Below are 57,671 nucleotides of genomic sequence, written 5' to 3'. Positions count from 1 at the left end.
CCCGGTTGCCGTTGCCTTACTCGTATCAAGTCCATGGGTATATAAAGCCATCAAAATGCTGGCGCGGCATCAGTCGCTGGAGCGTAGTATCCGTGAGGTTGGTCTCGTCGTTTATACGGCCCTGTTTGATATGAAGCTGGTCGAATCTGTGCCAAGCATTCACCGATTGAAAGCGGAGGAAGTGGGGGGAACCGTCACGTGTTGGCTGAGGGACGGAACCACTCAGGAAAAAACACTCTTTTTGGATTCGCTGCAGCAGGTACTGGACCCGATCGATAACCCGCGATATCTTATTTACCGTGAGTCGCGAAGCTGGTTTGTGAAGAAACGGGATTACCATGCCGTGCCGGAGGAAATCGGTCGCCGCAAAGAACACGCGGAACGGTTTGCCCAGCTGTGGCGCAAGCATATCGGCCCTGCCGAACTGGTCTATACTCGCACGCCCGAAGGAAGGAAAATACTTCTGACCGCGCGAGCGAGAGCATTGTCTTCCATTTTCGTGAAGAAATCGGAGCGGGTCAGTGCTTGGCGGTAGGACAGGGCTGTTCGCAGAAGCTTATTGAGCAAGTGGCGGGTATGCGTTGCTTTAACGGACACAGGGTCCGTTATTTGCTGGGAAAACGCTCTTACAGGTTTGGTAACGGACCTGAAGTCCGTTATTTAGGAAAAATGAGGGTAATTTGCCTATGAAATAGCGAAATAACGGCTGTGGTGTCCGTTAAATTCTAAATTAGGCCGTTTTCTCAGAAATAACGAACCTACGGTCCGTTAGAGTCTGTGTTCTGTGTGGGGTGTTTTAGGATCGACTTTGGGGTTCATATCCCCTTAGACACAAAAGCACCACCCCATGGGGCGGTGCCTGTTTACGTCCCGGAAGGGATACAGCCCTTCAGGCCGACTGCGAAGCCACCCTAAGAGCAAGTGGCGGGTATGCATTGCTTTAACGGACACAGGGTCCGTTATTTGCGGGGAAAACGCTCTTACAGGTTTGGTAACGGACCTGAAGTCCGTTATTTAGGAAAAATGAGGGTAATTTGCCTATGAAATAGCGAAATAACGGCTGTGGTGTCCGTTAAATTCTAAATTGGGCCGTTTTATCAGAAATAACGAACCTACGGTCCGTTAGAGTCTGTGTTCTGTGTGGGATGTTTTAGTAACTGCTATCGAGTTCATATGCCCAGTGTGACCCAGAAGGGATGCGGCCTTTTAGGCCGACTGCGAAGTATTCCTCCCGAAGCGTAGGCTCCGACGAACCCCCTTGTGGGGTTCTCATCCTTGTGAACGCAAAAACACCGCCCTTAAGAGACGGTGTCTTCTTTTACGTCCCAGAAGGGATGCGGCCCTTCGGGCCGACTGCGAAGTATTCCTCCCGAAGCGTAGGCTCCGACGAACCCCTATCAGGGGTTCTCATCCTCACGGACACAAAAAAACACCGTCATAAGACGGTGTCTTCTTTTACGTCCCAGAAGGGATTCGAACCCCTGACCGACGGCTTAGAAGGCCGTTGCTCTATCCAGCTGAGCTACTGGGACATAGAAATTTTTCAAGCAAAAAATATATTATCACATACGTCGGGAAAATTCAATCATTATTTTAAGTTGCAAAGATTATTGGTCCTGTAAGATTATGAGTGCAGCATATCGGGTTATATTGATAAAATATACGCTGGAATATATAAAAACAGTCGTCAACTTGTTGCCGGATGCGGCAACGCATGAGGAACGATCGCCTTTTTTTTAACTTGGCATTACATATGCTATAATCAACGAATACGAAAAACAGGACTAGAAAGGAGGTGTCCTTATCAAGGACTCTTTCTCCCAAGAACAAGAGGACAAGAACATCATCCTGTTTCCGAAGACGCTGGATTATTACCAGATTCAGCTTACGGTTATGCTCGAGAATGAACGTTACGGTGAAGCGATGGAGGTTCTGCGCTTTCTGCTGAAATGCGGCGGACAGAATGAACGGCATTATGAAGAGTGGAATTCGCTCCTCGACTGGCTTGAAGCTGCATTTCCGGAACAGGCTGTACCCCGTTCAGTTAACGAAGCAGAGCCCGAGGAGGATGATCCGGACGAAGCGGACATGGCGAGGCAGATGGTTAGGGACAAAGTTGCCCAGGATGCCGGATATGCCGACAAGCTGCTGGCTTCGGTCATGAACGGACCGCTGACGGAGCAAACCATTTTGGCGCTGGAACAGCTTGCTTATTTGGACCGTCCGGAGATCGATGCTATTTTGGTCGAGTGGCTGCATGATACGCCGCTTCATCCGCTGCTGCAATTTCGGGTGCTGCAAACGCTGCGGAGAAGAGGGATGGAAGGGCATGTGAGCCTTCATCGCGGGCAGGAGGCCGTCGAGATTGAGATCGATACGGTTCCCCTGGACCCGGGAGGTTTCCCGGATGCCATTACGAGAATTTTGGAGCGCGTTGCCGATCAGACTGAGGTTCATGAACCGACACTGTTTTATTTTGCACAGGAATTATGGTCTCAGTTCATCATGGCGATTTACGGCACCGAAGATTACCATTCCATGCTGGATGAAGAAGAATCCACGCTTGACATATGGGCGGCTGCTCTGCATGACATCGTATCGGAGAGTCTGAAAGGGTTTCGCAATGAGGAGGAAATCCGCCCGCTCTACGGCATAACGGACACCATGAGGTTCCGCTATGAGGGAGCCTATCGATCTCTCAAGCAATTTGTCGCAGCTGGCGTGGAAGATTAGCCAGAGTTGGAAAACGTTTACGGTATCGTAGCATAAGGGTTCGCCCTTGAAAAAGAATTTAATGTTGTTTATACTATAGTGGTTATTCGGTACGTGATACATTATTGCGTCGACCACGTGAATTATTTTGGAGGGGAAAGCATAAATGAAAGCAACTTGGGAAAAAATAGAGAAGAACCTTGGCGTTCTTGACGTTGAGGTTGATGCGGAGCGCGTTGCATCCGCCCTCGACAAAGCTTTTAATAAAGTAGCTAAAAAAGCAAATGTACCTGGATTCCGTAAAGGTAAAGTACCTCGCTCGATCTTCGAAGCTCGCTTTGGCGTTGAGAGCTTGTACCAGGATGCAATCGACATCCTTCTTCCGGAAGTATACAGCGAAGCTGTAGAACAAGCGGATATCTTCCCTGTGGATCGTCCGGAAGTAGACATCGAGCAATTCGCTAAAGGCGAAACTTTCAAGTTTAAAGCAAGAGTAACTGTGAAACCAGAAGTTAAACTTGGCGAATACAAAGGTATCGAAGTTGCTGCAGTAGCTGCTGAAGTTTCCGACGAGGAACTGAGCGAAGAGCTTGAGCGTCTGCAACAACGTCATGCTGAGCTTACCGTTATTGACGAAGGTGCTTCCCAGTCTGGCGATATCGTTGTGATCGACTTTGATGGTTCCGTTGACGGCGTTCCTTTCGAAGGCGGACAAGCTGAGCGTTATTCCCTTGAGCTTGGAAGCAACACGTTCATTCCAGGCTTTGAAGACCAAGTGATCGGAATGGCTACTGGTGACTTCAAAGACGTGGAAGTGACATTCCCTGAAACTTACCATGCTGAAGAATTGGCTAACAAACAAGCCGTCTTCAAAGTGAAAGTTCACGAAATCAAACGCAAGCAGCTTCCTGAGCTGGATGATGAATTCGCTAAAGACGTAAGTGAATTCGATACGCTTGACGAGTACAAGGAAGATCTGAAGAAACAATTGCTGACTCGCAAAGAGCAAGAAGCACAAGGCGTTCGTGAGAACGAAGCCGTTGAAAAAGCAGCAGCTAACGCTGAAGTTGAAATTCCTGATGCTATGATTCAATCCGAAGTTCAAAACATGATGCGCGATTTCGACAACCGTCTTCGCCAGCAAGGCATGAACCTGGAAATGTTCCTTAGCTTCTCCGGCCAAACGAATGCCGATCTGGAAGGTCAAATGAAAGACGATGCTGAAAAACGCGTTCGCAACAACCTCGTGCTCGAGCAAATCGCAAAAGAAGAAAAACTCGAAGTATCTGAAGAGGAAATCAACAAAGAGCTGGAGAACATGGCTGACACGTACAAACGTCCTGCTGATGAAATCCGCAGCATCCTGGGTGCTAACGGTTCCCTTGACAGCCTTCGTGAAGAACTGCTTCTTCGCAAAACAATCGACTTCTTGTTGGAAAACAGCGTAGAAGGCGCTCCTGTTGAGAAAAAAGAAGCAACTGAAGAATAATAAATAGGCAGCTGCGATAAGCTGCCCTCACATTAGATAAGGCACGTACATTTCATGCGTGCCTTATTTTTAACTAAGAATAGCCAATTTACTACTAATTGTGACATGAATTGGTTATTAATTTCGACATACATAATGAGACAAGTTGGCAGGATATAATTCTTGGCAAGTTCATAGAATGTAAGCAGGGTTAAAAAATGACATCGTGCTTTGAACATGTTAGAATAACTTTTGTAACGCTGTAGTATATTTTTCAAGGAAAAGAGGTTGGTCGCATGAGTCTTGTACCTATGGTTGTGGAACAAACCAGTCGAGGCGAAAGATCTTACGATATCTACTCAAGATTACTGAAGGATCGCATAATATTCCTCAGCAGTGCGATCGATGACGATGTTGCCAATCTTGTCATTGCCCAGCTTCTGTTTCTAGCTGCGGAAGATCCGGAAAAAGACATCTCTTTGTACATCAATTCCCCTGGCGGTTCGGTTACAGCCGGGATGGGTATATATGATACGATGCAGTTGATCAAGCCTGATGTGTCCACGATTTGCGTTGGCATGGCTGCCAGCATGGGATCACTGTTGCTTACTGCAGGAGCGCCAGGCAAACGCTATGCTCTCGAGAACAGTGAAGTGATGATTCATCAGCCGCTCGGCGGTATTCAAGGTCAGGCATCCGATATCCAAATCCATGCAGATTGGATCATCAAGACCAGACATAAGCTGAATCAAATCTATGTGGAGCGCACGGGTCAGCCCCTTGAAAAAATCGAACGCGATACAGACCGCGACTTTTTCATGAGCGCGGAGGAAGCGAAGGCGTACGGTATTATTGATGATGTTCTGTCTTCACCGACCAAATCTTAAGGGGTGGTAATAGCATGTTTAAATTTAACGATGACAAAGGGCAGCTGAAATGCTCCTTCTGCGGTAAATCGCAGGAGCAGGTCCGCAAGCTGGTTGCGGGGCCCGGTGTTTATATATGTGACGAGTGCATTGACTTGTGTTCAGAGATCGTTGAGGAAGAACTCGGCCATGAGGAAGAAGTGGATCTGAAGGATATTCCGAAACCGCGCGACATTCGTGACATTCTGGATCAATATGTAATCGGTCAGGATCAAGCGAAGAAATCCCTTTCCGTTGCTGTTTATAACCACTATAAACGGATCAACACCCAGAGCAAGATTGAGGACGTAGAATTGCAAAAGAGTAATATTTTGCTGCTCGGACCTACAGGTTCCGGTAAAACATTGCTCGCGCAAACCATGGCCAAAATTCTCAACGTGCCGTTTGCTATTGCAGATGCAACTTCACTGACCGAAGCTGGTTATGTGGGTGAGGATGTTGAGAACATTCTGCTGAAGCTGATTCAAGCAGCGGATTATGATGTGGAAAAAGCGGAACGCGGCATTATCTATATTGATGAGATCGATAAAGTGGCTCGTAAATCGGAGAACCCGTCCATTACCCGTGACGTTTCCGGTGAAGGGGTTCAGCAGGCGCTGCTGAAAATTCTTGAGGGCACCGTTGCTTCCGTGCCTCCGCAAGGTGGACGCAAGCATCCGCATCAGGAATTCATTCAGATCGATACGACGAACATCCTGTTCATTTGCGGCGGAGCATTTGACGGATTGGAACAGTACATTAAACGCCGGATCGGTAAAAAGGTTATCGGCTTTAATGCATCCGGAGAAAACCAGAAGGATCTTAAGCCAGGTGAATACCTGACGATGGTTCTGCCGGAAGATCTGCTGAAATTCGGCTTGATTCCGGAGTTCGTTGGTCGTCTGCCAGTTGTGTCTACACTCGAACCGCTGGATGAGGCAACATTGGTACGGATTCTGTCCGAGCCGAAAAACGCGCTGACGAAGCAGTACCAAAAGCTGCTTGAATTTGACAACGTAAACCTCAAATTTGAGCCAGGCGCGCTAGAAGCGATTGCCCGCGAAGCCATTAAGCGCAATACTGGTGCACGCGGACTGCGTTCGATCATTGAAGGCATCATGCTGGACGTGATGTATGAAGTGCCGTCCAGAGATGACATTAAGGATTGCGTCATTACGGAGCAGGTCGTTCGGGATAAAGTGATTCCTGAACTGCAAGCCAAAAGTAACGATGACGACAAGAAACAAGAAGAAAGCGCCTAATGTGCTTTAGCGCATTAGACGTGGAATAAATCTACGCTGATTCTCCACTTCCAGTTATACCCAGTAGGGTTTTGCTGGAGTGGAGCTTTGGCGTTATATGGGAGAGATCGTACCATGTTTTTGAGACAAGACACACGGCCCGTCAAGGTGGGGAATCTCACCATTGGGGGAAAGAACGAAGTCATTATTCAAAGCATGTGCACCACCAAAACAGCAGATGTGGAGGCGACCGTTGCCGAGATACTCCGTCTGGAAGAAGCGGGATGTCAGATCGTTCGGGTAACGGTGAACAATGAGGAAGCAGCTGCGGCCATTAAGGAAATCAAGAAACGCATTCATATTCCGCTTGTGGCGGATATTCATTTTAACTACAAGCTTGCCCTAATGGCGATCGAGAACGGTATCGATAAAGTCCGGATCAATCCGGGAAACATCGGTAAGCGTGAAAAGGTCGAAGCTGTCGTGAAAGCATGCAAAGAGAAGGGAATTCCGATTCGGATCGGGGTTAACGCCGGTTCCTTGGAGAATCATCTCCTTGAAAAATACGGGTATCCGACACCAGAAGCCATGGTGGAAAGCGCCCTGTATCATATCGGGATCCTCGAAGAACTGGATTTCCATGATATTATCGTTTCGCTTAAAGCTTCTGATGTACCGATGGCGATTGCAGCTTACACGAAGGCCGCGGAAGTAATACCATACCCGCTTCACCTGGGCATTACCGAAGCAGGCACCCTGTTCTCGGGTACCGTCAAGAGTGCCGCCGGGCTTGGCGCACTGTTGTCCCTTGGAATCGGCAGCACGATGCGTATATCCTTGAGTGCGGATCCGGTGGAAGAGATCAAGGTGGGCAGGGAGCTGTTAAAATCCTTCGGACTGATCTCGGATGCGGCAACCTTGGTATCATGCCCAACCTGCGGACGGCTGGATATCGATTTGTTCTCTATTGCCAATGAAGTCGAGGAGTACATCTCGAAGATCAAAGTGCCAATCAAGGTTTCCGTTCTGGGCTGTGCCGTAAACGGTCCCGGTGAGGCTAGGGAAGCCGACATCGGGATTGCGGGAGCACGTGGGGAAGGTCTTCTCTTCCGTTACGGAGAGATGATCCGTAAGGTGCCGGAAGAGACCATGGTTGAAGAGCTTAAGAAAGAAATCGATCATATCGTGAAGGTGTACGAGGAAACGGGCGAAATCCCGGGCCGCAAGCACAAATCCACGGTCTAAGCTGGATAACTAAGTTGTAAGAATATCTCCGCTTATATAAAACGGCAGTCTCTGGATGAGAGACTGCCGTTTTGTTGTTTTGGAAGGGTTTGAGGGGGAGGTATATCCTTGAGATCCTTAAATTTTCTTTTGAACGGTCTAAAATGTAGCATTGGCAATCACGGACAAACCTAACCCGTTTATTTCTGATACATGGTAAGACGTTTCAGGAGTCCATTTCAATGTATTAACAGTAACTATACCTTGCTCTTAATCGAGCTTCTGATCAATGAAGCTCAACTCTTCCCACTCCCCACCCCCACGATGAAGAAGGATGCCATGCGCCGCAGCAGCGGAGCGGACGAATCGATTCCGGAGAAGCGAAGCGGTCGCCTTTGTTTCCGAATTTCCACATTGATATAGTCATTCATGAAATTCGGGAACAACAGCGATCGGAGGAACGATACGTACGAGGAGCGTCTCACTGAAGCGCTCACTGAAGCGTCTCACTGAAGCATCTCACTGAAGCGTCTCACTGAAGCATCTCTCTGAAGCATCTCCATCCACTTTTTGATACTTTTCTCCCTCCAGCGTTTTACCATCCAAGGAATCGGCAATACTACCATGTATTAACGTTTGGATGAAGACATAATGGAGTACAGGAGGAATGACTTGTGAATTTAAGTATCGTGATTATGCTGGTGCAGCTGTTTTTTGCGGTCATCATCGGCATTTATTTTTGGAATTTATTGCGCGGGCAGAAGACAAGCAAAACAGCGGTGGATCGGGAATCGCGCAAGGAGCTCGATAAACTCCGCAAACTCCGGTCGATATCGCTAACGAAACCGCTCGCTGAGAAAACAAGGCCGCAAACGATGGATGACATCGTGGGTCAAAAGGACGGCTTGCGCGCCTTAAAGGCAGCCTTATGCAGTGCAAATCCTCAGCATGTAATTGTATATGGACCGCCGGGAGTCGGGAAGACGGCAGCCGCCCGCGTGGTGATGGAGGAAGCCAAGAAGAACCCGCAATCTCCGTTTAAATATGACGCGAAATTCACAGAGATTGATGCCACAACGGCTCGCTTCGATGAGCGCGGGATTGCCGACCCGCTCATCGGGTCTGTTCATGATCCGATTTATCAAGGTGCCGGAGCCATGGGGGTTGCAGGCATTCCTCAGCCCAAGCCGGGAGCGGTGACCAAGGCCCATGGCGGGATCCTGTTTATTGATGAAATTGGGGAATTGCATCCGATTCAGATGAATAAGCTTTTAAAAGTGCTGGAGGACCGCAAGGTGCTGCTTGAAAGTGCATATTATAATTCTGAGGATGCCAATACACCTGCCTATATACACGATATCTTTCAAAATGGCCTTCCGGCGGACTTCCGTCTGGTGGGTGCTACGACACGTTCGCCCGAAGAGATTGCTCCTGCGCTTCGTTCACGCTGCATGGAGATTTTTTTCCGTCCGCTTTTGCCTGAAGAGATTGGGAGGATTGCAGAGGATGCCATTCAGAAAATTGGTTTGAATGCTGCGCCGGAAGCGGTTGAAGTTGTGAAGCAGTACTGCTCTAACGGGCGGGAAGCGGTCAATATGATTCAATTGGCTGCCGGTCTTGCGTTGACCGAGAAACGAGATTCGCTGCGGGCCGCGGATGTGGAATGGGTAGCCAGCAGCAGCCAGCTTCAGCCAAGGCCCGACCGGAAAATACCGGAGAAGCCTCAGATCGGCGTAGTCAACGGATTGGCTGTATATGGCCCGAATATGGGGGCACTGCTTGAAATTGAAGTATCTGCGGTACCTGTCGAGAAGGGCCGGGGTACCTACAATATCACCGGGGTTGTGGATGAAGAGGAATTTGGCGGGGGTGCTCGCAAGCTGCGCCGCAAGAGTATGGCCAAAGGCTCAATCGAGAATGTTCTAACCGTGCTGGGTTCGATGGGCTTTACGCCGAAAAACTATGACCTGCATATCAATTTCCCTGGAGGAACGCCGATTGACGGCCCTTCCGCGGGTATTGCGATGGCTACTGCGATCGTATCAGCCATGAAAGGGATTGAAGTCGATAATAAAGTCGCCATGACCGGCGAGATGAGCATTCATGGAAAAGTAAAACCGATAGGCGGGGTCATCGCTAAAGTGGAGGCGGCATTCCAAGCAGGCGCGACCCGCGTGATCATCCCTAAAGACAACTGGCAGACGCTGTTCCAGGATTTGAGCGGCGGTTTACGGGTAATTCCGGTCGAATCGGTGGATGAAGTGTTCGGCCATATTTTTGGCGGAACGTTCGCTCCGGAGGTTGTTCAGCTCCCTGCAAACGAGGTGTTTCCATCCTCTTCCGCTTCATTGCTGCAGGCGACGCCTCCGCGTAACGGTAAAATAACGGACGCCGGAGGATGTTAAGCTTCGTATGGTTGGTTTTTTATACGCAGATTTGATAAAATAGGAATAGTGTCAACATTGAGAGCCATTGGAGGTGCGAAAGCGATGGGACCCAGTAGATCCAAAGGTCGTCGTTTTCCTTTACTGCCTTTGAGAGGTCTTTTGGTCTATCCAAGCATGGTGCTTCACTTGGATGTAGGCCGGGAGAAGTCGGTAAAGGCTTTAGAAAAGGCGATGGTTGAAGACAATTTGATTCTCCTATGTTCTCAATCGGAAGTGAACATTGAAGAACCGACGCAGGATGATATTTTTCGGATTGGCACAGTTGCGAATGTACGCCAGATGCTTAAGCTTCCCAACGGTACCATACGTGTGCTAGTGGAGGGTATGGAACGGGCGGAAGTTATTGAATATACGGATCAAGAGGAATACTATGAGGTCATCGCTCGGGAACTTCCCGAAGAAGAGAACCATGACCCCGAAGTTTCCGCATTAATGAGAACCGTACTGTCTCAGTTTGAGAATTATATCAATCTGTCAAAGAAGGTGACACCAGAGACACTGGCGGCCGTTTCCGATATTGATGAGCCGGGTCGACTGGCAGACGTCATCACGAGTCATTTGTCACTGAAGATCAAGGATAAGCAAGAAATTCTCGAAACAATTGATGTTCGCAAACGGCTCGAGAAACTTCTAGATATACTGAATAACGAGCGCGAAGTTCTGGAGCTGGAGCGCAAGATCAACCAGCGGGTCAAGAAGCAAATGGAGAAGACCCAGAAGGAATACTACTTGCGCGAACAGATGAAGGCCATTCAGAAAGAGCTTGGCGACAAGGAAGGCCGTGCCGGGGAAGTAGAGGAACTCCGAAGTCAGCTTCAGGAGCTTGAACTGCCCGAGCGCGTACACGAGAAGGTAGAGAAGGAAATCGACCGACTCGAGAAAATGCCGGCGAGCTCTGCCGAGGGCGGCGTGATTCGGAACTATGTCGATTGGCTGTTGGCGTTGCCGTGGACCAACATGACCGAGGATGATTTGGATATCGTCAAAGCGGAGCAAGTGCTGGACGAGGACCATTACGGACTCGAGAAGCCGAAGGAGCGCGTGCTGGAATATCTGGCGGTGCAAAAGCTGGTGAAGAAGATGAAAGGGCCTATTCTATGTCTGGTTGGCCCTCCGGGGGTCGGCAAAACATCACTGGCCCGGTCCATCGCCCGCTCTCTGGAGCGCAAGTTCGTTCGCATTTCGTTAGGCGGGGTAAGAGACGAGGCGGAAATCCGCGGCCACCGGCGCACTTATGTAGGGGCCATGCCGGGACGTATCATTCAAGGCATGAAAACGGCAGGGTCAATGAATCCTGTATTCCTGCTGGATGAAATCGATAAGATGGCATCCGACTTCCGGGGCGACCCGTCCTCAGCCCTGCTTGAGGTACTTGATCCTGAGCAAAATAATACGTTCAGCGATCATTTCGTGGAGATTCCTTTTGATCTGTCCAACGTCATGTTTGTCACGACGGCAAACGTGCTGCACAACATTCCAAGACCGCTCCTGGACAGGATGGAAGTGCTGTACATTCCAGGATATACGGAGCTGGAGAAACTGCAGATCGCCAATCGTTATTTGCTGCCCAAGCAGAAGAGTGAGCATGGGCTGACGCCGGAGCAATTGATTCTGGACGAGGAAGCGCTCATGAAGGTGATCCGGGAGTATACCCGTGAATCCGGGGTGCGGAATCTGGAACAGCAAGTGGCTGCGCTGTGCCGCAAAGCCGCCAAACAGATCGTTACCAATCAATCGGAATCCATTGAGATTAAGGCTGACGATATTAAGGAATATCTCGGTATTCCGAAGTTTCGCTATGGCATGGCCGAGCTTGAAGATCAAGTCGGCACGGTAACAGGGCTCGCATGGACGGAAGTGGGCGGCGAGACACTGACCATTGAGGTAACCGTGGTGCCTGGGACCGGCAAGCTGACCTTGACGGGTAAGCTTGGCGACGTGATGAAGGAATCGGCTCAAGCCGCTTTCAGTTTTACCCGCTCCAAAGCGGTAGAACTGGGCATTGATCCGGATTTTCACGAGAAGCTGGATGTCCATATCCATATCCCGGAGGGAGCCATTCCGAAGGATGGCCCTTCAGCCGGCATTACGATTGCGACGGCTCTTATCTCATCTTTAACCAAACGGCATGTAGCCCGTGATGTGGCCATGACGGGGGAAATTACACTTCGGGGACGCGTTCTTCCAATTGGTGGCTTGAAAGAGAAATCCCTGGCAGCCCACCGTGCCGGCTACAAAAAAATATTACTCCCTAAGGATAACGAACGTGACTTGCGTGATATCCCTGACAGCGTGAAGAACGACGTTGAGTTCGTTCCGGTATCCCATATGGATCAGGTTCTGGAGCATGCGCTCGTTGAACAAGCGGGAGTGCACTAGAGAGGAAAGTCTAAATTATGAAAGTTACGAAAGCCGAGTTTGTCATCAGTGCTGTCGTACCTGCTCAATATCCTGAAGACGCCTTGCCGGAAATTGCTCTGGCAGGGCGTTCCAATGTGGGCAAGTCATCACTGATTAACCGTATGATATCCCGTAAGAACCTGGCCCGTACCAGTGCAACACCGGGGAAAACCCAGCAGCTCAACTATTATCGGGTGAACGACGACCTGTATCTGGTCGATTTTCCCGGCTATGGTTATGCGAAGGTATCCAAGACCCAGCGTGCGGCATTTGGCGAAATGATTGAGAGATATTTGCTCAGCCGGGAAGAACTGAAGCTTGTATTATTGATTGTGGACATGCGTCACCCGCCCTCAAAAGACGATATCAGCATGTATGAATGGCTGCAGCATTATAACCGGCCAGTATGCGTGGTCGCGACCAAGGCAGACAAAATTCCGAAAACACGCCGCCAGAAGCATGTTAAGATTGTGAAGGAGACGCTTGGCTTCAAACCCTATCACTCTTTTGTCATGTTTTCATCCGAGCTCGGTTTGGGTAAAGATGAGTTATGGGCCATCATGGAGTCCCACATGGGGACAAAGGATGATGAGGAAGAGACATATTCGGATTCGGAAGGCAATGAGCAATCCTGATCCGGTTCATTTCGTGATATTTTTTTCGAGGGTAATATAGGGAATCGGTGTATTCTTTATAGGAAAGTGAGCATCTTGCGGGAAATATCGCTCTGATTCCGGCTAATTCCGTTTTTTTATGAAATATGATGGATATTCTCGTTCGAACGGCAGGAAAGACCGCTTGGATCTGCTGTATAATGGTAGTAAGTTAAAAGAATTGAGGGAGATTTTTATGGCTCAGCGGTTAGCCACAGAATATGTTAATGCCACAATGCAAATGACGGATATTCAAATGGATCAATTTCTGCAATATACCCAAGCTTTCCGGGTTACTAACCGGGTAAAAGTCATGGATAGCGGAGAGCAGGAGTTTGTGCTCGAAGATGAAAGCGGGGAAGAAGTTCATTTGCCCTTTGAACGCAAGAATGGCTTGTACGTCTGTGAGCTGTCGTGCCGATTGGTTACTCCCCATCTGACAAATGCCGTACGCAAACTGTTTGCGGCTTTCAAGGGATCAGGTAAAGTGAATCGGATTTATCGCGGCTTTACGATGAGCTACGACTACCATGCGGGAACGGTGCACAGAATTACGCAAGTCGCCGGGAACGACAGCATTGTCATTTATGAGTACAAGAATACGGCAGGAGAGCTGCAGCGACTCTTCAACAGCAATGAAGCAGAGAAAGAGATCGAATCCATCCAGCATCATATTAACGTGCTTCTGGACCAGCGGATTGCAGCAGGGAATGATAAACTAATTACGAAGACGATAGATGAGCGGCTGCGACAGTTTAATCAACGCCTATTCGTGCTAGAAGCCTAAGGAGGCTGCCCTGTAACAGGGCGGCTTTTTTTATTATTGGATCCATGACACCAAGTAGTTCAGACGCACATATATTGAGCTGTAAAATATTTATGGGTTATTTTCGAAAAAGGTGTTGCATTTAAGCGTCATAGATGTTATTTTTAATCTCGTTGAAAAGAATATAGGAACCAGGATTCACTCAGGACATGTAATGTTGCGAGAGATTATTCCCTCGGGAAGTGAATGACGTAGGTCCTAGCGGATGAAATTTTCAAACATTTTATTCCTAGGAAGGGGGAACCCGGAAGATGGAATACTCAACTTTCGGAAGACACGTTGCTGTTGATACTTGGGGAGTCGATTTTGAACTATTGAACAGTGCAGAATTTTTACAAGCTCAGATGGTGGAAGCCGCTGAAGCATGTGGAGCAACGGTATTGTCCGTCCAATCCAAGCAGTTTGAACCACAAGGTGCGACTGTGCTGGTGTTGCTGTCGGAAAGCCATCTCTCGATTCACACATACCCTGAGAGAGGTTTTGCTGCGATTGACTGTTATACCTGCGGGGAGACAGTAGATCCGCAGTTGGCTATTGACTATCTGGTATCCGCTTTGAAACCTGAAAAATGCTATGCCAAGAAACTCGTGCGCGGACTCGGCGAAATGACCGTGGAAACGCCTGAGATGAAACAGGCTGAACTCGTTTAATCCAGCCTTCTAAAAAATGCGTATACTGATAACCATGGATTTTTCCATGGTTATTTATTTTGAGAACATGAGAAGATCGGCGGAACTCCAGGGAGTCGTTCTCTGAAATGAGATTTCGTAGTAAATAACACGTATATCTAAGCTGTTCTATATCCACAATAGTAAGGTGCGATCAAACAGGTAGAAAGCTTCATGAATGGAACGAAGAAGTATGGGGATTTCATAAACATTTCATAAAATAGACAAGGCTGTTCAGCATACTGTGATATAATGAACAAGGTCAAGGAAGTCCGTTGTGAACGGCAAAACTACTCGGAGAAATAGGCAGGTGAACATGCAATGCACATCGTCGTTGTTGGGTTGAACTATCGCACGGCGCCTGTGGAAGTCAGAGAACGCTTTACATTCTCGGAAGAAGACATGCCCAAGGCGTTAGAGCAGCTTAATTCGACCAAGAGCGTATTGGAGGGCGTCATTGTCGCTACCTGCAACCGAACTGAGATTTATGTTGTGGTAGACCGCCTTCATATGTGCGGCTACTTTATCCGCAGTTTTATGGAACAGTGGTTCGGCATTAATCGTGAAGAATTTACACAGCACCTCTATATATATGAAGACGAACAAGCGATTTCCCATCTGTTTAAGGTTACCTGCGGTTTGGATTCCATGGTCATTGGAGAGACGCAGATCCTGGGACAGGTGCGCAATGCTTTTTTGACGTCGCAGCAGCAGAATGCCACGGGTACTTGGTTCAATATGTTGTTTAAGCAAGCCGTTACGCTCGGCAAGCGGGCTCATTCGGAGACATCGATCGGAGAGAGTGCCGTCTCTGTCAGCTATGCAGCGGTGGAACTGGGTAAACGAATTTTCGGGGCATTTAACGATAAAAAAGTGATGATACTTGGTGCAGGCAAGATGAGCGAACTTACCGTGAAGCATCTTTATGCCAACGGTGCCGCTGAAGTAATTGTGGCCAACCGTACGCTTAGCCGTGCTGAGGAACTTGCAAGCAAATTCAAAGGGACGCCATGCACCATTGCCGAAGCCAAGCATTTGCTGAATGACGTGGATATCATTATTAGCTCCACGGGTTCGAATGAATATGTTCTGAATGCGGAGCGGGTAAAAGAGAGCATGAAGAAACGCCAGTCCCGCCCGTTGTTCATGATTGATATTGCAGTGCCACGGGACATTGATCCGGCGGTTGGGGAAGTTTCCAACGTGTTCCTGTACGATATTGATGATCTGGAAGGCATTGTAGAGACCAATATGGAAATGCGCCGGGCGGAAGCAGCGAAGATTGAAGTGATGATTCAAGAGGAGATGGATGCATTCCACACATGGCTGAAAACGCTCGGTGTCAGACCGGCGATTCGGGCCTTGCAGGAGAAGTCGAATGCCATTCATGAAGAAACGATGGAAAGCTTGTTTAACAAGCTTCCGGAACTGGATGAACGCCAGCGAAAAGTCATCCGTCGTTTGACCAAGAGCATCGTTAACCAGATGATGCATGATCCCATTAACCGGATTAAGGAAATGACGGGCGGCAAGCAGGGCGGCGAAGCACTGGATTATTTTTCACAAATCTTTGCGCTGGAAAGCTTGATCCATGAGAATGAGCAGGAAGCCCGCAGCCGCAACAAGAAAGCAACTGCACCCGTTAAAGCTGAACGGTCGAAGAATGCTGTAGATCAGCAGGCAGAAGAGAAACCGCTTAAGGTGTCTCTGGCCCCAGCCACCCTTTGAGGAGGGTGAGTATAACCCATGCTGTTAAACTTAATTTATATCACCGGCATTTGCATCTATGCCCTGAGCCTTCTGTTTTATATCTCGGATTGCGTTTCACGCAATTCGGTGGCGAAGCGGATAGGCACAGGGCTTCTTGTTATTACTGCGCTGTTACAATTTACCGGAATCGGCATCAGAGCGATGGAAGGCGGACATTTCCACTTTCCGGTATTTACGCTGTTTGATTTCCTGTTCCTGCTGGCGTTCTGCATATCGATCACTTCGATTGCTCTGGCGTATATGAAGCGGTCGGAATTTGCCGTCCTGCTCATGAACCTCGTCGGGTTTAGCGTCATGCTGGTCAATCGTTTATGGTTCACGGCAGGAGACAATGCATTGCACAGCTGGGAGACGGAACATCGTCTCTTGCTTATTCATATTGCCCTGGCGAGTATCAGCTTCGCCGCTTTGACCGTCGGGGCCGTGTTTGCGGCGATATACATGTTCCTGCACCGGAAACTGAAGCACAAGCAATGGAATGATACGATGCGCAGGCTGCCAAGTCTGGAGAAGCTGGATGTTTATTCCTATAAAGCACTGATGGCCGGCACGATTATTCTGGTCATGTCGCTCATCTTGGCCGTAATGTCGGTGGCCATGGCTGGACGGTGGACCCTGTTTTTGGACATCAAAGTCATGTCTACCATGACGGCTCTTGCGATGTATTTGGTTTATTTCATCAAACGTCGCTTGTGGAGAAGGTCCGGCAGGGAAGCGGCCATATGGGCTTTAATCGGGTATGGGTTCATTATTTTAAATTTCTTTCTAAATACGTGGTCCGCTTTCCATAGTTGGTCAGGAGTGTGATGGCAAGAATGGCCTATGATGATCATTATGTACCCGTTATGCTGAATTGCAGGGGACGTTTATGCTTGATTGTCGGCGGCGGCAAGGTGGCGGAACGTAAAGCCGTCACCCTACTGAATGCCGGGGCAGTCGTACATATTGTAAGTCCCTTATTACGAAGCGAGAAACTTCAACGTTTAGAGAGCGAGAAGACTCTTCGATGGACGAAGCGGAAGTATCAATCAGACGATCTGATAGGCGCGTTTATGGTCCATGCGGCAACGGATGACAGCAAGCTGAATCTGCAAATAGCGGAGGATGCCGATCGTCTTGGCATATTGGTTAACGTGGCCAGCAACGGCGAGGCCGGAACGTTTATCAACCCGACGGTGCTGCGACGGGGAAGGCTTACGCTGGCTGTATCCACATCAGGAGCAGGGCCGATGGCCGCACGCGAGATACGCGACGAGCTCGAAGACCAGTTCGGGCCTGAGTATGAGGACTATTTGGATTTTTTATATAGGATGCGTTCGATGATCAGGGAAGAGGTGGAGTCGGCTGACGCACGCAGGCGGCTTTTGCACAAGGCATACCGCATGGATATGCTCGGAGAGATTCGCCGCGGAGGTTATGTGCCCTGGAGTGAGGACAAGATCAAGCAGTGGATTGCGAATAATCAGGAGGAATGAAAGATGCGTACAATCGTAGTTGGCAGTAGACAAAGTGCTCTGGCACTGACACAGACAGGACAGGTTATTGATGACTTAAAGCGTTTAGCCAAGAAGCACGGTCTGGACTATGACTTTACCGTCAAAAAAATCGTCACGAAGGGCGACCGCATACTGGATGTTACCCTCTCCAAGGTAGGCGGCAAAGGATTGTTTGTCAAAGAAATCGAGCAGGTGATGATGGACGGCGAGATTGATATGGCGGTTCACAGCATGAAGGACATGCCTTCCGTTCTGCCCGAAGGTTTGGTATCCGGCGCGGTGCCGGCAAGAAAGGATCCTCGTGATTGCCTGATCTCCAAAGAAGGAACAACGCTGGATGACCTTCCTACAGGTGCCAAGGTGGGGACAAGCAGTCTGCGCCGGTCCAGTCAGCTTAAGGCGTACCGGCCGGATCTGCAGATCGAATGGATTAGGGGGAATATCGATTCTCGCATTCGCAAAATGGAGGACGGTGAATTTCAGGCCATCATTCTGGCGACCGCCGGTCTTCAGCGTATGGGCTGGGAGGACCGGATCACGTCGTATTTGCCGATTGAAATTAGCCTGCCAGCCGTCGGTCAGGGCGCACTTGGAATTGAATGCCGCGAAAACGATGCTGATCTGCTGCATTTGCTCTCTCTTTATAATGATGAGGTTACTGCACGAACCGTTGCGGCGGAGCGCAAGTTTCTAAGCGAGCTGAATGGAGGATGCCAGGTGCCTATCGGGGCTTACGCCGTCCTGAAGAATGTGGATGCCGGAGATTCCCGCGGAGAACAAAACGTTATACAATTAACAGGAATGGTAGGCTCTCCTGACGGCGAAATCATACTGAAGGAAAGCGCCGAAGGAACCGACCCTGAATCGCTCGGAGTGGAAGTGGCTGAAAAGCTGAAGGTTAAAGGAGCGGAGAAGATACTGGCACAAGTTAGGGGCTGAGGGTATGGCAGGCAAGGTTTATCTGGTGGGAGCAGGACCGGGCGATGCACGCCTGATCACGATTAAAGGCAAGGAATGCATTGAAAAAGCGGATGTCGTGGTGTATGACCGATTAGCTAGTCCTCGGCTGCTAAGATGGATGAAACCCGGAGCGGAGAAGGTCTATGTAGGCAAGCTTCCGGACCGGCATACGATGAAACAGGAGCAGATCAATCAGCTGCTGGTTGATTATGCTCTGGAAGGTAAGATGGTTGTCCGTTTAAAGGGCGGCGATCCGACGATCTTCGGAAGAGTGGGTGAAGAAGCGGAGCTGTTATACCGTCATGGCATCATGTACGAGATTGTGCCGGGGATCACCTCGGCGATCAGTGTTCCGGCTTATGCAGGGATTCCGGTGACGCATCGTGACCATGCTTCGTCTTTATCGATAATTACCGGCCACGAAAGTCCCGAAAAGCTGGACCGAATGATTCAATGGGACAAGGTTACCAATGCAACGGGAACTTTGATTTTTATGATGGGTGTGGCGAAGATCGGTTATATCAGTCGTCAGCTGATCAAGCACGGCCGACCGCCGGAAACCCCGGTGGCACTTATCAGATGGGGAACCCGGGCAGAGCAGGATACGCTGACGGGGACACTGGCGGACATCGAGGACAGAGTCAAAGCTGCGGATTTTCAGCCGCCTGCGGTCATCGTTGTTGGACAGGTGGTGCTTCAGCGGGAGCACCTGAAGTGGGCGGAACGGCTGCCCCTCTTCGGCAAAAGAATACTGGTCACAAGGACGCGAAGCCAGGCCAGTGCATTGGTATCCCAAATCGAAGAGCTGGGCGGAGAGCCTTATGAGTTTCCCGTCATCGAAACCGTCATGCCTTCGAAGAGCGAGAGGCTTGCCGGAATTCAACAAGCACTGGACAAGCTGAGTACGTATGACTGGGTATTTTTCACCAGCGTGAACGGAGTCGAATTCTTTTTCCGCCACCTGAAGGAGAATGGTCGCGATATTCGCGCCTTAGCCTCGGCCCGCATCGTCGCGGTTGGCCCCGCGACAGCCCATGCTCTTGGAAAATACGGTGTCGTGGCTGAAGTTATCAAGGAGCGTTACCAGGCGGAAGGCCTTATCGATGCTTACGGTTCAGAGCTCCAGCCCGGTCAGCGCGTGCTGCTGCCTCGCGGCGATCTCGCACGCAAGTGGCTGCCGGAGAAGCTGACGGAAATGGGACTGCACGTGACGGAAGCCGTGATCTATGAGAACGTGCTGTGCGGCGAGGACGATGATGAGCTGCTGAAGCTGCTTGAAGATGGAGGCATTCACGCCGTTACGTTCACCAGTTCTTCTACGGTTACCAATCTGCTGAAGGTGCTGAAGGGGATGGGCGTGGCAGATCCAGTCGAACTGTTGAAAGGTTCAACGATTGCTTGCATCGGACCATTAACCGCGCAGACGGCTGAAGAAGCCGGACTGCACGTATCCCTCCTCGCCGAGGAAGCGACGGTCGACAGTCTGGTTAAGGCCTTGTGCATTTGGAACGAGAACGATCCACGCCGTGTTGCGCCATAATATCGATAATCTCTTATATACGTGAACGAAATTACATCATTTGGAGGTATACGTCATGAGTTTTCCAATCGTACGCCATCGTCGGCTGCGTCAAAATGCCGGCATTCGCAGCATGGTCCGCGAGACCGTGCTTCATACGGAGGATCTGGTTCAGCCGATCTTCGTGACCTATGGCAGTGGTGTGAAATCGGAGATTTCCTCCATGCCAGGCGTCTATCATTTTTCGCTTGATACCTTACAAGAGGAAGTAGACGAAATCGTAAGTCTAGGCATTCCTGCTGTGCTCCTGTTCGGAATTCCCGAGACGAAAGACAGCGTGGGCACATCCGGTTTTGCGGATGACGGGATAGTCCAAGAGGCTACCCGTCTCATCAAGTCGTGGCATCCCGATCTTTTGGTGATTGCTGATACGTGTCTGTGCGAATTTACCGACCACGGCCACTGCGGTATGGTGCATACCTTTGAGCGTGACGGCCACACCTGCGGCGATGTATTAAACGACGAGTCGCTGGAACTGCTCGTTCGTACAGCGGTTTCCCAGGCCAAAGCTGGAGCCGACATAATTGCACCTTCGAATATGATGGACGGTTTTGTCCAAGCCATTCGCTCTGGTCTTGATGAAGCCGGATTTTATAACGTGCCGATCATGTCTTACTCCGTTAAGTACGCTTCAGCCTTTTACGGACCCTTCCGTGAGGCTGCCGATTCCGCTCCGCAATTCGGCGACCGCAAAACATATCAGATGGATCCGGCTAATGTAAGAGAGGCGCTTCGCGAGGCGGAGACGGACGTGCTGGAAGGCGCCGATATGCTGATGGTGAAACCGGCTATGGCCTACCTTGATGTTGTCCGATTGCTGAGAGACCAGTTTGATCTGCCGATTGTTGCATACAACGTGAGTGGTGAGTATTCCATGATTAAAGCAGCTGCTCAGCAGGGATGGATCAGTGAGCAGGCGATTGTGATGGAGTTGCTGACCGGGATGAAGCGTGCCGGTGCGGACATTATCATTACGTATTTCTCGAAGGACGCAGCACGCTGGATGCGCAGCTAGTAACCATTAACGATGAAAGAGTTAGGAGTGCATACGATGAGACAAGATTTGCGAAAAGAAGATTTGTCGCGTTCTGCTTTTGAAGAAGCGAAGTTATATATTCCCGGCGGTGTCAACAGTCCGGTACGTGCGTTTAAGTCTGTTGAACTAACTCCGATTTATATCGATCGCGGAGAAGGCAGCCGGGTATATGATATCGATGGCAACAGCTTTATCGATTATGTCGGTTCCTGGGGGCCGCTGATTATGGGTCACGCGCATCCTGAGGTTGTTGAAGCGCTTCAGGAGACAGCTGCCAAGGGGACCAGCTTCGGTGCTCCAACCCTATTGGAAACGAAGATGGCGAAGCTCGTCTGTGAACGCGTGCCGTCGATCGAGGTCGTGCGGATGGTGAATTCCGGTACGGAAGCAACCATGAGTGCTATCCGTCTAGCGCGCGGTTATACAGGACGCAGCAAAATCATTAAATTCGAGGGCTCCTATCATGGCCACGCCGACAGTCTTCTGATTAAAGCGGGATCGGGCATCGCAACGCTTGGACTTCCTGATAGCCCGGGTGTGCCTGAAAGCGTTGCTTCCAACACCATTGCGGTTCCTTATAACGATCTGGAATCGGTACAGCTTGCCTTTGAGCGGTTCGGCGAAGAGATTGCAGCCGTTATTGTTGAGCCCGTGGCAGGCAATATGGGCGTGGTCCCTCCGCAGCCGGGATTCCTGGAAGGTCTTCGCAAGGTCACTTCTGATTATGGCAGCGTGCTTATTTTTGACGAGGTGATGACGGGATTCCGCGTTGATCTGAACTGTGCGCAAGGACGTTATGGCGTTACACCGGATTTGACATGCTTGGGCAAGGTGATTGGCGGCGGTCTGCCAGTCGGTGCCTATGGAGGCAAGCGTGAGCTGATGGATCAGATTGCCCCGGCAGGACCGATCTATCAAGCAGGAACGTTAAGCGGTAATCCGCTCGCCATGGCGGCTGGTTACACGACCCTGAACCTGCTGACGCCTGCCGTCTATGAACAGCTCGAGGAGCGGGGAGCCCGCCTTCAGGCAGGATTTGAGCGTAACGCTCAGGAATTCGGTATCCCGCTTACGATTAACCGGATCGGCTCCATGGTATGTCCTTTCTTCACGAATATGCCGGTCGTCAATTTCGATACGGCCAAGACTAGTGATCTGGATCGTTTCCGCCGTTATTTTGCAGCGATGGTCCAAGAGGGAGTCAGCGTACCTCCTTCCCAGTTCGAGGGCATGTTTATCTCGGGCGCTCATACGGTAGAAGATATCGATGCTACCATTGAAGCCAACTATAACGCCTTCAAAAGCCTATGAGTTACGGGGGGAATTGGAGCAAGCGCGGCGAATGGCTGGAGATGACGCCGGGCAAGGCGCTATTGAGTCTGCCGGATCGGAACGAAGCGGCTGCCAAGTGGCTTATGGAAACGGTCGGTATGCCCGAGAAGCTGTATCGTAAGCTTCGTCATGAACAGGGGATACAATGGAGAGGGGATCGGCTTCGGCTGGTCCTTTTTCCTTACCGGGATTACGGCATCGAACCGAGATGGCAGGAGCTTGATGTATTGTATGAGGATGATTTCTGCCTGGTCGCTAATAAACCGGCCGGTATGGCGGTCCATCCGGACAACGAGAGCCGCGAGACGACCCTGAATCATGTGGTTGCCGCATATTACGAAGCCGAAGGCATCCATACGGCAGTCCGGCATATTCATCGGCTGGATAAGGATACAACAGGTCCCGTGCTGTACGCCAAGAATGAATATGCGCAGCTAAAGCTTGATGAGGACATGCGGGAGAAGAAGATCGTCCGGATATACGCGGCTATCGTTCAGGGGAGGGTCTCTCAGGATCTGAAGAGAATCGATCTGCCGATAGGCAAAGACCGCTATCATTCAAGCCGTCGGAGAGTTTCATTAACCGGGCAGGCTGCGATCACGCATATTCGATCATCCGAGGTGTATCCGAAAGCCAGCCTGCTGCAAATTCGACTGGAAACCGGCCGGACGCATCAGATCCGGGTGCATCTAAGTCATATGGGACACCCGCTTCTGGGAGATTCCTTATACGGAGGATCAGGGGCGTTTCCGCGCCAAGCGCTGCATGGCGAACGTCTGCTATTTACTCATCCTTTCTCGGGCGAGGATATTGAGGTGAATGCACCCTGGCCTCTGGATATGTTGGAGTTAAGAGAACGAATCATAGAGACATCGGACCGGTAAGAAAATTTGCAAGATCCTGAATGAACCTGTAAGTTTCAAGCACAATTCGCAAAAAAGTCATGCTCTCCTATTTTCGGCATATAGATAAATTGAGTGGCAAAACTTAGGCTCATGCCGTGATAACAGATCACGGATAGTATATGCCAAAAAGGAGGACATTCCCGTGTTTGACCAGTCTTACGGATTGCGGTTCGATATTTACGAGCGTATTAATTTAACGGAAGATTTGCCGGGAATCGAAGAATTGGAAGAGGCGGAGTTGATCCCGCATATTCAGGTAATCAGTCAGCAGGACCAGGCTACGCTTCGGGGTCATCTGCTTCTTGCAGGCCTGTATAAAGGTGACACCGAAGCAGGAGAGACGGAGCCGCTCGAACACTGGATCCCGGTTGAAATCACGGTACCGATGAACCGGGTATCATCATTGGATGACATCGCGGTCGAGATCGAGAATTTTGACGTGGATTTGTTATCCAAACGCAGCTTGAACATTACAGGGGTTCTGTCGCTCAAAGGAATTCAGGCGGCGGCTCCGGGAGCCCGCGACCAAGTATGGGCCAATGAGGAATTCACAGTGGTACATGCTCCTGAAGCGACTGATTTGTATTCGAACGGGGAGCAGCAGTTCGCAGCCAACCCGTACGACCAGCTTCATGGCAGCGGAACTCATCCAGACGCTAACTCGACTTCGCCTTCTTACTTCAACGAGGCTCAGACCAGAGCTCAAGAGTCCGGGACGGATGCGCGCACACAGCAGTATCTGGCATCCTGGGCGCAGTATGAGAACCAAACACGGGATTCACAGGACTCAGCAGACAGCACCATTAGCATTTCTAAACCGTCTGAAGCCCGGGATACGGTCGAATATGCCTTACATAATGAGACGGAAGCTCAGGCAGCTGAGTCGTCGATTCCAAGTGTATGGCAATTCGAACGGGCTGCGGTCCAGCCCGAGCCGGAGCAAGAAGATTCAGCAGCCAGTTTCCCTGGTGTCATTGAGCGTAAGGGTGAAGAAGTGGATGCCGTTCCGGTACTGGAATCACCGGAAACGGAGGAAGTGCAGCCTGTTTTCGCTGAGGAAGAATTCCCTTCGGAGGATATGGATGATATAACGGAAGAGGTTTCCATTAAAGCCGAAGAGGTTCCGACCAAGCCCGAGTTAAAGGTGGCCTTCAACACGAAGAACAGCAGCACAACCAGCGCATCGGGCGTAGGCTTCTCTTCGTTGCTTCAATCGAGCAGAACGGTTCAGGATCAGGATCAAGCCGCTCGGGACGAGGAAGAAGAGACGGAGGAATTGGCTGACTCCGCAACGGCCGAGGACGTGGAGTGGAAGAGTCTGTTCCTGGGTAACCGCCATGAGGAAACGCCTTTCCGCAAGGTCCGGATGTGCATTGTGCAGCGTGAGGAGACACTCGACGTGATTGCCGAGCGTTATCAACTGACGCCGCGAGAGCTTTTGTTATATAACCGCATGTCCGAGCAGAATGTGGAAGAAGGCCAGGTATTATACATTCCCCAGTAATCAGCGGAGGAAGCGATCGCGTAAGAACAAGCAGGTCAAGGTAGGATATCCTTGGCCTGTTTTTGTGTATGGCCGGGAATAGATTAGAAGAAGAGGGGAATCGGACGAGCCGGGGCTTCTTTATTACAATGTATTATAATTATTTTGGATCGACAGGTATGATGTCTAAATCGTTCGGAAACACTCGAAATATTGACTATATGCAACAACCACGGTATATTTGAATAGTATATGTACAGGTATTCCTAAAGCTAGAACAACGTTGAACGGGAAGAGTAGGAAGGTATGGCCTTCAGAGAGCGGAATTGCTATCAAGCGCTGTGAGATTCCGCAGGAACCAGCTTGCCGAAGTCGCCCCGGAGTTGCGGACTTGAGATAGAGTAGGGATCGATCGCTACCCTGGTTAGAGTTCGCCGGCCGCAGCCGTTATCTGCGTAAAGTGTCGTGCTTGATCGTTTGCCTTTCACGTTCTTCATGGGAGGATACGATTAATGATTGATTATAAGCACGAAACAAAGGTGGTACCGCGAGAGAACAGTCTTTCGTCCTTTGAGGACGAAGGGCTTTTTTTGTTTCACGCAAACATGGATATCCATGTCCACGCCCGGAGGCTAAAACATTACGGGTTGGCAAAACTGATTAACAGTATCGGAGGTACGAAAATATGGATCAAAAACAAAACCAATCCCAGTTAGACATGCCGACGACGTATGATCCGAAGGCAGCCGAACAAAAATGGTATCCGTACTGGAAGGAAGGCGGCTTCTTTGAAGCTGGCAAACGACCGGACGCGGAGCCGTATACGATTGTTATTCCTCCACCAAACGTTACGGGAATGCTTCACATCGGCCATGCCCTTGATTTTACGCTGCAGGATATCCTGATTCGCGTAAAGCGGATGCAGGGTTATGATGCGTTGTGGTTGCCGGGCTCTGACCATGCAGGCATCGCCACGCAAACCAAGGTTGAGCAGAAGCTTCGCGAAGAAGGTGTTACCCGCTACGATCTGGGACGTGAAAAATTTCTGGAGAAAGTGTGGGAATGGAAGGATCTATATGCGAATACGATCCGTGACCAATGGTCCAAGATCGGCCTGTCCCTCGATTACTCCAGAGAGCGTTTCACGCTCGATGAGGGGTTGTCAGAAGCGGTTCGGGAAGTATTCGTCAAGCTCTATGATAAGGGGCTTATATATCGCGGCAAACGCATTATCAACTGGGACCCGGCTGCTCGCACGGCTTTGTCCGATATCGAAGTGGAGTACAAAGAGGTCAACGGCCATTTGTACCACTTGCAATACCCGCTGAAAGACGGCAGCGGCTCCATTACCGTAGCAACCACCCGCCCGGAGACCATGCTGGGTGATACGGCGGTAGCCGTTCATCCGGAAGATGAGCGCTATAAAGATATGATCGGCAAGACATTGGTCCTGCCTATTGTCGGCCGAGAAATTCCGGTTATCGCCGATGAGTACGTGGAGAAGGATTTCGGCAGCGGAGCGGTTAAAATTACGCCGGCCCATGATCCGAATGACTTCGAAATGGGTCTGAGACATGATCTGCCGCAAATCACCGTGATGGATGAATCCGGGACGATGAATGAATTTGCCGGCAAGTACCAGGGGCTTGACCGAGCAGAATGCCGCAAGCAGATCGTAAGCGACATGAAGGAATCGGGCGTGCTGCTTCGTATCGAAGATCATGTTCATCAGGTTGGCCATAGCGAAAGATCCGGCGCCGTTGTCGAGCCGTATCTGTCGACGCAGTGGTTCGTTAAGATGCAGCCGCTTGCGGAAGCAGTCGTTACTGCGCAGAAATCCGGCAAGGGCGTAAATTTCGTGCCTGACCGGTTCGAGAGAACCTACCTGCATTGGATGGAGAATGTGCGCGATTGGTGCATCTCCCGTCAATTGTGGTGGGGCCACCGGATTCCGGCCTGGTATTCCGAATCCACGGGCGAAGTGGTTGTTGCCATGAATGAAGAGGAAGCGCGCGCGAAGCTTGGCAAGGACGATCTGAGACAGGATGAGGATGTGCTGGATACCTGGTTCAGCTCGGCATTGTGGCCGTTCTCGACCATGGGCTGGCCGAATCTGGACAGTGAGGATTTCAAACGTTATTATCCGACAAGCGTTCTCGTAACGGGTTATGATATTATTCCGTTCTGGGTTTCGCGGATGATTTTCCAAGGGCTTGAATTTACGGATCAAATGCCGTTCAAAGATACGCTTATCCATGGTCTGGTTCGGGATAGCGAAGGCCGCAAGATGTCCAAGTCGCTCGGCAATGGTATCGATCCGCTCGAGGTTATTGAACAGTATGGCGCAGATGCCATGCGTTATATGATATCGACCGGCAGTACGCCGGGTCAGGATCTTCGATTCCGCTGGGAACGTGTGGAACAAGCGCGTAACTTCGCGAACAAGATCTGGAATGCGTCACGTTTTGCGCTCATGAATCTGGAGGGCTTCACGGCGGCGGATATCGACATTTCCGGAGAGCTGGGAACGGCCGACCGTTGGATTTTGCATCGTCTGAACGAAACTTCCCGCGACATTACGCGTCTAATTGATGCCTACGAATTTGGCGAAACCGGTCGACTGCTCTACAATTTCATCTGGGATGATCTGTGTGACTGGTATATTGAATTTGCTAAGCTGTCCCTGTACGGCGAGGATCAAGCGGCCAAGAAAAAGACGCAGTCGGTGCTTGCCTATGTGCTGGACCGCACGATGCGCTTGATCCACCCGTTCATGCCGTTCATTTCCGAAGAGATCTGGCAGCATTTGCCGCATGAAGGCGAGACGGTGATGTTGGCTTCATGGCCGACCTATGATGAGGCATTTGAGAATGCGGAAGCCGTTACAGAAATGAACCTGCTGATGGATGTCATCCGTGCTGTACGTAACATCCGGGCGGAAGTAAACGTACCGATGAGCAAAAAAGTAGAACTCCAGTTGAAGCCGGTAAGCGAGCAAATTGCTGGCATCATCGATCGCAATGCGGATTATATTCGCCGCTTCTGCAACACGTCGGAGTATCAATCCTCCCTTGCGCTTGAGGCGCCGGATAAGGCGATGACCGCCGTGGTAACAGGTGTTGAAATGTATCTGCCGCTTGCCGGGTTGATCGATATCGCTCAGGAGATCACGCGTCTGGAAAAGGAAATTCAGCACTTGAACAGCGAAGTCGAGCGTGTGGAGAAGAAGCTGAACAATCCTGGTTTCGTATCGAAAGCACCTGAAAAGGTGATTGAAGAAGAACGGGCGAAGCTTGCGGATTACTCGGACAAACGCAGTAAAGTGACTGCGCGCATCGAAGAACTGAGAGGCTAAAGGGCAAAATGAATCTGGACCAGAAGGTGAGAACGATGGTTGATCATTCGGCAGCTGCAGTGGCAGCTCCGTTCCATACCTATGAGGAAGCGGTAGCTTGGATCAACGGGCTGATTCCGTTTGGAATCCGCCCGGGCATGGATAGAATTCAGCGATTGATGGAGCTGCTCGGCCATCCGGAGCGGCGGTTAAAATTTATTCACGTGGCCGGAACGAATGGGAAAGGCTCCACATGCGCTTTTTTAACAAAGGTTCTGCTTCAAGGGGGATTCACGGTTGGCACCTACACGTCTCCCTATATTACGAAGTTTACCAATCGGTTTCAGTATAACGGCGAGGACATACCGGAAGAGACGCTGCTTGAACTCGCTAATCGCTTAGAACCGCTTGTAGCCGAAATTGCGGGCTCCGGGCTCGGATCGCCCACCATGTTTGAGGTGTCCACCGCCCTTGCGATACTGTATTACGCCGAGGTATCTTATCCGGACGTGGTGGTATGGGAGACGGGACTTGGCGGTCGCCTGGACGTGACCAATATCGTTCATCCCATCATTTCGGTGATCACGAATATCGGAATGGACCATACCGACGTCCTGGGTGATACCATTCAGGAGATCGCCACGGAAAAGGCTGGCATTATCAAGCCTGGAGTTCCTGTGGTGAGCACGGTAACTCAGCCGGAGGCAGTCGATATTCTGAAACAAACGGTAGTCAAAAACCGTACAAGTCTGTATCTCGTAGATGAACAGTTCTCCTATGAGCGGCTGCGTGGGGACGAAGAAAGCCAGACTTTCCGTTTTAAGGGTCCGTTCCGGAACATGGATCTGGACATCTCGATGCAGGGTGAGCACCAATGCGCCAATGCCGCGCTTGCGATGATGACGCTGGAAGTGCTTCGCCAGTATATGGCTTTCATCGTGGATGATGAAGAATTGCGCAGAGGGTTTAAGGATACTTTCTGGGCGGGAAGACTGGAACAAGTGCAGTCCTCCCCGCGGATTGTTCTCGATGGTGCGCACAACCCCGAAGGGGCTGAAACCTTGGCCAAGAGCTTGCCGCAGATTTATAAGTATCGGAAACTGAACTTAATGATGGGAATGCTGGCAAATAAGCATCATGAATCGTATTTGCAGCATATACTGCCAATAGTGGATACGCTTATCCTGACTGAACCGGATTTCCGGAAGAAACTGGACGCCAAGGCGCTTGGTGACATCGTAGAGCAGGTAAGGGAGAAATACGCCAAACATACACTGCAAATCATCATAGAACCAAATTGGAAAAACGCACTTGAAGAGTTGAAGTCACGGACGGAAGCGGAGGATCTTGGGGTGGTGTCGGGCACGTTGTACCTGATTGCCGACGTGCGTTCCAACCTCCTGGGCCTTTCCGATTCTGAAAAAGGTTGGTGATATCTGTTGAATACATCGGAACATGTTCATTTTATAGGAATTGGCGGCTACGGGATGAGCGCCATTGCAAGAGTTATGCTGGAGATGGGTTATAAAGTCACGGGTTCTGACGTGGCATCGCAAGAATTGACAGAAAAGCTGGCGGCCAAAGGCGCCAAAATATACATTGGACATACCGCCGAGCAAGTCCAGGGCGCGGACCTTGTAGTTTACTCGACGGCATTGTCCCAAGACAACGTGGAGCGGGTCGAAGCAGAGAAGCTGAACATTCCTGTCCTTCACCGTGCGCAGATGCTGGCGCGTCTTCTGAACGAACGCAAAGGGGTCGCCGTAGCGGGTGCGCATGGTAAGACAACCACTTCATCGATGATTGCGCTCGTAATGGAGGAATGCGGCGTCGATCCGACGTTTATCATCGGCGGGGAAATCATGAACGTTGGCACGAATGCCAAGGCCGGTGAAGGCGAGCACGTGGTGGCCGAAGCGGACGAGAGTGACGGTTCATTCCTTCAGTACCACCCTTGGCTCGGCGTTGTTCTGAATATTGAGGCCGATCACCTGGAGAATTACGAAGGGGATTTCAATCGTCTCAAGGCAGCATATGTACAATTCCTCAGCCAGATCAAGGCAGACGGTACGGCCGTGGTTTGCGCGGACGATAACAACATTCAGGCGATTTTGCCTGACCTAAAATGCAATGTGACGACATACGGCATTCACGCGGATGCAGAGTATACGGCAACGAATCTGGTGCTCGGCGACCGTCACGTCAGCTTCACCATGCTTCATAACGGCATGGAGCTGGGAACCGTGGAATTGTCCGTACCGGGTAAACACAATGTCTACAACGCCATGGCTACGGTGATTTGCTGCTTGAAAGGCGGAATCTCGTTCGAAGCGATTGTAGAGGCCATCGTCAAGTTCAACGGAGCTAAGCGCCGCTTCCAGGTGCTGGGCGAAGCTGAAGGCATTCTCGTGATTGACGACTATGCGCATCATCCGACGGAGATCGAGGCTACGATCAGTGCCGCCAAAGCTACCGGCAAACGGATTATTGCGGTATTTCAGCCGCAGCGGTATTCGAGGACCTTTTTCCTTCTGGATGCGTTTAGCCGCGCATTCGGGGAAGCGGACGAGGTGATCATTACCGATATTTATTCTCCCGCCGGCGAGAAGCAGATCGAGGGTATCAGTTCCGGTAAGCTGGTGGAGCTGATTGTCCAGAACAGCAATGCCGGTGCCCGCTATTTGCCTACCAAAGAAGATGTCCTGAGCGATCTCAAAGGTCGCGTAAAAGAAGGCGATCTGGTTCTGACGATGGGTGCGGGCGATATTTGGAAGGTCGGCGCTGCTTTAGCGGAGTCTATTAAAGGCAAGAAGTAAATGGATTGCAAGAATGCTTTGCCGCTTCGCTGCAGCAGGGGATTGCATGGGCTTTTGTCTTCGAACGGAGGCAAAGCAGCGGATCGATAAGTAGAATACAGGCTGATCAAGACACTTTCTTGATCAGCCTGTTTGTTTTGTTTTTCGCACACTCATAAGTTGCCAAGCTTGATCATATAGCTAGGTGTAGAAGGACAAGTGAGGTGTGTGGATATGAATAAAGCACGGATGACGATTCGTTTCGATCACGATCCGCCGAAGGACAGCTACAAGGATCATATGCGTGAGGAACGGGATTCGCATCAAAAAGTTCCAGCAAGACGCAATGATCAAGTTGATGACCGTCATCTCGCATTCGACGAGTTTGACACAACGACTGATCGGTTTACCGATGCGGGCAATTCGTTTGAACATAGGAGCAGCATCCAGCATGATCATCTGCGCGTCGTCCCGCCGCTCCGGGAGGAGGACACTCGGTATGTGAACGGACAAGATTGGAGAACATCGCGTCATACCCGGCCCAGGGGGCGATTAGCTGAGGAAAGAAGACGTATGGATCATGTCGAGGACGGGTCGTTCGGTGACGGGCTTGATCCTGCCGATACATATGACGATATGCGTGAGGTTGAGGATCTCAACGATCTTCATGATGACGCGTATTCCGGAAGAGTAGGCCCAGGCGCAAACGATTCGAATTGGAATCTCGGGCCCGAGAAGGATCTATATGAGTCACCTGCCGATGATTACGGTTATTATCGCTCGCGCAAGCCTACCTCCTTCTGGAAAATGGCCGTATCCGTGACCGCGGCTGTGGTTACGGGTTTGCTTTTTGGGTATATGGTGTTGTCCATGTTTAACGGCGGTAATGCAGGTGAGGATCCTGCCACGGGGCAGCTTGAAAGCAATGATGCAGTTAACCAAGCACCGGCTGATTCATCCGGGGGAACGGGAGCATCACTCGCACCAGAGTTAACTGAATCGACAGCACGCATTCCGGGTCAAATCTTCTATTTGCTTCAGTACGGTGTGTTCAGCACGCCGGAACGGGCAGAGCAGGCGAAAGGGGAGCTGCTGCAGTCCGGTATTGCGGCCGGGGGTGATTTGGATGAAGAGAACCGTGTTTATGCGGGCGTATCACCAGATCGCGAGCAGGCCAAGCTGCTCAGCAATCAGCTTAAAGCCGAAGGCGTCGAATTATACGTGAGGGAAATCGCACTGCCTAATAAAGAGTCGGCTGCCTTTGCGGGCGAGGAGCAGACGCTGACGGACTATTTTACAATAAGCGGGCAGCTGGTATCGGAGTTAAGTACGCTATCGGCATCGCTGCTGGGGCAGCAGGAGGCGGGCGCGGTGGCGTCAGAGAGTATGACTACAATCACAAATCTGCACCAGCAATGGATCCAATCGATGAAGCTGCTGTCCGCCGGCTTGGGTCCGGAGACCGGGGCAGTGCTGCCAGCGATGGAGCAATCCATGAACAGTTCGATCACAGCGCTCTCCGAATATAATAAAAATCAATCCAAGGGGCATTTGTGGGAGATTCAAACGGGCATGATGAACTATGTCATGGGCCAAAAGAAACTCCTGGATGGCCTATAAATTCAAATTTACGTCAAATCCGGCTCGGAACTGGAAATAGTTCCCCCTGCCGGATTTCTGTTTGTATTGCTTATCGATTCACCGTATAATAATTAGGGTGTCAAAATATGGCGAGGGAAGAGGATGCATGAAGAAAAACAAAGGAATGCTAATCTTGTTTTTGCTGCTGGGGTGGCTGACGGGAACATGGCTGGCCAAGGCGCTTCAACCTGTTAAGGCTTTGTCGTTTTTAACGTCGACTACACCGATTAAGTGGTCGCCTAGCGCTGATTTTGACATTATTCGTTATGACATTAACCTTGAACTTAACTTTTGCCTGCTCAGTCTGCTTGGCATTATAGCAGCGCTTTGGTTATACCGCAGGCTCTAAGACATGACAAAGGAGATTATCCCCCTTGAATGAGAAGAGAAACCGCCGTATCATATTGGCCTCCACCTCTCCTCGGCGTCAGGAATTGATTGCCTCCCTTCGTATCCCATTTGAGATTATGCCTAGTGAAGCTGACGAGGACACCCCGCATGGGTGGTCGCCAGAGCGAATTGTGGAGTCACTGGCACTACGTAAAGCGGAAGCGGTTCTCCGAAAGCTGACGGATGATCCGGGAGATGGTATCATTGTGGGAAGCGACACGATTGTAGTTGTCGATGATCTTGTCCTCGGGAAACCGGAGGATCATGCTGACGCGGCAAGGATGTTGTCCATGCTTCAAGGACGGGCTCACCTCGTGTACACGGGCGTGGCTTGTGTCGACCGGGAATCTGGTCGTACCAAGGTCGCTCATCGTGTGACAACCGTAAAGATGAAATCGTTAAGTGATGACGCGATCGCGGCTTATGTAAAGAGCGGGGAACCTGCTGACAAAGCGGGCTCGTATGCGATTCAAGGCTTGGGTGCAACCATCGTGGAAGGAATCGAAGGCGACTATTTTAACGTTGTCGGCCTGCCGCTTTCTCTGCTGTCGGACATGCTGTCTGAAATGGGGATGGATGTACTCACCGATTCATAGATATAGAACAACGGCATACGAAATGTAGGGGTATCCTGAAGTTTCGGTGACCTGCTGATTTAAATCTTAGAAAAGAGGGGAATATATGGAGTCGCCTACGCTATTGCTGCGCGACATCCCCCATGATGAACGACCAAGAGAGCGCATGATGCAATATGGGGCGAGCGCTTTAAGCCATGCAGAATTGCTGGCGATATTGCTTCGGACCGGAACCCGCCAGGAATCTGCCGTACATATAGCCCAGCGGCTGCTGGGGGAAGCAGGCGGCATCCGGCAGCTCGTTGATCTTAGCATTGAGGAAATTACGCAAATCAAAGGAATTGGAACCGCTAAGGCTGTTCAGCTGAAGGCTGGCATCGAGCTTGGACGGCGCTTGGCCGCATCGAGACATGTAGAGCCGGTTATTATTCGCAGTCCGCATGACGCGGCAGAACTGCTCAGTGAACAGATGCGCTATTTACAGAAAGAGCATTTTGTCTGTGTATTTTTAAATACGAAAAATCATGTCATTGCCCAGGAAACGTTATCGATGGGAAGCCTTAATGCTTCCATCGTTCATCCCCGCGAGGTGTTCAGAGCAGCCATCAAATGCAGCAGTGCATCCCTGGTGTGCGCGCATAACCATCCTAGCGGAGATCCGACGCCCAGCCCGGAAGACATATCGCTGACTGCACGCTTAGTGGAGGCAGGACAGATTGTCGGGATCGACGTACTGGATCATCTGATCATTGGGGACGGATCGTTTGTAAGTTTGAAGGAACGGGGCTTGATGTAATATAATAGTTCAGATTGACGAAGAAAGGGAGATACATCATGTTTGGTGGTTTTACGAAAGATTTGGGAATCGATTTGGGGACGGCAAATACGCTGGTTTATGTTCGTGGGAAAGGAATTGTCGTAAGAGAACCTTCCGTGGTTGCTCTGCGTACAGATACGAAGAGCATTGAAGCCGTCGGAGAATCGGCTAAGAAAATGATTGGACGCACACCAGGCAACATTCGTGCCATTCGTCCGATGAAGGACGGCGTCATCGCTGATTTTGATACAACGGCTACGATGATTAAATACTTTATTCGTCAGGCACAGAAGCAGCGTTCCATATTCCCCCGTCATCCGAACGTGATGGTATGCGTGCCTTCCGGCATTACGGCGGTAGAGCAGCGTGCGGTTGAAGATGCTACCAAGCAAGCGGGAGCACGCGAAGCTTACACGATCGAAGAGCCATTTGCAGCTGCAATCGGTGCCGATTTGCCTGTGTGGGAACCTACGGGCAGCATGGTCGTTGACATCGGCGGAGGCACGACAGAGGTTGCGGTCATTTCGCTTGGCGGCATTGTAACGAGCCGCTCTGTACGCGTTGCAGGCGATGAGATGGATGAGTCTATTATCTCCTATATCAAACGTCAATATAACTTGATGATCGGCGAGCGCACATCCGAGCTGCTTAAGATGGAAGTCGGTTCCGCCATGCCGCTGGAGACCGTGGAAACGATGGAAATTCGCGGCCGTGACTTGGTGACGGGGCTGCCGAAGACGATCACCATTACTTCAGATGAGATTAGCGAAGCGTTGGCAGATACCATTAATGCGATTGTTGAAGCGGTAAAGGTTACGCTTGAGAAATGTCCTCCGGAGCTTGCTGCGGATATTATGGACCGGGGCATCGTGCTTACGGGAGGCGGCGCATTGCTTCGCAACCTGGACAAGCTGCTCGCCGAAGAGACCGGCATGCCGGTAATCGTTGCAGAGAATCCGCTGGATTGCGTGGCCATTGGCACAGGTAAAGCGCTCGAGAACATTCACTTGTTTAAATCCCGGAGCAGCTCTGCCGTCCGTTCCAAACGGTAGAAATCAAAATAGAAGTGTAAACCCCTAATGTTGGGAGAGAAAACAGTAAGTTAGAGGGTGTTGCAACTGTTTAAGCTGCTAGGCAATAAGCGTTTGTTTATTATGCTCATCGGGCTGGTAGCGTTTATCGCTATTATGGGGTTTACGCTCGGTCCGAGAGCTTCTTTATCTTGGCCTGAAAAATTTGTCAAAGATACGGTCGGTTTTGTGCAAAGTGTGTTTTATAAGCCCGCTGCCTATATAGCGGGTTTCTTTGAAGATGTACGGAACATGAAGGAAATCTATGAAGAGAATGAGGAGCTGCGGAGAGCCGTGGCCCAATATTCTCGAGAGAGTGCGAATTACAACACGATGAAAGCTAATTACGAGAAGCTTCAAGAATTACAAGGTTTTACAGAGAACCAGAAAAATCGTTATAAATATGAATACCGTACTGCCCAGGTGCTAAGTGTTAATTCGGACCCCAATAATCGGACACTTGTCGTCGATCTGGGCGAGCGCGATGGGGTTCGTCCCAACATGTCGGTCACGACAGTGGACGGCATGGTCGGCATTATTAGCAACGTCAGCAATTTCACCTCAACGGTGAAGCTGTTGACAACGATGGACGCTCAGGATCCGAATCCACAGCCGATTTCGGTAACGGCGATCGGGAAAGAGGACAAAACGTTTGGCGTGGTCGAGAGCTATGATGAGAAGACCAACACGCTGCTCATGACGCGGATTTCGGAAGATGATCCGATTAAGGAAAAAGATAAGATCATTTCATCCGGTGCCGGAGGCGTTATTCCACAGGGTATGATCATCGGTGAAGTTATAAGCGTTCAGACGAGCCAATACGGTCAAAGCAGAACGGCGACGATCGAACCGGCGGCCAAGTTTGATGACTGGAAATATCTGATCATCGTCTTTACGCCTGAGGAGCCGGAATAAGATGGCGCGTAAACAAATTCTGGTCCTGCTGCTGTTCGTGCTGTTTATTCTGCAGGGCACGGTGGTTTTCTGGTTAACGCCAAGCTCGCTGCAGCTTCAGATTTATCCTAATTTCGTGTTGGTTTGCTTGTTTTTTGTATCGATTTATTATCATCGCCACACGGGGCTGGTGCTCGGACTCCTGTTCGGCATGCTTCACGATATCGTGTATTACGGCGAGATGATTGGCACTTATTCGTTTGCTATGGGCGTATCCGCGTATTTGGTGGGGCTTGTTTTCAAGTCCCCGCGGGCGCCGCTGCCCATGATGATGACCATTGTCATTCTGGGGAGCCTGTTGTTTGACAGTACGCTTTTTGGCATATATAAGGTGTTTCGACTCAATCCGACTTCTTATAATTGGTCACTGCTTCATCATATGCTACCCAATCTCCTTGTTCATTTTGCCTTTGCTCTGGCGATTTACGTTCCTCTTCGCAAGCAGATTGAGTTGGTTACGAAGAATCAGAGAAGGAAGGCATCCTGAACCCTCCATTATGACATTTTACTAGACTAGCAGGAACTTGAAGGTTTGAGCGCGAAATGTATAGGGATGGGAGGGACAGGCTTATGGCTGTAAAATCCAATCATGTGACGATTAAGGGCATCAAAGATGGCCTGGTATTCCTGCTTGATGACCAGTGTGAGCTGGAGGAGCTGCTCGGCGAGCTGCGCTATAAGCTGGAGCACAGTCATCAGAATATTTTGACCGGACCTATCATTCATGTGGATGTGAAGCTGGGTTCCCGGCAAATTTCCGAAGAAGAGAAGCAGACGATTCTTGACATATTGAAGCAAAAGGGCAACCTGTTGATACGTAATGTGGAATCGCCACCGATTGAGTCGGAGCTCATACCAGAGGAGAAGCTTACGCTTAAGACAGGGATGGTGCGTTCCGGACAGGTGCTGCATCATGACGGCGATCTCTTGTTCCTCGGCGATGTGAATCCCGGCGGAACCATAACGTGCACCGGTGATATCTACATATTGGGAGCTCTGCGCGGAACCGCGCATGCCGGTGTAGAGGGCAACGAGGAAGCGATTATAGCGGCTTCGTATTTTGCCCCTACCCAGCTCCGTATCTCCCAGATGATCAGCAGACCGCCGGATGAATGGGAGACGCGGGAAACGGTCATGGAATTTGCGTATTTGAAGGACGGTAGCATGGAGATCGATAAGATCAGCAACATCTCACGTTTGGGTCGGGATTTTAATGTGTTTAAAGGGGTGTAGAACATGGGAGAGGCAATCGTCGTAACTTCAGGTAAAGGCGGAGTCGGTAAAACGACGACATCGGCGAACATCGGCACAGCTTTGGCACTGCTCGGAAAAAAAGTGTGTCTGGTTGATACGGACATCGGTCTTCGTAATTTGGATGTCGTGATGGGCCTGGAAAACCGGATTATATACGATTTGTGCGACGTTGCAGAAGGGCGATGCCGACTTAACCAGGCGCTGATCAAGGACAAGCGCTTCGATGAGCTGTATATGCTTCCTGCAGCCCAGACCAAAGACAAGAATGCTGTTTCTCCGGAGCAGGTGAAAGATATCGTACTTGAATTGAAAAAGGAATTCGAATACGTCATTATCGATTGTCCGGCTGGAATCGAGCAAGGATTTAAGAATGCCATTGCCGGTGCAGATAAAGCGATTGTGGTTACAACGCCCGAGAATGCGGCCGTGCGGGATGCGGATCGGATTATCGGCTTGCTGGAGAGCTCTCATGTAGAGTCTCCGAAGCTTGTTGTAAACCGGATTCGCCCGAACATGGTGAAATCCGGCGACATGCTGGAGATTGAAGATGTGCTGCAGGTGCTGAACATTGATCTGATCGGGATCGTCCCCGATGATGAAATGGTCATTAAAGCGGCCAATATCGGGGAGCCTACGGTGATGAATCCAGACTCTCAGGCAGCCATCGCCTATAGAAACATCGCCCGGCGTATTCTGGGTGATACCGTTCCTTTGATGCAAATCCATCAGAAAAAAGGAATGTTCACCAAATTCAAAAAGTTTTTTGGAATGGGTTAAAGGCTTTAACACGAACCGGTGCCGGGAGGCATCGGTTTTTTTGTTCTGTTCGCCTCTTTAATAGGGCTTGTTCTAAATATCTTTCATCTCCTCATAGGATAGAGTAAGAAAACAAGCCCCAAGGGGGAGAGAACAATGGACATCAAAACTTCAGTTAAGAACCGAAGAGAAGCCCGCATTCGCGAGCTGCTGGAAGGGGAAGCGTCACCGGCGCCGCATGATAAGTCGTCATGGGGGCCCGTTCCCGAGAAACAGCCTGCCCATCCCAATCTTCACAAGACAGGCTTTATACAGGAGCACAGGGCGAACCCATCCCCGCTTCTTGCAGAGAGTGAACCGGATCCCGAGCGGCTTTGGAAGCAAGGGCACCGCGGTTGGTATGGTGCGCTGGATCCCGGTGATCCAGGGGAACCGCCAAGAAAAGCTTCGTTTCTGTCGGGCTTGGTGCGTCGTGTCATCGTCAGTGCGCTGGTGTTTGGATTGGCATGGGGGGTATTTTCGTTTCAGCACCCATGGGCTCTTCGCACGCAAGCTTTTATCGTTGAGGGGCTGAGCCATGAGATGGATTTCCAGGCAGCGCAGGTATGGTACGAGGAGCATTTTGGAAGCGCGCCTTCCTTCATTCCGATTTTTGGACAAACCGACGAGCACTCGACGAAGGTGAATGCCGGGACTTCTTTAGTTCCTCCGCTTTCCGGAAAGGTGGTCCAATCCTTTGCTGTGGATCTGAAAGGCATCGTTTTGGAAGCCGGAGGGGGTTCTTTAGCAGACCGAGCGGTTAAGAGTATAGAGACCGGACGCGTGCTTGAGATTAAAGAACATCCTGAGAATGGGATCACCATTCTCATACAGCATACAGGAGAGAGAACGGCGATATACAGCAGGCTGGCAGAAACGGGACTTAAGGTAAACGATTGGGTCCAAGGTGGAGATATTGTCGGCACATTGGCGTCTTCAGGCGCAGGCAGCCCGCCCTCCCTTTATTTCGAACTGAAAGAGGGGGATCGAGGTATCGATCCGGCGGAAGTGATTCCGTTTGATTAAGTTTAAGGGAACGGTATTGTCGCTGCATCCTCTCTTTGTTATTGTCATGCTGGCCTCCGTATTCACCGGTCGCTTTTTGGAATTGCTGACCCTGTTTATTATCGTGTTTATTCATGAATTGGGACACGCCGCCGCAGCGGCAGCGATGGGGTTCAAGGTACGAGCCATTCAGATGCTGCCGTTCGGCGGCGTTGCTGTCATTGAAGATGACGGCAGGATGACTGCAATGAAGGAAATCATCATTGCGCTTGCGGGTCCGCTGCAAAATGTCATCATGATTGGAATTACCCTGGTGTGCAGATGGGCGGGGTGGGGAGATGAGCAGCTGTTGTCTTATATCATTCAGGGGAATCTCATCATCGCGCTGTTTAACCTTCTCCCGATTCTTCCGCTGGACGGGGGCAAAGTGCTGCAAGCCGTCATCAGCTTGCTCGCCCCATATCATGCGACCTTGCTGTGGGCTTCCCGCGCTGGCATTTTGTGCAGCCTCATCATGATCGGATATGGCTTGCAGCCGTTATTTTCCGGCGGCGGTATTCGTTTAAATGTGCTGATGATCGGCCTCTTTTTAGCGTATTCCAATTTTGAAGACTATCGGAATGTGCATTACCGGTTTTTAAGATTTTTGGTCAATCGGAGCGAGATTTATGAACGAAATTTGGATGGACTCGGTCCTGCGCAGCCAATCGTTGCAGATTCTTCGAAACCTTTGGATGATATTATGCGTCTATTTAAACGAGAGAAGTATCATCTGATTTATGTTATGAGCGGACGAGGCAGCCTGCTTGCCGTTGTTCCGGAGCAGCATGTGATTTCTTCTTATTTTGCATCAAATGGTCCGCCCTGGTATGCGTAAATCGTAAACACCATGAGGAAGACGCAGGGCGGGCCATGATTCTTTATCCATTCATATCATCTGAGATTGTGTTAGGATAAAAAATAGAATATCGTCTTCCATTTGAGGGGTGAAGCCATGAGGCAAATGATAGTTCATTGTGAACATGAGACCATTCAGATGGCCCTCATCGAAGATGGGAGGTTAGCAGAATTCGCCGTTGAGCGGAGTCGTGAGCAAAGTGTAGTCGGCAGTTTTTATAAGGGCAGGGTCGTAAATGTGCTGCCGGGGATGCAGGCGGCTTTTGTAGATATCGGGCTGAAAAAGAATGCATTTTTATATATTGATGATGTGCTCCATCCTCATTTAGAGAAGCAGCCCAAGCAGAAGCCATCCATCTCGGAGCTGCTAACGGTAGGCCAGGAATTGATCGTGCAGGTGATGAAGGAACCGAGAGGCGGCAAGGGGGCGCGGGTCACTACCCATTTTTCGCTGCCTGGCAGATGCATGGTGTACATGCCTACTGCGGATTATGTTGCCGTCTCCAAGAAAATTGGACGTGATGCGGAGAGAGCAAGGCTGAAGAGTATCGGCGAGCAGCTTCGCACGGATGAAGAGGGGATCATTATCCGAACGGTATCGGAGGACGAGCCTCTGGAATTCCTTAAGGGAGATCTTGAGTATCTGCGAAAAGAGTGGGCGCGAATCCTCGACAAGGCCGAGCTTTCTTCTGCTCCGGCGCTGCTTCATCGCGATTTAGGTCTGCTGCAGCGTTTTCTCCGCGATGCCTTTGATCCGCTTCATGATGAACTTGTGATCGACAGCAAGCTTAAAGGCGAGGAGACCAAAAGCTATCTGAAGGAAACCGTCCCTGGTATGGAGCCCAAGGTTACATATTACTCGGAAGGAAGTCCGATTTTTCAAGCTTACGGGTTGGACGAGCAGATGAGAGCCGGCTTTGCAAGGAAAATCACGCTTCCGGAAGGTGTGACCATCGTTGTTGATCAGACGGAAGCCATGACCATCATGGATGTCAACACAGCCAAATATATCGGTGGCGATAATTTCGAGGAAACGGTGCTGAAGACGAATCTTCTGGCGGCAGAGCAGATTGCAAGAATTCTGCGGCTCTGGGATATCGGAGGCATTATCATCGTTGATTTCATCGACATGGATCGTGACGAGTACCGGGAGCAGGTTGTTTCTGCCATGGAGGCTGTAATGTGCAAGGACCGCACCAAAAGCTTTGTGGTGGGCTGGACCAAGCTGGGACTGCTGGAAATGACCCGCAAAAAAGCCAGGGAAAGCTCTTCGCTCCCATTTGCCAAGCCTTGCGGGGCTTGCGGGGGCAGAGGTGTTGTTGTCGAACAATGATGTTGACGGTGACCATGGATTATGATATTATCATTGGGTATGTGTCTAGTGATGGTTTGCTGCACATGCTGTAACCGCTCCGGTTGGGTTACCAAGGACGTTCCGATTGGGACGGACACCTTATACTAGGCGAGTCTGAGACATAGGGAGGTGCAAGCAAATGTACGCTATTATCGAAACAGGTGGTAAACAATACAAAGTTCAAGAGGGCGACGTATTGTTCATCGAGAAGCTGACTGCAGGTGACGGCGAGAGCGTGACTTTCGACCGTGTACTGGCCGTATCCAAAGAGGACGGGTTGGTAGCAGGTACGCCGGTTGTTTCCGGTGCGACTGTAACTGCAAAGGTAGAGAAGCACGGTAAAGGCCGTAAGGTCGTTGTATACAAATACAAGCCGAAGAAGAACTACCACAAGAAGCAAGGTCATCGTCAACCTTACACTAAAGTAACCATCGAGAAAATCCAAGCGTAAGTAGGTGCGGTAATTGATTACTGTACAAGTGCTGCGCGGGGGAGATGGACGGATCCATAGCTTTAAGGTGACGGGGCACGCGGGATATGCCAATCCTGGAGAAGATATTGTATGTGCTGGAGTTTCCAGCATTACAGTGGGAACGGTCAATTCCATTGAAGCGTTAACCGGAACTGTTATGGAGACCCGGATGAAGGGCGGCTTTCTTAGTGCGAATCTTCCGCCGACGGCAAACGACTCCGTCTCGGGACAAGTTCAACTGCTTCTCGAATCCATGGTTGTTATGTTACAGGGAATTGCCGATTCATACGGCAAGTATATAAGAATACAGGAATTGACTACTTGAAGAAGGAGGTAGACAACATGTTGAAATTGGATCTTCAGTTATTCGCATCGAAAAAAGGTGTAGGTTCCACAAAGAACGGTCGCGATAGCCAATCGAAACGTCTTGGTGTGAAACGTGCAGACGGTCAAGCAGTGACTGGCGGCAGCATCTTGGTTCGCCAACGCGGAACGAAAATTCATCCAGGCACGAACGTGGGTATCGGTAAAGACGATACTTTGTTTGCGAAAGTTGACGGCGTTGTGAAATTTGAACGTTGGGGTCGTGATCGCAAGAAAGTGAGCGTCTACCCGGTTGATGTCGCTCCAGTAGCGGCTGCAGTAGAAGCTTAATCGTTTCTTATGCTGCATACAGAAGAAGCCTTTCGGCATCGTTGCCGGGGCTTCTTTTTTTGTGAATAACGCAAAGATTATCATCCAGGGGATGAACCGTCCTGAAGGTCTATGATATACTGGGATTTGGTGAATGTAACCAATTGCTGTTGAAAGACGAGGAGAAGCGATGAAATCCTGGAAATGGATAGCAGCTGGGGCGGGGTTAACCTCCGTAATACCCGTAGCATGGATGGTATGGAAACCGACTTTGGCTGCAGGAGCAGTGTTAACGGTTTGGGCTGTCGCTGCGTCTGCCTGTGGAGCTTGGCTTGTCCGGAAATCGGAGGAGCGCAGGCAGCAAGCCATCATTCGGAATGTGGAGCAGACGGCGATTCAGATGCTGAATCACCATCGTCATGATTGGATGAATGAGCTTCAAATTTTGTACGGCTACATTCAACTTGGAAAGCTTGATAAAACAGTGGGTTCTGTGGAAAGAATAAAGGACAGGATGGCGACGGAAAGCAGAATCTCTAAGCTGGGCATTCCTTCGCTGGTTTTTTATTTACATTCATACCGTACGTACAGCAGCAATCTGCAGCTCGACGTTGAAGTTGTGGACCAGGTACAACTGGAAGACAAAGTATCGCCACAAACGGCGGAGTCTTTTACCGAAGCTATCATTCAAACGGTGAGAGCTTTTCAATTGAGCGGAAAAGCGTCTTGGGGGGATACCCGGCAATTAACATTAACATTTATGGAGCAAGAACAAGAGCTGATGGTATGGGCACAAGGAGAAGGATCCTTTGGAGACCCGGACAGCTTGAAGCTTCAGATTGAACAATCCGTAAAAGGCGAAGGCATTCGGGTAGAACAAACGGAGCCGGGGGAGACCTCGTATCGTTTGTATTTGCCGTTTGTGACTTGAGGAAGGTGATTTCATGTTTGTAGATAAGGCAAAAGTATATGTAAAAGGCGGAGACGGCGGCGATGGTCTCATTGCGTTCCGTCGAGAGAAATACGTTCCTGAAGGCGGACCTGCCGGCGGAGACGGCGGTAAGGGCGGCGACGTGATTTTCCGGGTGGACGAAGGACTGCGCACGTTGATGGATTTCCGTTACCAGAAGCATTTTAAGGCTAAGCGCGGGGAAAAAGGCCGCAATAAAAGTCAGCATGGCGCCAATGCGGATAGCATGATTGTCCGTATCCCGCCGGGTACGATCTTAACGGATGACGATACCGGTGAGGTGATTGGCGATTTGACCCGACACGGTCAACAGGTTGTTGTTGCAAGAGGAGGCCGTGGAGGGCGAGGCAATATCCGCTTTGCTACCCCGAACAATCCGGCGCCTGAGCTTGCCGAGAACGGCGAGGAAGGCGAAGAGCGTTACGTAACCATGGAACTTAAAGTGATGGCTGATGTAGGTCTCGTCGGGTTCCCAAGTGTAGGCAAATCAACCTTGTTGTCCGTTGTATCTGCGGCTCAGCCAAAGATCGGCGCATACCACTTTACGACCATAACGCCGAATTTGGGAGTTGTTGAGGTTGGAGACGGTCGCAATTTTGTTATGGCTGACCTGCCTGGTCTGATTGAGGGTGCTCATGAAGGCGTGGGACTTGGTCACGAATTCCTCCGGCACGTGGAAAGAACACGCGTCATTGTCCATGTCGTGGATATGGCAGGCACGGAAGGAAGGGATCCGTTTGAGGACTGGGAAAAAATCAATGATGAAATCAGGCTCTACAACCCGGTTCTGGTCGAACGGCCGCAAATCGTAGCCGCTAATAAAATGGACATGCCGGAGGCCGAAGAGTATCTAGCGGCCTTCAAAGAGAAGCTGAAAGAGATTCGTCCGGACATCGAGGTCATGCCCATCTCCTCGCTGACCCGTCAGGGTATTCAGGAACTCCTTTACCGCACGATCGATGTGCTGGAGAGCATTCCGGACGAGCCGGCCATTGAAGAAGTATCCGAGGTTTCCGAGCGCAAGGTTTATAAATTCAAAGCGCAGAACGACAACTCCTTCACCGTTACTAGGGATAATGAGATGTATGTGGTGCATAGCGAGCGAATTGAGCGGATGCTGAAACGGATGCAGATGAATTCGCATGATGCCATTCTGAAGCTTGCAAGAACGATGCGTCATATGGGCGTCGATGAAGAACTTCGGAAACGGGGCGCGACAGAAGGCACCATTGTACGAATTGGTGATTTCGAATTTGAATTTGTTGAGGGCAGCAGCTACTATTAATGCGCAAAAAATACGTTTGTAAGAAAATACCGCAAGGTCTGTTTAACAGCAGGCTTGGCGGTATTTTTTTTTTGGAGGAAGTTGTGTCTCAGATATCACGTAAACATGCTCTGTGTTTTACGGCAACGGTTAGGAAGTTGTTCAGCGATATCATTTTCCACTTAGGTTTCCAAATTTTGCATCCACATATCGGGTAAATCGTATACAATGGTAGTACAATAGTCCTTATCCATAGACTATCAGGATGGAAGGAACGGTGTATAAAGGAGAGTAGAACTATGGCTATTATTGAAGTTGTAAAATACGATGGACCGCCGGATGTGTTTGCCTGGCGTTATCCGAATCAGGAGTTAGGCACTTGGACCCAACTCATTGTTCATGAGACACAGGAGGCAATCCTGTATAAGGGTGGTCAAGCTCTGGATTCCTTCTCGGCTGGACGGCATACACTGAGTACGGCGAATATACCAATATTATCCAATCTAATCAATCTTCCATTCGGCGGGAAGTCTCCCTTTACGGCAGAAGTCTGGTTTGTGAACAAACTTCGTTCACTGGACGTGAAATGGGGGACCAGCTCGCCGATCCAGCTGCAAGATCCAAAATACAATATTATCGTATCGGTCCGGGCTTTTGGCCAATTCGGCGTACAGATCAGCGATCCGCGAAAGTTTCTGGGGACCATGGTTGGCACACTGCCGACTTTTGACCAAAGCACACTGATTAAATATTATCGCGGCGTACTGATGTCCAATATTACAGAAATCATATCCTCCTATATCGTTCGCAAAAAAATCAGCGTTGTGGAGATCAATGCTTACATAGCGGAAATATCGAAGCACATCATGGAAGCGATTGCGCCTTCATTTGAAGAAATGGGGATCACCCTGCTGAATTTCTATGTGGACTCCATCAACATACCGGAGAATGACCCGGCAGCTGTTCGAATCAAGGAAGCGTTGGCAAAGAAAGCGGAGATGGACATCATCGGATATACCTATCATCAAGAAAGAACCTTTAATACGCTGGAGGGGGCGGCAAAGAATCCCGGCAGCCCGGCAGCGGTCATGGGAACCGGACTGGGTATGGGACTTGGGATGGTTGGTCCGATGTACGAGACCGTGGGGAAAATGTTTGAGGGTTCGAAGGATCCAGGAAAGAATGAGCCCCATATCAAACAGAAGGCATGTACCCAGTGCGGAACACTGAGTGCGGAAGAAGCACGATTCTGTTCGGGATGCGGACAATCGCTTCAGGTGCAGGCTGAGGAGGAACTGGCGAGAACCGTTCATTGCAACGATTGCGGGCAGCCACTGCCTCCGAATGCCAAGTTTTGCCTTCACTGCGGTGACCCGTACCATGCATGCCCTGAATGTGGCCATGACCACCCCGCCGGTGCCGTCGAATGTCAGGATTGCGGTGCAGCGCTTCCTATGCCTTGCAGGGCATGCGGTGAACTGGTGGATGCGGAAGCCAAGTTTTGCCCGCACTGCGGGTCAAGCCATGCGCTAACATGTCCTGGATGTCATCATGAGATCAAACCGGGTCAGAAGTTTTGCATGGAGTGCGGACATAAATTGATGTGAAGCGAAAGTGAGGGAATAGAGTGAGTACAAGAACCACAAGTCGAAACGGATTATGGCTGGCTGCGGCAGTGCTTCCGGTCTTAACCATCCTTCTGTTCGGATTGATCGGAGGGATCGTTCAGCTGAATGCTTGGATATCGGGCATCGCTCTCGGATGCGCCGAGGCGGCCATTCTCGTCTTTATCGGTTTTGTTGTCCACCGGCGCAAAGCGGCCTCGCCAGGAGCTCCTTTTTATATTGCTTCAGGCGTCATTATAGGAGTCTATGCCATTTCCGTTTTGCTGGAGGTCATTCTGCTGGGGTATTTATTTAAGCTGCCTGAATCTTCTTATTTTATGATTCATCTTATAACCTTCCTGGGGTTCTCGGTGGTTTTGGGACTGATAGGTCTGGCGGGAAAATATGCAGGAGCTCATGAACAAAAGGAAAGTGATCATCTGGCGGTTAAGAAAGAGACGGTGGCCTGGATCGGGGGAATCCGAAGAAAACTAGGTGAGATGCCAGGAGAGAACATTCATTCGTTAGACCGGCAGATGGCCGAGCTGGAGGAAACGCTTCGTTATAGCGATCCTATCACGCACACCTCTTTATATGAAGTGGAGCATATGATCCAGCAAAAAATCGCATTGTTGGAGGACCAAGTGGCGCTGATCGGAGAGACGCAAGCAGAACAACGCGATGAGCTGGCAGAGCAAACCGTTCACATCATCCGCGATATTCTTAGAACGGTACAGGATCGCAACACCGAACTTCTGAAGGTAAAAGCGGGATCAACCTAATGCAGATGATAGAGGGGATAGAATATGGGAGCGTCTGATCTGAAGCGCTTTAAACAGAAGTTCACGACCATGGATTATTGCATTATCGCGCTGGCGGTTCTGTTTTTTCCGCTGGCCATTGTGATGGCGGCTGTTCGGGTGCTTGTCACCCATCGCCATAATCACTGTAAGGGAAGAAACAACCGGCTCTTCGGGTGGGTTCTGGTCATAACCTATGGAATCATTGAATTGCTTATGATCCTCGCGACGATTGATGATAAAGATGTCGACGGCCTCTATTCGGCTTCCATCGTATGGGGCGTTATTATACTGGTTCCAGCCATCATCATGCTGTTGATTGGCAAGAAAGAAGATAAGAAATTCAACCGTTTGCTGCAATTTTATTCGAATGCCATTATGCAAAGAGGGCTCGTCCAAATTGAACATATCGCTCGAGAGGCAAGGCAAAAGCCGGCCCATGCCGTCCAAGATATCACGTTCATGTTTGAACGGCATATGCTGCCTAATGGAAAGCTGGACAATGGAGTTGTCGTCATCCCCTCCTTGCAGAGGAGATCCCAGTCTTCATTCCAAGGAGAATTTGTTTCGCGCAGCGGGCAGCGAGTGCAGTATTCACTAGGTCAAGTTGCGGTTGAACCAGCGCCAATAACCCGAAACGAAGCGGAGCCCGATCCAGGGCCGAAGTCTGTGGAATGCCCGGGCTGCGGGGCAAGGTCGGTCGTAACGCATTTGGAGAAAAAAGAATGTGAGTATTGCGGTTCGGTGATTGTGGCTTAACATTAGTTATGCGTCCGATTAACAAAATTGAGGAGATCGTGGTATGAGCACTCCAATAAAGCCCTTTAAATCGCAATTTTCAAAATTCGATTATTTTATTATTGGCTTGACGTATGTGTTTTTTCCATTAGCGTTGATCATTGCTGGATTTCGTATTTTGCCTACACAACAACATCACAGTTACAGGGGAAGAAATGCAAGGCTGATGGGATGGGTATTGTTCGGTTCGTACATTATGACTTCTGTGATCTTTTTACTGGCGAGCGAAACGAGTGAGGAGTTCTTAAACGACAATTTAGCAATGGCATTGTGCCTATTAGTCCCTGCCATGCTGCTGCTTGTTGCTGCTGACCTGGCAGACAAGAAATTCCGAAAGCTGTTGAGAATTTATGCAGAGGCCGTTTTGCAGCGGCGTCTGATTTACATCAATCATATTGCGATTGCAGCGAATCAAACTCCATCCCATGTGGTCCGTGATTTGAACTTTATGATCAAGGAGCGGATGCTCCCTTACGGGAAGATTGAGAATGGTGTGCTGATGATCACTTCATTGCATAGAGAGTCAGTAAAGCCAGCCGAGATTCAGCAGGATATTGGATCGAAGTCTGTGGAATGTTCAGGCTGTGGTGCAAGAACCGTGATTTCACACCAAGAGAAAAAAGAGTGCGAGTACTGCGGAACGATCATTGTTGCTTAGATTTCACGCGGACCGTTTGAACTCAAATCGAAAGCATGGTTGTTTTATCGGCAGTCTCCGCATACCGGAGACTGCCTTTTCTTACGCATCATTTACAATTTTGACGTGAATATCGATGTGTTCCGGTTTGAATTGCGATATAGTATAGGCTATAGAGTTGACATATAAATATCGGGTTAACCAAAAAAACTGGACACTTATGTATTGCCCTTACATGGTATATCCAGTATAATGTCCACTATACGAATACAGTAGTCTTTGAGGAGAGGACGTTTGTGAAGGAACGCTACTATTTGGTCCGGGAAGACATCCTTCCCGAGGCTGTGGTTAAGACGATGCAAGTAAAAAAATTGCTGGCATCGGGAGACGTTAGAACGGTCCATGAAGCCGTTGAACAGGTTGGGCTTAGTCGAAGCGCTTTTTATAAGTACAAGGATGGAATCCATCCCATCAATCAACTGGAACGTGATGAAATCGTAACGATTTCTATCGATATGGAACATCGCTCTGGGATGCTATCCGAAGTGCTGGGGCTGGTAGCGGGTGAAGGCGGGAATGTGTTAACCATTCATCAGAGTATTCCGCTGCAGGGAATCGCCAATGTCGTGATTTCCGTCGAAGTTTCCCGACTGAATGAGGAGCTGGATGACCTGCTTGACGGATTGAGGCGAATAGCTGGAGTAAGAAGAGTGCAGATGATAGGCCAAGGTTAAGTTATGACGAATTAAATAGATATCTATGTGATGGGATACAGGAGGTTGTGTATTAATGAAACCGGTCAAGGTAGGGCTTTTGGGATTAGGAACCGTAGGAACAGGGGTTGTCCGCATCGTAGAGGGACACCAGGAGGATTTGAGCAGCCAGGTTGGTTCGCCGATTACGATAGAACGTATCGCTGTCAAACATTTGGAGAAGTACCGCAGTGTCAATGTGGATCAGAATAAACTGACGGAAGATCCATGGGCGGTCATCCGCGATCCCGAGATTGATGTCATCGTTGAAGTGATGGGCGGGATCGAGCAGACGAAAACCTATATTCTCGAAGCGCTTGAGCGCGGCAAGCATATCGTTACCGCGAATAAGGATCTGATGGCTCTCCACGGTGCCGAAATATTAGCCAAGGCGCAAGAGAAGCAGTGCGACGTGTTCTACGAGGCGAGTGTTGCTGGCGGTATTCCCATTATCCGCACGCTGATTGAAGGCTTCTCCTCGGATCGTATCATGAAAATTATGGGGATCGTGAACGGTACAACCAACTTTATTCTGACCAAGATGAGTCAAGAAGGCGCATCGTATGAGGATGTTCTGGCCGAAGCCCAGGAACTGGGTTATGCAGAAGCTGACCCGACCTCCGATGTAGAAGGATTGGACGCGGCACGCAAAATGGCGATTCTCGGCACACTTGGCTTCCGCACGAACGTCGAGCTCCAGGATGTAACCGTTAAGGGAATCTCGCAAGTGACCAAAGAAGATATCGCTTATGCGAAGCGTTTGGGTTATGAGATGAAGCTTCTGGGTATAGCGGAGCGTCAGGACGATGAGTTCAGCATCACGGTTCAGCCTACGATGGTTCGGAAAGGACATCCTATCGCAGCCGTGAATGGGGTATTTAACGCGGTTTATGTATACGGGGAAGCTGTAGGCGAAACGATGTTTTACGGAGCCGGAGCAGGTGAGATGCCAACCGCTACATCCGTTGTGGCTGACCTGGTTGCCGTTATCAAGAATCTGAAGCTCGGCGTCAACGGTCTCAAAGCCATCGTTCCTTACAAACCGAAGAAACTGAAAACCGATGAGCAGATCATGTATAAGAACTTCATTTTGCTTCATGTCGACGATAAGGCAGGTGTACTTGCCCAAATTACGCAGGTGTTCGCTGAATATAACGTCAGCCTGGAATCCGTTGTCCAGCAGCCGAACGAGCATAATCCGGACGCAGAGATTATCATCGTCACGCACAATGCGAGCAAAGCCAATATGGATGAAGTGTTGAATCATTTTGAAGGGCTGGAAGTCATTCGCCGGATTAAAAGTGTTTATCGTGTTGAAGGATAAGGGATTAGAACTCATTAAATAACCCTATATAATTTTTTCTTAAGAAAAGGAGAACAAGAGAGATGCCGTATGAAGGATTGCTTCAAACCTACAGAGAATATTTGCCGGTGAATGAGCGTACTCCGCTTCTAACGCTTAAGGAAGGGAACACCCCTCTGATCAAAGCTGTGAATTTATCCGAAGAGCTCGGAATTGATCTGCATTTCAAATTTGAAGGGCTAAATCCTACGGGTTCATTCAAAGACCGCGGGATGGTGATGGCCGTAGCGAAAGCGATGGAAGAGGGAAGCCGCACCATCATGTGCGCTTCAACGGGCAATACGTCTGCAGCAGCTGCTGCTTATGCCGCTCGTGGCGGATTGAATTGTATCGTAATCATTCCCAACAACAATATTGCGCTGGGCAAGCTCGCCCAAGCGATGATTTACGGAGCGAAGGTCATTGCGATTGAAGGCAATTTTGACCGCGCGCTGGAAATTGTGCGCGAGATTACGGCGAAGCATCCGATTGCGCTTGTAAACTCCGTGAATCCTTATCGAATCGAAGGCCAGAAGACGGCTGCATTCGAAGTCGTTGACCAGTTAGGGAAAGCGCCGGACGTGCTGGCCATTCCGGTCGGCAATGCGGGGAACATCTCCGCTTACTGGAAAGGATTTAAAGAATACCAGGCTGCGGGGAAATCGTCCTCTCTGCCGAAAATGCTTGGATTTGAAGCGGAAGGAGCAATGGCCATCGTGAAGGGAGAGCCTATTGCGAATCCGGAAACGGTAGCGACTGCGATCCGTATCGGGAACCCGGCCAGCTGGAAAACCGCGGTTGCTGCCGCTGAGGAATCCGGCGGACAGATTAACTATGTTACGGACGAAGAGATTTTGGAAGCATACCGCAAAATCGCATCGCGTGAGGGCATTTTTGCCGAGCCAGGATCGGCTGCCTCCATCGCAGGCGTTTATAAAATGAAGCGCGAAGGATATTTTAAAGGCGGAGAGTCCGTAGTCTGTGTGCTGACAGGGCATGGGCTCAAAGACCCGAATATCGCCATTTCTACCGTAAACGCCGAACCGCTCGTCGTATCAGATACGGAATCAGCCGTAATGGATGCTATTGCTAAGCTTGAAGGAGCTGCACGGGTATGAGTTTGTCCCAAGGTGTCCGGGTGAAGGTACCGGCCAGTACGGCTAATTTGGGACCCGGATTCGATACACTCGGCATGGCATTGTCTATGTATTCCTGGATCGAGATGAAGGCGTCGGAGCGGACCGTATTTCACCTTCATGGTGATGAGATGGGCGGTCTGCCGACCGATAAGAGCAACCTGATCTATAAGGTGGCTCAGATGGTTTTTGAAGAAGCGGGACAGGCTGTTCCCGATCTCGAGATTTCCATGTATTCCGAAATTCCGCTTACCCGCGGTCTTGGCAGCAGTGCTTCGGCGATTGTAGGGGCGCTGGCGGCTGCCAATGCGCTGATCGGTTCACCCCTGCCGGATTCCAAGCTTTTTGATATGGCAACGAATCTTGAGAAGCACCCGGATAATGTAGGAGCTTCATTATTTGGAGGGATTATTACGGCTGTATGGGACGGAACTCATGCGGATTATATACGTATTAAACCTCCAGCAGACCTCGGCACGCTCGTTGTTATTCCTGATTTCGAATTGGCAACATCCAAAGCAAGAGAAGCGCTGCCAGCCCAGGTCAGTTTAGCGGATGCTGTGTATAATATTAGTCGGTCCTCCTTGATGACCGCGGCTCTTTCTGCAGGCAGACTGGACTTGATATCTGCCGCAATGCAAGACCGGATTCATCAGCCTTATCGGGTACCGCTTGTGCCAGGGATGAGCAAAATTTTGGCCGAAGCGACAAGCCACGGAGCGCTGGGGATTGCGCTAAGCGGAGCGGGCCCGACGATGATTGCGTTGGTGGATCGGAACGATTCGCGGGTAACAGAATTGAGCGCGTATTTAGTGCAGACGATGAAGGCGGAAGGAATCTCGGCTTCGTGCTACCCGTTGAATCCAGTTGCCGAAGGCGTCCAGCTCTTGGAAGATATAAACAATAGATCCTTTTTGGATATGATTAGAGGGGAAGTTACCGCATGAAAAAAATAGCCTTGTTGCCCTCAGGATCGGTATCTCATGAAGCGATACTTTATCTCCTTAACGGTGAGCCGGTGGAGTTTGTCCACCATAAACTGATCTCTGATGTATTTATGTCTACAGTAGAAGGAAAAAGCGATTACAGCGTAATCCCGATTGAGAATACCATCGAAGGTTCTGTGAGCCTTCATATGGATTGGTTGGTCAATGAGGTGGATCTGCCTATGCAGGTGGAGTGGGTCTATCCTTCCATTCAGAACCTGATCGGAAATGCTGCCGAGTTCCAGTCCAATGACGGTACGATGGATTACAGTAAAATCACAAAAATTTGGTCTCACCAAGTAGCAACGGCCCAGTGCCGTCAGTTCCTCGCGAAGGCCGCGCCACAGGCTGAGTTGGAGCAAGTAGGCAGCACCTCGGAAGGGGTTAAAAACGTAAAGGAAAATCTCGGCCAGGGATGGGCGGCGATCGGCACTACACTAGGCGCTGCCACTCACGGATTAAACGTGCTTGCCGAGCGTATTACCGACCATGATAATAATTACACCCGGTTTGTATTAATCGGACGCGAGCCGATTTTAGTCAACCGTTCGCCGGAGCACATCAAGACCAGCATTCTCGTGACCCTCCCAGAGGATGTGCCGGGAGCGCTGCATCAGGTGCTTTCGGCGTTTGCTTGGCGGCGCCTGAATCTGTCGCGGATTGAATCCCGTCCGACGAAGAAGAAGCTGGGTAATTACTATTTTTACATCGATGTCATGGCCGCAGCAGATTCCGTTCTGTTGGTCGCCGCCATGGGAGAGATTGAAGCGCTGGGATGTGTGGTTCGTGTGCTGGGTACTTATCCGGGCTATGCGTACGAGAGTGAGAAAATGGAGGTTAAGTAAATGTCAGAGCAATGGATCTATCTGGATGGAGAATTCGTCACAAAAGAGAATGCAAAAGTATCCGTTTTTGATCATGGATTCCTGTACGGAGACGGCATATTCGAAGGGATTCGGATATATAACGGCAACATCTTTAAGTGCAAGGAACACTTGGATCGGCTGTACGATTCCGCCAAGTCCATCGATTTAGTCATCCCATTGGCATATGATGAGCTGCTGGAGGCTATGGCCGAGACGATTCGGCGCAACGATATGCGAAACGGGTACATCCGTATCGTAGTATCCCGAGGTGCAGGCAATCTGGGTCTGGACCCGCGTCGCTGCCCTAAACCAACGGTGTTGATCATTGTGGAACAGCTGGCGATCTACTCCGAAGAAGCTTATCTTAACGGTTTGAAGGCCGTATCCGTAGCCCAGCGGCGCAACATTCCGGATGCGCTCAATCCGAAAATCAAGTCTCTGAACTATTTGAACAACATTCTTGTGAAGATCCAATCCAACTTTGCGGGAGCGGATGAAGCGATCATGATGAACGCACAAGGATATGTGACGGAAGGCTCAGGGGACAATATTTTCATCGTGAAAAACGGCGTGGTCACCACGCCTCCGTGCTACCTTGGTGCGCTTGAAGGCATTACGCGCCAGGCGATTATCGATTTATGCGATAAACTCGGCATCAAATTGAAAGAAGAGCCTTTCAGCATGCATGACGTTTATATAGCAGACGAAGTGTTTTTTACAGGAACCGCAGCTGAGGTCATCGCCGCTCGTGAAATTGATGGACGGATGATCGGAAAAGGGCAGGCTGGTCCGATTACGCTTCAACTGCTCGAGGAATTCCGCAAAATTGTGGATCAAGACGGTTATAAAGTATGGGAATCCTAACGTTTTAGGACAGCTAAATAAACGACTTAAACCATCCTTTCATGTCGATGAAAGGATTTTTTTTGCCCAGAGGGATGTCAATCGCCTATTCCGTGCATAGGATGTAGTAACGAAAGCGGGCGAATAACATGACGCCTAGAAGAGTGTAGGAGGTTTTAGCGGCGTGAAGATACACATCGTCAAGGAAGGCGACACCCTATATGAGCTGTCCAAAAAATACGACGTTCCATTAGCGAAAATCATCGATGCTAATCCACAGCTGGTGGATCCGAATAAGCTCGATGTCGGTGCCAAAATCAAAGTACCGACAGAGCCTGTTCCGGTACCAGGCGGCAGCCAACCCATTATCCATAAGCATACGGTAAAGCAGGGGGACTCCCTCTGGAAACTGTCGAAGGCATGGGGCGTAACCCTGAAGGAAATTATTGATGCCAACCCGCAGCTTAAAAATCCGAATGCCCTGCTGGTTGGAGAGGTCGTGAACATCCCTTCATCAGGCGTATATTCGGAGTCGGGCACAGATGACGGGGTTTCGATGAGCAGTGGCAGTGGTTCGAACCCGGGCAAGAAGAAGCCGGGCAGTAAGGATTACACCGGAGTGAAGGAAGAAATCACAGCACCGATCGAGAAGCCACCGGTTGTACCGGAAGTTAAGGAACCCGAGCCGCCGATTTTACCAAAACTGCCTGAGATTTCACCATTCCCCGAGGAGCCTAAAAAATTCGAACCGGAGCACAAACCGGAGATTTTACCTGAAATCAAGAAGCCGGTCATCCTGCCGGAGGTCAAGAAACCAGAGATCCTGCCAGAGGTGAAGAAACCGGAGGTCCTGCCGGATTTTAAAAAGCCTGTAATCATGCCTGAATTCAAGCCGGAGTTCAAACCGGAGTACAAACCAGAGTACAAACCGGAATACAAACTGCCATATAAACCAATAGAGCCGGAGTTTACGCACCCTGTCAAAACCATGCCGTTACCTTACCCAATCCATCCTATGGCCGAACCATGTCCGCCGTTTGCGGAGATGCCACTTCATATGATGCCGCATCCTTGTCCGGAATTTCCTTTTCAAGAAGCTCCTGCATTTATGATGCCTCCATACGGTGGTTATCATGAAGGACCATGTGGCTGCCATGAAACTAAACATTGGCATGGAGCCGATTACGGCACAGCTGTCCATCCGTATCACCATATACCGCAGGAAGCGATGCCTGTATCCTATAATGAAGGCTGGGGAAATGTACCTTCAGGATATCCGGGTGTTTCTGAACAGCCCATGAGCTTGGAATATTCCCAGTTCTCAATCACGGAATCATATACAGGAAATGTGGGTTCCGATTACCATCCATATCCTGAGCATCATCACACAGCGGCGACATATGGTTATGTTCCGTCTCCTTGCGGATGCCATGGGGGAGAAGTTAGTCCATACCACAATATGCCACAGCACGGGTACCCACAACATGGGCATCACCAGTACGCACCCGACATGGCGGTACCGTATCATCCGTGGCAGGGTGGAATGGACTACAATGCTGGGGGATACGGCCATCCGTCCGCACTCATGGGAACTCAAGGAGCATATCCTCCATTTGTAAATCCATATGAACCAAACTGGAATGATCGGCAAAACGACCAGCCGTTCGATTCGGCATTCAATCCGTCGGCTCCATACGAAGCGGAGCAATCCAATATGTCGGTCAGCAGTGAAATTGAGAATGATACGGAACCATCCGTTTCCAGAGATACTTCCATTGAAGAGAATGCCAAGGAGAGAGCTAAAGTCCATCGTCAGCAAGCCAATAAAACAAGAACAGCAGCCAAGAAATCACGCAAGCCTCAAGGTTCATCAAAAGGCAAGCGCCACAATCCCTGGATCAAGGGTTAAGACATTATCAATGAAGTCCAGGTTACAGCTAAACAAAAGGGACCACATCTTGGTCCCTTTTGTATGCTCACCGGACATACTGTCTATGAATCTATTGTATTGTGATACTGCCGACCGCCATTTATAAATGAAATCCATTTGGAAGAAATTATGTATTGCTATCGAATCAAAAAATATGATACATTATAAATCCAGTCGCGAACAGCAAGATTGCGATGGGATAGAGGAGAACGAAAGTAATGAAGAACTTAACTTAAAAAGAACTCAAAAAACTTTCTAAAAAAACCTCTTGCATTATCGAAACAAACATGATATATTATAAGAGTTGCTGGTGCGAACGAGATTCGCCGGTAACGAAGAAGTTGATCTTTGAAAACTGAACAACGAGTGAGTAAAACGAACCACTTTGGTGGGACGTTGAAATAGAGAATTGAACAAATTCTCGTCAGTTAAGAAATGAGCAAGTCAAACACTTTATTGGAGAGTTTGATCCTGGCTCAGGACGAACGCTGGCGGCGTGCCTAATACATGCAAGTCGAGCGGACCTGATGGAGTGCTTGCACTCCTGATGGTTAGCGGCGGACGGGTGAGTAACACGTAGGCAACCTGCCCTCAAGACTGGGATAACTACCGGAAACGGTAGCTAATACCAGATAATTTATTTCACAGCATT

At 50.0% G+C, this 57,671-nt stretch carries 52 protein-coding genes, 1 tRNA gene, 1 rRNA gene and 1 other annotated feature (1 of these 55 running past the window's edge); of the genes, 52 read left to right on the top strand and 2 right to left on the bottom strand.

The genetic code is table 11. The annotated features are described in order from the left end of the window. A protein-coding gene (locus AK95_RS29250) for a DEAD/DEAH box helicase family protein (protein ID WP_071223437.1) crosses the window boundary here: on the top strand, nucleotides 1-535 show its end. The gene continues 2,261 nt to the left of window position 1, outside the view; only the last 535 of its 2,796 coding nucleotides appear in the window; its start codon lies off the left edge, out of view; its stop codon occupies nucleotides 533-535. Nucleotides 536-1,458: 923 nt separating this feature from the next. Here the strand turns inward: AK95_RS29250 and AK95_RS29245 are convergent. Further along, a tRNA-Arg gene (locus AK95_RS29245) sits at nucleotides 1,459-1,532 on the bottom strand. A gap of 361 nt (nucleotides 1,533-1,893) precedes the next feature. On the opposite strand from AK95_RS29245, the gene AK95_RS29240 reads away from it, so the two are divergent. From AK95_RS29240 to ispG, 5 genes are all read left to right on the top strand, one after another. Then, on the top strand, nucleotides 1,894-2,733 hold the full coding sequence (locus tag AK95_RS29240) for a hypothetical protein (RefSeq protein WP_071223436.1): 840 nt from the start codon (nucleotides 1,894-1,896) through the stop codon (nucleotides 2,731-2,733). Nucleotides 2,734-2,878: 145 nt separating this feature from the next. Continuing rightward, complete coding sequence (gene tig, locus AK95_RS29235; RefSeq protein ID WP_071223435.1) at nucleotides 2,879-4,201, top strand: trigger factor; 1,323 nt, start codon at nucleotides 2,879-2,881, stop codon at nucleotides 4,199-4,201. A gap of 275 nt (nucleotides 4,202-4,476) precedes the next feature. Then, nucleotides 4,477-5,067, top strand: a complete 591-nt coding sequence (clpP, locus tag AK95_RS29230; protein WP_006208779.1) for an ATP-dependent Clp endopeptidase proteolytic subunit ClpP — start codon at nucleotides 4,477-4,479, stop codon at nucleotides 5,065-5,067. A gap of 14 nt (nucleotides 5,068-5,081) precedes the next feature. After that, nucleotides 5,082-6,347 carry an ATP-dependent protease ATP-binding subunit ClpX gene (gene clpX / locus AK95_RS29225; protein ID WP_071223434.1) on the top strand — a complete coding sequence of 422 codons (1,266 nt, stop codon included), beginning with the start codon at nucleotides 5,082-5,084 and terminating at the stop codon, nucleotides 6,345-6,347. A gap of 114 nt (nucleotides 6,348-6,461) precedes the next feature. Continuing rightward, on the top strand, nucleotides 6,462-7,571 hold the full coding sequence (ispG, locus tag AK95_RS29220; protein ID WP_071223433.1) for a flavodoxin-dependent (E)-4-hydroxy-3-methylbut-2-enyl-diphosphate synthase: 1,110 nt from the start codon (nucleotides 6,462-6,464) through the stop codon (nucleotides 7,569-7,571). 275 nt (nucleotides 7,572-7,846) lie between these two features. Here the strand turns inward: ispG and AK95_RS34340 are convergent, their stop codons facing one another. Then, entirely contained in the window at nucleotides 7,847-8,047 is a 201-nt protein-coding gene (locus AK95_RS34340; protein WP_162487668.1) for a hypothetical protein, read from the bottom strand. Nucleotides 8,048-8,245: 198 nt separating this feature from the next. Here AK95_RS34340 and lonB point away from each other — a divergent pair, with 198 nt between their 5' ends. The 46 genes from lonB to AK95_RS28985 form a co-directional block, all read left to right on the top strand. Further along, nucleotides 8,246-9,955: an ATP-dependent protease LonB gene (gene lonB / locus AK95_RS29215; protein ID WP_475487660.1), complete on the top strand. Its 1,710-nt coding sequence runs from the start codon at nucleotides 8,246-8,248 to the stop codon at nucleotides 9,953-9,955. Between the two features lie 84 nt (nucleotides 9,956-10,039). After that, a complete protein-coding gene (lon, locus tag AK95_RS29210) occupies nucleotides 10,040-12,376 on the top strand; it encodes an endopeptidase La (RefSeq protein ID WP_071223431.1) in 2,337 nt (778 codons plus the stop codon). A 17-nt stretch (nucleotides 12,377-12,393) separates the two neighbouring features. Continuing rightward, nucleotides 12,394-13,032 (top strand): ribosome biogenesis GTP-binding protein YihA/YsxC, encoded by a 639-nt coding sequence (gene yihA / locus AK95_RS29205; RefSeq protein WP_071223430.1) that lies wholly within the window; start codon nucleotides 12,394-12,396, stop codon nucleotides 13,030-13,032. A 214-nt stretch (nucleotides 13,033-13,246) separates the two neighbouring features. Further along, nucleotides 13,247-13,837: a non-ribosomal peptide synthetase module gene (locus tag AK95_RS29200; RefSeq protein ID WP_071223429.1), complete on the top strand. Its 591-nt coding sequence runs from the start codon at nucleotides 13,247-13,249 to the stop codon at nucleotides 13,835-13,837. A 290-nt stretch (nucleotides 13,838-14,127) separates the two neighbouring features. Beyond that, nucleotides 14,128-14,526 carry an adenosylmethionine decarboxylase gene (gene speD / locus AK95_RS29195; RefSeq protein ID WP_006208786.1) on the top strand — a complete coding sequence of 133 codons (399 nt, stop codon included), beginning with the start codon at nucleotides 14,128-14,130 and terminating at the stop codon, nucleotides 14,524-14,526. Between the two features lie 339 nt (nucleotides 14,527-14,865). Beyond that, nucleotides 14,866-16,272, top strand: coding sequence for a glutamyl-tRNA reductase (gene hemA / locus AK95_RS29190; RefSeq protein WP_071223428.1), 1,407 nt, complete (start codon nucleotides 14,866-14,868; stop codon nucleotides 16,270-16,272). An 18-nt stretch (nucleotides 16,273-16,290) separates the two neighbouring features. Beyond that, nucleotides 16,291-17,121, top strand: a complete 831-nt coding sequence (gene ccsA, locus AK95_RS29185; protein WP_071223427.1) for a cytochrome c biogenesis protein CcsA — start codon at nucleotides 16,291-16,293, stop codon at nucleotides 17,119-17,121. Between the two features lie 8 nt (nucleotides 17,122-17,129). Then, nucleotides 17,130-17,789, top strand: a complete 660-nt coding sequence (locus tag AK95_RS29180) for a precorrin-2 dehydrogenase/sirohydrochlorin ferrochelatase family protein (protein ID WP_071223426.1) — start codon at nucleotides 17,130-17,132, stop codon at nucleotides 17,787-17,789. Between the two features lie 3 nt (nucleotides 17,790-17,792). Next, nucleotides 17,793-18,749, top strand: coding sequence for a hydroxymethylbilane synthase (gene hemC, locus AK95_RS29175; RefSeq protein ID WP_071223425.1), 957 nt, complete (start codon nucleotides 17,793-17,795; stop codon nucleotides 18,747-18,749). Nucleotides 18,750-18,753: 4 nt separating this feature from the next. Next, on the top strand, nucleotides 18,754-20,310 hold the full coding sequence (cobA, locus tag AK95_RS29170; RefSeq protein WP_071223424.1) for a uroporphyrinogen-III C-methyltransferase: 1,557 nt from the start codon (nucleotides 18,754-18,756) through the stop codon (nucleotides 20,308-20,310). A gap of 55 nt (nucleotides 20,311-20,365) precedes the next feature. After that, a complete protein-coding gene (hemB, locus tag AK95_RS29165; RefSeq protein WP_071223423.1) occupies nucleotides 20,366-21,364 on the top strand; it encodes a porphobilinogen synthase in 999 nt (332 codons plus the stop codon). Nucleotides 21,365-21,400: 36 nt separating this feature from the next. Further along, on the top strand, nucleotides 21,401-22,696 hold the full coding sequence (hemL, locus tag AK95_RS29160; protein ID WP_071223422.1) for a glutamate-1-semialdehyde 2,1-aminomutase: 1,296 nt from the start codon (nucleotides 21,401-21,403) through the stop codon (nucleotides 22,694-22,696). Continuing rightward, entirely contained in the window at nucleotides 22,693-23,601 is a 909-nt protein-coding gene (locus tag AK95_RS29155) for an RluA family pseudouridine synthase (protein ID WP_071223421.1), read from the top strand. Before hemL ends, AK95_RS29155 begins: the two co-directional genes overlap by 4 nt. Nucleotides 23,602-23,764: 163 nt before the next feature. Further along, nucleotides 23,765-25,126 (top strand): LysM peptidoglycan-binding domain-containing protein, encoded by a 1,362-nt coding sequence (locus AK95_RS29150; RefSeq protein WP_071223420.1) that lies wholly within the window; start codon nucleotides 23,765-23,767, stop codon nucleotides 25,124-25,126. Between the two features lie 253 nt (nucleotides 25,127-25,379). Further along, nucleotides 25,380-25,679, top strand: a binding site (T-box leader). A 111-nt stretch (nucleotides 25,680-25,790) separates the two neighbouring features. After that, nucleotides 25,791-28,460: a valine--tRNA ligase gene (locus tag AK95_RS29140; protein WP_071223418.1), complete on the top strand. Its 2,670-nt coding sequence runs from the start codon at nucleotides 25,791-25,793 to the stop codon at nucleotides 28,458-28,460. An 8-nt stretch (nucleotides 28,461-28,468) separates the two neighbouring features. Next, complete coding sequence (locus AK95_RS29135) at nucleotides 28,469-29,872, top strand: bifunctional folylpolyglutamate synthase/dihydrofolate synthase (protein WP_071223417.1); 1,404 nt, start codon at nucleotides 28,469-28,471, stop codon at nucleotides 29,870-29,872. Nucleotides 29,873-29,878: 6 nt separating this feature from the next. Continuing rightward, the gene (gene murC, locus AK95_RS29130) at nucleotides 29,879-31,255 is read left to right on the top strand and encodes a UDP-N-acetylmuramate--L-alanine ligase (RefSeq protein WP_071223416.1); all 1,377 of its coding nucleotides are present in this window, start codon (nucleotides 29,879-29,881) and stop codon (nucleotides 31,253-31,255) included. A 213-nt stretch (nucleotides 31,256-31,468) separates the two neighbouring features. Further along, entirely contained in the window at nucleotides 31,469-32,854 is a 1,386-nt protein-coding gene (locus AK95_RS29125) for an SPOR domain-containing protein (protein WP_071223644.1), read from the top strand. 127 nt (nucleotides 32,855-32,981) lie between these two features. Further along, complete coding sequence (locus AK95_RS29120; RefSeq protein WP_071223415.1) at nucleotides 32,982-33,224, top strand: DUF4321 domain-containing protein; 243 nt, start codon at nucleotides 32,982-32,984, stop codon at nucleotides 33,222-33,224. 25 nt (nucleotides 33,225-33,249) lie between these two features. Next, the gene (locus tag AK95_RS29115; protein WP_071223414.1) at nucleotides 33,250-33,861 is read left to right on the top strand and encodes a Maf family protein; all 612 of its coding nucleotides are present in this window, start codon (nucleotides 33,250-33,252) and stop codon (nucleotides 33,859-33,861) included. An 85-nt stretch (nucleotides 33,862-33,946) separates the two neighbouring features. Beyond that, nucleotides 33,947-34,636 (top strand): RadC family protein, encoded by a 690-nt coding sequence (gene radC / locus AK95_RS29110; protein ID WP_009593994.1) that lies wholly within the window; start codon nucleotides 33,947-33,949, stop codon nucleotides 34,634-34,636. A gap of 38 nt (nucleotides 34,637-34,674) precedes the next feature. Next, nucleotides 34,675-35,709 carry a rod shape-determining protein gene (locus AK95_RS29105; protein WP_071223413.1) on the top strand — a complete coding sequence of 345 codons (1,035 nt, stop codon included), beginning with the start codon at nucleotides 34,675-34,677 and terminating at the stop codon, nucleotides 35,707-35,709. A 57-nt stretch (nucleotides 35,710-35,766) separates the two neighbouring features. Beyond that, on the top strand, nucleotides 35,767-36,642 hold the full coding sequence (gene mreC, locus AK95_RS29100) for a rod shape-determining protein MreC (protein ID WP_071223412.1): 876 nt from the start codon (nucleotides 35,767-35,769) through the stop codon (nucleotides 36,640-36,642). Between the two features lies 1 nt (nucleotide 36,643). Then, on the top strand, nucleotides 36,644-37,168 hold the full coding sequence (gene mreD / locus AK95_RS29095; RefSeq protein ID WP_071223411.1) for a rod shape-determining protein MreD: 525 nt from the start codon (nucleotides 36,644-36,646) through the stop codon (nucleotides 37,166-37,168). Between the two features lie 83 nt (nucleotides 37,169-37,251). Next, a complete protein-coding gene (locus AK95_RS29090; RefSeq protein WP_071223410.1) occupies nucleotides 37,252-37,914 on the top strand; it encodes a septum site-determining protein MinC in 663 nt (220 codons plus the stop codon). A 3-nt stretch (nucleotides 37,915-37,917) separates the two neighbouring features. Beyond that, the gene (gene minD / locus AK95_RS29085) at nucleotides 37,918-38,712 is read left to right on the top strand and encodes a septum site-determining protein MinD (RefSeq protein ID WP_009594006.1); all 795 of its coding nucleotides are present in this window, start codon (nucleotides 37,918-37,920) and stop codon (nucleotides 38,710-38,712) included. A 135-nt stretch (nucleotides 38,713-38,847) separates the two neighbouring features. Then, nucleotides 38,848-39,756, top strand: a complete 909-nt coding sequence (locus AK95_RS29080) for a M23 family metallopeptidase (RefSeq protein ID WP_071223409.1) — start codon at nucleotides 38,848-38,850, stop codon at nucleotides 39,754-39,756. Beyond that, nucleotides 39,749-40,612 carry a M50 family metallopeptidase gene (locus AK95_RS29075; RefSeq protein WP_071223408.1) on the top strand — a complete coding sequence of 288 codons (864 nt, stop codon included), beginning with the start codon at nucleotides 39,749-39,751 and terminating at the stop codon, nucleotides 40,610-40,612. The genes AK95_RS29080 and AK95_RS29075 overlap by 8 nt, the downstream gene beginning before the upstream one ends. 117 nt (nucleotides 40,613-40,729) lie before the next feature. Next, the gene (locus AK95_RS29070; protein ID WP_071223407.1) at nucleotides 40,730-41,965 is read left to right on the top strand and encodes an Rne/Rng family ribonuclease; all 1,236 of its coding nucleotides are present in this window, start codon (nucleotides 40,730-40,732) and stop codon (nucleotides 41,963-41,965) included. A gap of 160 nt (nucleotides 41,966-42,125) precedes the next feature. Next, nucleotides 42,126-42,437: a 50S ribosomal protein L21 gene (gene rplU, locus AK95_RS29065; RefSeq protein WP_006208810.1), complete on the top strand. Its 312-nt coding sequence runs from the start codon at nucleotides 42,126-42,128 to the stop codon at nucleotides 42,435-42,437. Between the two features lie 13 nt (nucleotides 42,438-42,450). Next, nucleotides 42,451-42,783 (top strand): ribosomal-processing cysteine protease Prp, encoded by a 333-nt coding sequence (locus AK95_RS29060; protein ID WP_071223406.1) that lies wholly within the window; start codon nucleotides 42,451-42,453, stop codon nucleotides 42,781-42,783. 17 nt (nucleotides 42,784-42,800) lie between these two features. Continuing rightward, nucleotides 42,801-43,112, top strand: coding sequence for a 50S ribosomal protein L27 (gene rpmA, locus AK95_RS29055; protein ID WP_071223405.1), 312 nt, complete (start codon nucleotides 42,801-42,803; stop codon nucleotides 43,110-43,112). A 169-nt stretch (nucleotides 43,113-43,281) separates the two neighbouring features. Further along, the gene (locus AK95_RS35015) at nucleotides 43,282-44,022 is read left to right on the top strand and encodes a Spo0B domain-containing protein (protein ID WP_071223404.1); all 741 of its coding nucleotides are present in this window, start codon (nucleotides 43,282-43,284) and stop codon (nucleotides 44,020-44,022) included. Nucleotides 44,023-44,035: 13 nt separating this feature from the next. After that, nucleotides 44,036-45,346, top strand: a complete 1,311-nt coding sequence (gene obgE / locus AK95_RS29045) for a GTPase ObgE (RefSeq protein ID WP_071223403.1) — start codon at nucleotides 44,036-44,038, stop codon at nucleotides 45,344-45,346. Between the two features lie 278 nt (nucleotides 45,347-45,624). Continuing rightward, nucleotides 45,625-46,932, top strand: a complete 1,308-nt coding sequence (locus AK95_RS29040) for an SPFH domain-containing protein (protein WP_071223402.1) — start codon at nucleotides 45,625-45,627, stop codon at nucleotides 46,930-46,932. A 20-nt stretch (nucleotides 46,933-46,952) separates the two neighbouring features. Further along, nucleotides 46,953-47,711 carry a FlxA-like family protein gene (locus AK95_RS29035; RefSeq protein WP_071223401.1) on the top strand — a complete coding sequence of 253 codons (759 nt, stop codon included), beginning with the start codon at nucleotides 46,953-46,955 and terminating at the stop codon, nucleotides 47,709-47,711. A gap of 24 nt (nucleotides 47,712-47,735) precedes the next feature. After that, a complete protein-coding gene (locus AK95_RS29030; RefSeq protein WP_071223400.1) occupies nucleotides 47,736-48,488 on the top strand; it encodes a hypothetical protein in 753 nt (250 codons plus the stop codon). Between the two features lie 43 nt (nucleotides 48,489-48,531). Next, nucleotides 48,532-49,185, top strand: coding sequence for a hypothetical protein (locus AK95_RS29025; RefSeq protein ID WP_071223399.1), 654 nt, complete (start codon nucleotides 48,532-48,534; stop codon nucleotides 49,183-49,185). 275 nt (nucleotides 49,186-49,460) lie between these two features. Further along, nucleotides 49,461-49,898, top strand: coding sequence for an ACT domain-containing protein (locus tag AK95_RS29020; protein WP_009594028.1), 438 nt, complete (start codon nucleotides 49,461-49,463; stop codon nucleotides 49,896-49,898). A gap of 55 nt (nucleotides 49,899-49,953) precedes the next feature. Then, nucleotides 49,954-51,240, top strand: a complete 1,287-nt coding sequence (locus AK95_RS29015; RefSeq protein WP_071223398.1) for a homoserine dehydrogenase — start codon at nucleotides 49,954-49,956, stop codon at nucleotides 51,238-51,240. A gap of 62 nt (nucleotides 51,241-51,302) precedes the next feature. Continuing rightward, on the top strand, nucleotides 51,303-52,376 hold the full coding sequence (gene thrC / locus AK95_RS29010; RefSeq protein WP_071223397.1) for a threonine synthase: 1,074 nt from the start codon (nucleotides 51,303-51,305) through the stop codon (nucleotides 52,374-52,376). After that, nucleotides 52,373-53,341, top strand: a complete 969-nt coding sequence (gene thrB / locus AK95_RS29005) for a homoserine kinase (RefSeq protein ID WP_071223396.1) — start codon at nucleotides 52,373-52,375, stop codon at nucleotides 53,339-53,341. The genes thrC and thrB overlap by 4 nt, the downstream gene beginning before the upstream one ends. Further along, nucleotides 53,338-54,225 carry a prephenate dehydratase gene (pheA, locus tag AK95_RS29000; RefSeq protein WP_071223395.1) on the top strand — a complete coding sequence of 296 codons (888 nt, stop codon included), beginning with the start codon at nucleotides 53,338-53,340 and terminating at the stop codon, nucleotides 54,223-54,225. The genes thrB and pheA overlap by 4 nt, the downstream gene beginning before the upstream one ends. Next, nucleotides 54,226-55,110, top strand: coding sequence for a branched-chain-amino-acid transaminase (gene ilvE / locus AK95_RS28995; protein ID WP_071223394.1), 885 nt, complete (start codon nucleotides 54,226-54,228; stop codon nucleotides 55,108-55,110). A 163-nt stretch (nucleotides 55,111-55,273) separates the two neighbouring features. Further along, a complete protein-coding gene (locus AK95_RS28990; protein WP_071223393.1) occupies nucleotides 55,274-56,998 on the top strand; it encodes a LysM peptidoglycan-binding domain-containing protein in 1,725 nt (574 codons plus the stop codon). A gap of 474 nt (nucleotides 56,999-57,472) precedes the next feature. Beyond that, nucleotides 57,473-57,671 (top strand): 16S ribosomal RNA (locus AK95_RS28985); the annotation flags it as partial.

It is taken from the genome of Paenibacillus sp. LC231 (assembly GCF_001860525.1).
Classification (GTDB): Bacteria; Bacillota; Bacilli; order Paenibacillales; family Paenibacillaceae; genus Paenibacillus_AQ.
This window is presented reverse-complemented; position numbering and strand designations above follow the sequence as displayed.

Excerpts from the sequence above, each read along its gene's own strand:
- AK95_RS29025 (WP_071223399.1), top strand. The coding sequence starts at position 48,532 with ATGAGCACTCCAATAAAGCCCTTTAAATCGCAATTTTCAAAATTCGAT.
- AK95_RS29090 (WP_071223410.1), top strand. The coding sequence starts at position 37,252 with ATGGCTGTAAAATCCAATCATGTGACGATTAAGGGCATCAAAGATGGC.
- radC (WP_009593994.1), top strand. The coding sequence starts at position 33,947 with ATGGAGTCGCCTACGCTATTGCTGCGCGACATCCCCCATGATGAACGA.
- ccsA (WP_071223427.1), top strand. The coding sequence starts at position 16,291 with ATGCTGTTAAACTTAATTTATATCACCGGCATTTGCATCTATGCCCTG.
- pheA (WP_071223395.1), top strand. The coding sequence starts at position 53,338 with ATGAAAAAAATAGCCTTGTTGCCCTCAGGATCGGTATCTCATGAAGCG.
- clpP (WP_006208779.1), top strand. The coding sequence starts at position 4,477 with ATGAGTCTTGTACCTATGGTTGTGGAACAAACCAGTCGAGGCGAAAGA.
- obgE (WP_071223403.1), top strand. The coding sequence starts at position 44,036 with ATGTTTGTAGATAAGGCAAAAGTATATGTAAAAGGCGGAGACGGCGGC.
- clpX (WP_071223434.1), top strand. The coding sequence starts at position 5,082 with ATGTTTAAATTTAACGATGACAAAGGGCAGCTGAAATGCTCCTTCTGC.
- AK95_RS29240 (WP_071223436.1), top strand. The coding sequence starts at position 1,894 with ATGCTCGAGAATGAACGTTACGGTGAAGCGATGGAGGTTCTGCGCTTT.
- AK95_RS29040 (WP_071223402.1), top strand. The coding sequence starts at position 45,625 with ATGGCTATTATTGAAGTTGTAAAATACGATGGACCGCCGGATGTGTTT.
- AK95_RS29200 (WP_071223429.1), top strand. The coding sequence starts at position 13,247 with ATGGCTCAGCGGTTAGCCACAGAATATGTTAATGCCACAATGCAAATG.
- AK95_RS29125 (WP_071223644.1), top strand. The coding sequence starts at position 31,469 with ATGAATAAAGCACGGATGACGATTCGTTTCGATCACGATCCGCCGAAG.
- lon (WP_071223431.1), top strand. The coding sequence starts at position 10,040 with ATGGGACCCAGTAGATCCAAAGGTCGTCGTTTTCCTTTACTGCCTTTG.
- hemL (WP_071223422.1), top strand. The coding sequence starts at position 21,401 with ATGAGACAAGATTTGCGAAAAGAAGATTTGTCGCGTTCTGCTTTTGAA.
- AK95_RS29030 (WP_071223400.1), top strand. The coding sequence starts at position 47,736 with ATGGGAGCGTCTGATCTGAAGCGCTTTAAACAGAAGTTCACGACCATG.
- AK95_RS29180 (WP_071223426.1), top strand. The coding sequence starts at position 17,130 with ATGGCCTATGATGATCATTATGTACCCGTTATGCTGAATTGCAGGGGA.
- AK95_RS29080 (WP_071223409.1), top strand. The coding sequence starts at position 38,848 with ATGGACATCAAAACTTCAGTTAAGAACCGAAGAGAAGCCCGCATTCGC.
- ispG (WP_071223433.1), top strand. The coding sequence starts at position 6,462 with ATGTTTTTGAGACAAGACACACGGCCCGTCAAGGTGGGGAATCTCACC.
- AK95_RS29015 (WP_071223398.1), top strand. The coding sequence starts at position 49,954 with ATGAAACCGGTCAAGGTAGGGCTTTTGGGATTAGGAACCGTAGGAACA.
- lonB (WP_475487660.1), top strand. The coding sequence starts at position 8,246 with ATGCTGGTGCAGCTGTTTTTTGCGGTCATCATCGGCATTTATTTTTGG.
- AK95_RS29070 (WP_071223407.1), top strand. The coding sequence starts at position 40,730 with ATGAGGCAAATGATAGTTCATTGTGAACATGAGACCATTCAGATGGCC.
- yihA (WP_071223430.1), top strand. The coding sequence starts at position 12,394 with ATGAAAGTTACGAAAGCCGAGTTTGTCATCAGTGCTGTCGTACCTGCT.
- AK95_RS29120 (WP_071223415.1), top strand. The coding sequence starts at position 32,982 with ATGAAGAAAAACAAAGGAATGCTAATCTTGTTTTTGCTGCTGGGGTGG.
- AK95_RS29135 (WP_071223417.1), top strand. The coding sequence starts at position 28,469 with ATGAATCTGGACCAGAAGGTGAGAACGATGGTTGATCATTCGGCAGCT.
- mreD (WP_071223411.1), top strand. The coding sequence starts at position 36,644 with ATGGCGCGTAAACAAATTCTGGTCCTGCTGCTGTTCGTGCTGTTTATT.
- speD (WP_006208786.1), top strand. The coding sequence starts at position 14,128 with ATGGAATACTCAACTTTCGGAAGACACGTTGCTGTTGATACTTGGGGA.
- AK95_RS29155 (WP_071223421.1), top strand. The coding sequence starts at position 22,693 with ATGAGTTACGGGGGGAATTGGAGCAAGCGCGGCGAATGGCTGGAGATG.
- rplU (WP_006208810.1), top strand. The coding sequence starts at position 42,126 with ATGTACGCTATTATCGAAACAGGTGGTAAACAATACAAAGTTCAAGAG.
- hemC (WP_071223425.1), top strand. The coding sequence starts at position 17,793 with ATGCGTACAATCGTAGTTGGCAGTAGACAAAGTGCTCTGGCACTGACA.
- thrB (WP_071223396.1), top strand. The coding sequence starts at position 52,373 with ATGAGTTTGTCCCAAGGTGTCCGGGTGAAGGTACCGGCCAGTACGGCT.
- hemB (WP_071223423.1), top strand. The coding sequence starts at position 20,366 with ATGAGTTTTCCAATCGTACGCCATCGTCGGCTGCGTCAAAATGCCGGC.
- ilvE (WP_071223394.1), top strand. The coding sequence starts at position 54,226 with ATGTCAGAGCAATGGATCTATCTGGATGGAGAATTCGTCACAAAAGAG.
- AK95_RS29140 (WP_071223418.1), top strand. The coding sequence starts at position 25,791 with ATGGATCAAAAACAAAACCAATCCCAGTTAGACATGCCGACGACGTAT.
- tig (WP_071223435.1), top strand. The coding sequence starts at position 2,879 with ATGAAAGCAACTTGGGAAAAAATAGAGAAGAACCTTGGCGTTCTTGAC.
- rpmA (WP_071223405.1), top strand. The coding sequence starts at position 42,801 with ATGTTGAAATTGGATCTTCAGTTATTCGCATCGAAAAAAGGTGTAGGT.
- cobA (WP_071223424.1), top strand. The coding sequence starts at position 18,754 with ATGGCAGGCAAGGTTTATCTGGTGGGAGCAGGACCGGGCGATGCACGC.
- thrC (WP_071223397.1), top strand. The coding sequence starts at position 51,303 with ATGCCGTATGAAGGATTGCTTCAAACCTACAGAGAATATTTGCCGGTG.
- minD (WP_009594006.1), top strand. The coding sequence starts at position 37,918 with ATGGGAGAGGCAATCGTCGTAACTTCAGGTAAAGGCGGAGTCGGTAAA.
- hemA (WP_071223428.1), top strand. The coding sequence starts at position 14,866 with ATGCACATCGTCGTTGTTGGGTTGAACTATCGCACGGCGCCTGTGGAA.
- AK95_RS35015 (WP_071223404.1), top strand. The coding sequence starts at position 43,282 with ATGAAATCCTGGAAATGGATAGCAGCTGGGGCGGGGTTAACCTCCGTA.
- AK95_RS29105 (WP_071223413.1), top strand. The coding sequence starts at position 34,675 with ATGTTTGGTGGTTTTACGAAAGATTTGGGAATCGATTTGGGGACGGCA.